This is a genomic window from Paenibacillus sp. P46E, from assembly GCF_001909095.1.
In the GTDB taxonomy this organism is placed as follows: Bacteria; Bacillota; Bacilli; order Paenibacillales; family Paenibacillaceae; genus Paenibacillus_AQ; species Paenibacillus_AQ helianthi.
Genome location: NZ_LVYZ01000040.1, coordinates 1 through 54691, shown reverse-complemented (window position 1 = coordinate 54691; position 54691 = coordinate 1). Strand labels below are relative to the sequence as shown.

Below are 54691 nucleotides of genomic sequence, written 5' to 3'. Positions count from 1 at the left end.
AGCTGGCAACACCGCAGAATACGCCAGTTGAAGATGATGAAGACGGCGAGTAAGGGGGTGAGTAAAAAGAATGGCAAAAAAAATCAAATTATCCGGAACAGTTGTTGGCGATAGAGACGCAGGGATATACGAGTGGCTTGAAATTCCGCACATCAGTCCTGCGGGTGTGGAGAGGCAGCTTACAGAAGCCAATGGGGAAGATATTGAAGTTTATATCAATTCCGGGGGTGGAAATGCCTGGGCCGGTGGCGAAATCTACACGTTACTGAGGGAGTATCAAGGCTTTGTTACCACTAAAATTCCTTCGATAGCTGGTAGCGCCGCGTCTGTCTTTGCATTAGGAGGAGATGAAGTTCTGATTTCTCCAATGGGGCAGCTGTTCATCCATAATTCATCTACTTTGACGGATGGAAACAAAGAAGCCCATCAGCAAAGCCAGCAGATGCTTGAAAGTCTTGACGAGGCCATGATCAATGTCTATGAGGCTAAAACCGGAAAAACGCGTGAGGAAATACGCGGACTGATGGAAAAAGAATCTTTTTTCCATGCGCAGCGCGCCGTTGAATTGGGGTTTGCAGATAGAGTTATGTTCTCCTCTGAAGAAATTAACCCTTCGGCAAGCATAAATCCCAGTGCGGAACTGCCTCCGGATGTGTTGGATAAGGTCCGCACCAAGATGATGGCACTCTTGCCAGGACAACCAGGAATTGAAGGACAAGAAAAAACACCTGCTGCAAAGGCTAAGGAGCCAGAAGCAGCAGCCCAAATAAAGGAGGAACCCAAGAAAATGGATATCAACGAACTGAAGGAGAAGCACCCGGAGCTCTTCGCACAAGTGACAGGCGTCGCAGAAGCAGCTGAGAGAACTCGGGTTGCTGCAATTACTACTCTTGCAGAAAAGACACCGGGATCTGCGGAGCTTGTTAAAGCGGCAATCGCTAACGGTGAAACTGCTGGCGAATTGGCAATTAAAATTGTTGAAGCGGGTCAATTGCGTATCATTTCCGCAGCCCAGGACCGTGCAGCGGATGCTGCTGAAAGTGGTGTTGATGCGGTAGCTTCACTTGAAGCAAAGACGCCAGAAACAAACAAGGATGAAGATGCAGAAGCGGCAGTCGCTAGCATGGTGGCGATGGCTCAAAATATGAAACCTAAGAACGGAGGTCGAAGATAATGTCTGATTACACAAGTCCATCGTTTGACGAATTGTTTGCAGGCGGAGTAGTTGCTGAAAGAATGACGGCAATCATTATCAAAGCGGGTTCCGGAGTAGTTACACGCGGTACCGTTTTGGGGCGTATCAGTCAGTTACCGGAAACTGACCTGTACGCAGGCACGCCGATCACAGCGCCTGTAAATTCCACGAAAACAGACGGATCACAAGATCCCTATTGCATTCTGGCTGATACAACGATTGATGCAACTACGGTCGATGTACGAGCTGCGGCCTATCTTGACGGCGAATTCAATCGAGGCGTGCTCAAGTTTGGCGGTACAGATAAGGTGGCCCAGCATGAGGTTGCTATGCGTAAGATTGGCTTAATCACAAAACGAGTAGTTAAATAAGGGAGGACAAGAGAACATGGCATCTTACCACGATATTTTAGAAATTCCAAAGTTGGTCCGGGTTGTTGAAGCATTCCCGGTTGATTCGTACTATCTGACGAACACATATGCTAGTGAAGGTGAATCCTTTACGACTGATGAAATTGAAATTCAGACAAAAAAGGGACACCGCCCACTTGCTCCATACGTGAATGAATTACTGCCGGGCAAGGTTGTATTGCGGACCGGATACACCTCCAAAACATACCGCCCGGCACTGCTGAAACCGATGCGTGTCATTACTCGCCATGATCTCAAGGTGAAGCAGGTCGGTGAAACCTTGTTGAATCCAAAAACTCCAGAGCAACGTTACCAGGAACTGATCGTAAAGGATTTGTCCGAACTTACAGACACAATTGATAGACGTAAAGTTCAGCAACTCTCTGAAATAATGTTCACTGGTAAAACTGAGCAGATCGGTGAGGGCGTCAGTCAAATCCTTGATTGGGGCTTTACAAACAAGGAAGTACTGTCTGGCACTGATCTGTTTTCGAACCCAGACACTAATGTCATTGAGTTTCTTACTGACTGGGTACAGGAGGTTATGGATAAGAGCGGCCGCACAATGCGACGTGTACTTACTACCGCGAAAGTAGCTCGAACTATCGTGAATCACCCATCTTTGTTGAAGCTGATTGATGCTAAGAAAGAAACGCTGGATGTTGGTGATCTGAACCAACAGATTTTGCCGGAGGGGGTTATCTATCACGGTTATCTGCGCCAAGCGAATCTTCAAATCTGGTCCTACACCAACTCATATACAGATGAAGAAGGCAAAGAGGTTTCCTATATCCCAGAAGGAACGCTTGCTTTACTGCCAGACGGTCAACCGTTTGAGTTCTTGTATGGCGCGAATCTAGTTGCCAACGAAGACGGCGACTTTGTGTTCGCCCAAGCTAAAATTTACCCGCAAGTACTAAGCGAAGTGGAGCCGCCTAGCCGTAAACTGCAATTGCTGTCCCGTCCAATCTGCGTTCCTGCTAACGTTGATGGATGGTATGTTGCTAAGGTACTTTAATCCAAAGGAGGAAAGATACAAATGGTATATATCGCAGAATGGAACATCCGTCACAATGGCAAAAAAATTGCTATCGGGGAACAACTCCCCAAAGAGATGAAGAAAGAGGAAATTGACCGCCTACTTTCTATTAAGGCAATTAAAGATCCGGAAGCTGAAGCGAAAGCAATCAAAGAGGCTGCTGCCAAGAAAGCAGAAGCAACTGCCGAATAAGGGGTGTTTGTTGTGAACCTCCGAGATCAGATTTTGATTGATAACCAGCGAACATTTCTTAACATCAAAGAATTCGCGGATATCTATATCATCGATGGCGAAAAAGTCAAAGCAGTTCTTAATTCAGCGACCGACAACAAGCACCCCCTGGCTTATGCTGAGGGGGTTTCGCTTGTTACGGATACTTTGCATGTGGATGTTCTGGAACTGGGTTTTACACCAGAGCAAGGTTCCTGGATGAAAATTGACGGGAAAGACTTCAAGGTTATTCGTGTTGGTTCTGACAAAGGCATGCTTGCATTATACCTGGAGGCGAATGTGGGATGAAGGTTGAGGGGTTAAGTGAAGCCATCAAGGGAACCAAAGCCCTGAAGGAACGAATGCAGCCCGCGGCTTCCCTTGCCCTTAATAGAGTCGGTCAGGGGCTAGTTACAGAGGCGGCCCGAAAAGTCAAAGAGACATACAACATCAAAGCGGCAGATGTTAAGAGCGCAATTCGGCTGGTGCTGTCTTCTCCTGACGAGGGGCAGGCGTTTATTAAGGCTAAAGGTAGAAATTTACCCGTAACACGGTTTAAAGTCACGCCTAAAGCCCCCACTGCTAAGAGACAGAAGATGGTTAAAGTTGCAATCAAACGCGGCGAATCCAAGAAGGTAGGCAATGCCTTTGTTGCTACTCGGCGGGGGGCTGTCGGCGTGATGAAGCGGCAGAAGCCAACTGGACAAAGCGGGCGTGCCCGTATCTTGAACGCCAAGGGATTCCGGCCTGAGCTGCCAATTGAGGAGCTTCATGGACCCGCCATCCCGCGTATGCTCAACGAGCCGCAGGTACTGGAACACATTCAAGGAGAGGCGCTTGACCGAATGGAAAAGCGTTTAGTCCATGAAATCAATCGCATTTTGAAATGAGGTGATTGTGATTTCAACACCTATATTGTTGATCAAAGAAATACAGAAATTTATTCAGGATGTTGTGAAAGAAAGCGTTATTCAATCACCTGCCGTTCATTTGGGTTTTTTGCCCCGAAGGAGCAAGGACAATGCCGATACGGCAGAGTTTCCTTACATTTTGGTACGTCCGGCAATTGGAATAGATAACGACGATTGCAAGATCACTGTGCATTTGTTGTTTGGGAGTATGGCCGACGATGATCAGGGGTTCCTTGATCTGTTCAACCAGATGGAGCGGGTAAGAATTGCACTGCTGAAGCAGCAGATTATAGACCACCGATTCCGCATTGAACTGCCATACAAGTGGGAGTTTCCACCGGAGCAGCCGGAGCCCTACACCATTGGACTTATAACAACGATTTGGACACTGCCTACAGTACAACCAGAGGAGGGATTGTTTTGAGTATTAAAAATGTAAAAAAGGATGAAGCGGAGAGCATCAATGCAAGCACGCTTGATGCTTCTACCGATGGAAAAATGATTTTGGAAGAAGCAACGACTGAAGATGTAAAGCGTATCGCCCCATTGATTTACGTTGGTCCTAATCTGCCGGGTGGACGTCTGCTGCAGTCTACCGTATTCCGGGGAGGAATCCCCGTATACTTGCAGCCATTGCTTAAGGAACAGCCTTACGTTTCCGCGCTAATCGTCCCAGTGGACGAAATGTCTGGGGTACAGGAAAAAATCGTCCAGACAGGGACAGCAGAATTTGTAGCCTATCAAGCAATTCTGAAAGGAGGCACACCTGATGGCGTTTAAACATGGAGTTACGATAATTGAGCAGGCTACATCCGTACTCGCCCCAACAGAGGCGACAAGCGGAATACCATTTGCTGTGGGTACTGCCCCGGTGAATTTGGCATCAGCGCCTGTGCCGGTGAACACTCCGGTCCTTGTGTACTCCTACGCTGAAGCAGTTGCTGCTCTTGGTTACTCGAATAATTGGAAGGATTACACGCTCTGCGAGCTGATATACTCCCACTTTGCACTCTATGCTAAGGCTCCTATGATCCTGGTCAATGTTTTGGACCCGGCTGTTAACAAAACGACGGTTCCACCTGCGGTGCAGCCTGTTAGTAACCGGGTGGCTACATTGGCAGTAGATGGCGTATTGCTGCCGTCTGTTGTTGTTAAGTCCTCAGATGGGGCGACCACATACAGCAAGGTTACGGACTATACTGCAGCATTTGACGATGCCGGTCATGTGATGATCACTACTAAGTCTACGGGGGTAATCGGAGCAAGCGTTGCCCAGCTGCAGATAGGGTACGATAAGATCAATCTTGCGGCGGTTGATGCTGATGATATTATCGGTGGGGTTACCTCGGAAGGAGTATATACCGGATTTGAACTGGTCAACCAGGTGTATCCTCGCTTTGGCATCCTTCCGGATCTGCTGTTAGCTCCGGGCTGGTCTCACTTGCCTACGGTTGCCGCCGTCATGAAGGCCAAGGCTGGGAATATCAACGGCAACTTTAAGGCGATGGCCTTGACTGACATAGATCCTGCGCAGCTCTATACGGCGGCTGGCTCATGGAAGTCGGACAACAGCTATACCGGTCCTCTCCAGATTGCAACATACCCTATGCTGATGCTGGGAGATAAGCTATTCCACTACTCCACTCAGCTCGCTGGGCTCATTGCGGCGACTGATGCGGCGAACGGCGGTATTCCTTTTGCGTCCCCGTCCAATAAGTCACTGCAAGCAGACGGAACGGCGCTGGCGGACGGTACTGCTCTGTTCTTGGGGATGGATCAGGCGAGCTATCTCAACAGCCAGGGGATTGTCACAGCGCTCAATCTTGGAACGAGCGGCTGGAAGTCTTGGGGCAACAATACCGGGGCCTTCCCGGGTGTGACGGACCCGAAAGATGCCTTTATTCCGGTTCGGCGTATGTTTAACTGGATCGGGAACAGCATCATCCTAACCTATATGCAAAAGGTGGATGATCCAATGAACACGCGGCTGATCACAACAATAACAGACAGTATGAATATCTGGCTGAACGGTTTGACAAGTTCAGGCGCTTTGCTGGGTGGACGTGTGGAATTTAATGAGTCTGAAAATCCGGTAACGGCATTGATGGCTGGTAAAATCACGTTCCATCTGCACATCACTCCGCCAGGACCGGCACAGGAAATCTCATTCCTGCTTGAATACGACACAACATACCTGTCCGCGCTGTTCGCGGCTTAGAAGGGAGACAAATTAATGATTATTCCTGAGCGGTTAACAGGGTACAGCGTGTTTCGCAATGGTACTGAACGACTTGGAACATCGAATGTGGAACTGCCAAACCTTGAAGCACTAACGGATACAGTGAGCGGCGCGGGCATTGCAGGTGAAGTGGATTCGCCTACTATCGGCCATTATGGCAGCATGCGGACAACACTTAATTTCCGAACGATTGATGTCCCAATGCTCAAACTTTCTGCGCCAAAAAGCCAGGCGCTTGATTTTCGTGGAGCTCAACAGGTATACGACTCTGCGGCCAGTGAATACAGGATTGTACCTGTGCGGGTCAGCATAAGAGGCATCCCAGTAACAACGACAATGGGGTCTTTTGAAACCAATTCCGATACCGGTAGCTCGATTGAAATTGAATGCACATATCTGATGGTTATGGTTGACGGTGTAAAACAAATTGAGATTGACAAATACAACTACATTGCTTTTATTGACGGCGTGGATCATCTTGCCGCCTATCGTAAAAGCTTGGCACTGTGAGGGACTAAATAATGACAAACGAAAAAAAGAATATTGCAGTTGAGGCTGACGAGCGGGTTTACACGCTTAGTCGGCCTTTCGTTTTTGAAGAGCAGGAATACACCAGTCTTACATTGGATTTTGACGCACTTACGGGCGCAGACCTGTTGCGGATTAACACGCAATTCGATGCTGATCAAAAAATCCCTGTGTTTGTTAAAGCATTATCCCTGTCTTATCAGATCAATATTGCTGCTGCGGCAGCCAAAGTACCATTTGAATTCTTTAACAAACTTCCTGCCAAGGATGTATCCAAAGTGGGGCTGCTGGCGCAGAATTTTTTGCTCATCTAGGGTTAGCAGATAAAGAGGGGCCGCACAAGCTGAAAAAGCTGGCTGCGGCCCTTTCTTCTGCTTATTTCACGCCAATTCCTCACTGGCTTAGCATGCCTGTTGAAGAGATGTATGACTGGATTGAGACGGCGAATGAAATGTCCAAAGAACGCGAACAGCAACAGCAGCAACGGCAGAAAAAGAGGTGATATAACCCATGGCCGGCAAAGAGTACAAAATAGCATTTGACCTACAGGCCAAGCTGGATTCCAGTTATAACACTGGCATGCGTAAGGTGCTGGAAAATCTTCAGGAACTGCAGACCACAGCCCGAGCAATCGAAGCAATTCGGATATCTGGCGATATGGTCCGACCACTCCGCGAAGGATTGCAAGCAGCGGAGCGGGAGTTTGATCAATTGCGCCGGATGCCGCATATTGACGGTATATTTACGGAGACGGTCAAGGAGCTCAAAGATGCCGTCAAAGAGTCAGCGCAACTTTCCCGTAATCTGCAAGAGATCGCCCGTATACGCATGCCTTCCAACATGTTCGGCAACGACCTTCAAAGGTACACGCGCGATATGCAGGAACTTGAGCGCCGTATGCGGGAGATCAACGACATTCAAGGGCCGCAGCCAGGAGATTCTGGCGGTGGCGGTGGAGGCGAAGGTGAAGGCGGCGACAGCTCAGGTATGTGGGCTCTTAGCGGGGCGGTTATCGCAGGCGGTGCCATAGCTGGTGTTGCGGCTGGGGCCGGATTAGCTGCACATGCAGTATTTTCGTTCTCAGAAGAGTACCAGGAAGCGATGAACCAAATTCAATCATCTACCGGGGCTACTGACAAACAAATGCTGGGGTTCAGCAAGATTGCTGAGGACCTTTACAACAACAATATGGGTGAGAATTTTTATGATATTGCTGAAAGCATGAGCACTGTTCTACAGGTGACAAAACAAACTGGAAAGGCACTTGAAGATGCAACCAATAGTGCGATTGTGTTCAGAGATGCCGCAGGAGAAGATGTTGCCGAATCAGTGAAAGCGACTGATACAATGGTTAAAAATTTTGGTGGTGATTCGGTCAAAGCTTACAACCTTCTTGCTCAAGGATGGCAAAAAGGATTAAATAAATCCGGGGAATTATTAGACAGTGCCAATGAGTATAGCGTCTATTTCGACAAAATCGGGTTCAATGCTAATCAGATGTTTGATACATTTGCTGCGGGGCTTGAAGCAGGGGCTTTTAACTTGGATAAAGTTGGTGATGCAGTTAAGGAGTTCGGCATCCGGTCAAAGGATGGTTCAAAGACGAGTATCGCCGCGTATCAGTCACTCGGATTAAATGCAGAGAAAATGACAGCGACATTTGCTGCTGGCGGTCCTGCAGCTAAAAAGGCATTTGATCAAGTTGTTGCGGCTATTGCAGCTGTAAAAGATCCGGCAAAACAATCAGCAGCAGCTGTAGGGCTATTCGGAACGCAAGCAGAGGATATGGAAATAGGAGTCATTACGTCTCTCGGAAATGCAAAGAGTCAATTTGACTCTACCAAAGCAACTATTGATGAGATTGCAGCAACAAAGTACAACACGATAGGCCAGGCCTTCGGCGGAATAGGACGGACGCTTCAGACCAGCCTGATCCTCCCTATCTCAAAAAAACTACTACCTATATTTTCAGAACTTGCTGGCAAAATGACAGTTTGGGTGCCTGCTGTAATGGGGGCATTTGGCAAAGTTGGGGATGTTGTCTCTGATACCGTTGGAGTTATAAGTAAAGTTTTATCTAGTGGATTTAGTGATCAGAGCGCGGCGGCTTCAGTCAATTTTTTAGACAGGATGGGCCTTGACTTCTCCACGGCTACTCAAGTTGTGGATACCGTGAAAAACATTTTCGGCAGTATCAGTGGAGTTATTGAGAATGGTAAAAAGTTATTCACCGGGGGGTTCGACATCGCCGGTTTATTTGGATTTAAAAAAAAGGACATGAAGGGCATCACTTCCGGGTTTGAGGAAATTGTCGGCGGTCTTATGGATTATTGGGCCGACTTCGGCAAGAATCTGCTTGGATTATTGCCGAGTATCAAAGGTGTCTTCGCTTCACTCGGCAATATCATCAAGACAGTAGCCCCGATTTTCGGTGTTCTGGTTACGACAGCAGTTTCAGGATTCAAAGCTGTTTACAATGCAATTTCTCCTATAGCGACTTACCTTGCAGGCAAACTCTGGCCGATTATTCAAGACATTTTTGCTTACTTAGGCACTCAGGTATTTCCACAGATTTCGCGGCTTATTGCAGCACTTATGCCTCAAATCATGAGTATAGCTACCAAGACTCAAGAGGCTTTTGGAGCAATCGGAGGGTGGATAAGCGGTATGTTCGAGGCTGTGAAGCCAACACTGGACTTGCTGTTCCTCGCTTTTCAAATAGTTTGGGGAAATATTAAAATTGTTGTCTCCAATGCAATTGATACCATTGGCGGTGTGATCAGTGGGCTGCTTACCTCTTTAGGCGGAATTATCGACTTTGTAACCGGAGTGTTTTCGGGTAATTGGGGTAAAGCATGGCAAGGTATCCGAGAAGTATTTGAAGGTATATTTGACGGTCTTGGAGCAATCCTTGCATTCCCGATCAATGTCGCTGTAGATGCCATAAATGCAGCCATTCGGGGAATCAACAAAGTGAACTTTGATATTCCCGATTGGGTGCCCGGCATGGGCGGGGAAACATTCGGCTTTAGTATCCCTGAGATTCCCAAGATTGGCGGGTATGCAAAGGGCGGCTACGTTGACAGTCCAGAACTGGCGTGGGTGGGCGAAGGTCGATCACCGGAATGGATTATTCCAGAGAATAACTCGGCACGATCACAGGGGCTGCTGCAGGCTGCTAACCGGAGCATGGGCGGCGGAAATGCAAACACCGACAACAGTAAAATGGTGATCAACTATAATCCAACCATCATTATCCAAGGAAATGCTGATAAATCTACGGTTGACATGGCTGTTAAGGCAGGACATGACGACTTTGACAAGCGCATGAAGGGCTGGAACCAGCAGAGAGCTAGGGTGAGCTTATCAATATGACATATACAACAATACAAGGCGACACCTGGGATGGTATCGCTTTTAATCTATACGGTGATGCTCAGCTTATGACGCTGTTGATCAATGCAAACCCGCAGCACGTCGCGACGGTAGTATTCTCCGGCAATGTTACACTCAATGTTCCGGAGAAGCCCGCTGAAGCCTCTGACACGCTACCACCGTGGAGAAGGGAGGAATAACCTTGGAAAAGATACAGGACGCTCGCAGGGCGGTGCTGGTGATCAATTACAACGGCAAGGACGTTTCCACTGACCTTGCAAAGTTTCTGACTGATTTTACTTATAACGATGCCGCCCCGGGTGATGCAGACGATATATCTATCAATCTGGAGGACAGGGCACAGAATTGGCTTGGTCCGTGGTCTCCGGTTGAGGGCGACAAGATAAAAGTCGAAATCAGAACTGTCAATTGGGAGAAACGAGGGGAGATCAAGAAATTGCCCCTCGGCTCTTTCGAGGTGGATACATTTGAGTTCAAGGGGCCACCGGATGCGGTATCTATCAAAGCCCTGTCTATTCCCCTCGGCTCGGACATAAGGCAAGAGAAACGTTCGCGGAGCTGGGAGAAAGTCGCATTAAAGACAGTAGCCGCGCAAGTCGCAAAGAACTCAGGACTGAAGCTCCTCTATGAAACCAAGGACAATCCGTCTTATGACCGGCTGGACCAGAGCGGTATGTCTGACCTGGCTTTTTTAGTAGATACAGCAAAAAAAGAGGCTATTGCAATCAAAGTTGCGGGGGGCCAGCTCATTTTATTTGACGAGTCGGATTATGAGAAAAAAAAGACCATAGCTACCATTACTCGTGGCAAAGATAACGTGCTGTCTTATGGGTTTGGCTGGAGCACAACCCTTGTGGCCTACCGCGCCTGTGAGGTCAGTTACACCGATGCCAAGGCCAAAAAGACCTACAAGGCCACATATTCGCCGCCCTTTGCGCCAAAAAAGGGACCTGTACTTAAGCTTAACGAACAGGTGGATTCACAGGCAGCAGCTCTCCGGTTGGCACAGAAAAGTCTTCGGGAAAAGAATAAGGAGGCAGGTAAGGGGAGCTTAACACTGATGGGTGATATCCGTATGGCAACCGGCCTGACAATCAACATTAAGGGCTGGAAACGATTTGATGGTAAGTACATCATTGAATCTTGTTCCCATTCACTTGGTAGTGGCGGGTATGTAACATCGCTGGGAATTCGTAAAGTATTGGGGTGGTGACATGATAAAAATAGGCACCGTATCCACGGCGGACCCTAAAACCAGCAGCGTACGGGTGGCGTTCGCAGATAGGGATGACATGGTATCTGCGCCGTTGCCGGTTATTACTGCAGGTGGCTGGGGGAAATGCATCGCCGTACCAGAGCCAGGCGAAACCGTGCTGTGTGTCTTTTTAGATAATGGACAGTCAGCAGGCTTTTGCCTCGGCACATATTACGGCGGGGAAGAACACCCGCCAGGCAATGGCAACCAGTTTGGAATCTGGTTTGAAGACGGCAGCTATGTCTATTATGACCGTGTTGCCAAGATGCTTCAGGTCAAAGCTGCCAGCGGTGTGAGAATCGACGGAAATTTAACCGTGACAGGCTCCATAACGCGGGGAGGTGTCAGCTTATGACAATGAGCAAGATCGGTAGTTTGGGAACAGTGGTATTCGTCGTATCCCCAGAGGCAATACGGACCTTTCAGGATTTCACCAGAAACAGCGCCGGGAGATTTGCGAAGCATGATATCATCGGACAGCAGCCCAAGACACAGTTTCTCGGGCCGGGACTTGATACGATATCATTCACGATGTGGTTCGACGCCCGCTTTAAGCTCAACCCGCGCAAAGAACTGGATAAGTTGAAAGTGATTGAGCGAGCGGGTAAGGCACTGCCCCTGATTATTGGCGGAAAGAGTATCGGAACCGGTCTATGGGTTATAACAGGGCTCAACCAGGCGTGGACAAAGATAGACAATGTTGGTAACGTGCTGCATGCCACGGCCGCCGTCAGTCTGGAGGAATACGTAGAATGAGCATACACACAGTAGATATGACTCAGCCATCCACGATTAATTTCGCACCAGATACTACGGCTGAAGAGGTAGCCCAAAATATACGGATGATCCTAACAACACCATTGGGTAGCGCTCCGCTCGCTCGTGATGTCGGCTTGGATCTCTCCATTGTAGATGAGCCATATCCGATAGCAAGAGCTAGGTTGATTGGCGAGATCATGACATCTGTCGCTACGCAGGAGCCCCGCGCGGTAATCACTGAGGTATCTTTTAATGGTGATCTGGTGGACGCGCTGACAGGTCGCCTAAGAGCCGTAGTGCGGTATAGTTTGGCAGAGGGGGTGCAGTAACTTGGAATATGTTGATTTACCGGAAATCCTCTTTACACCGGAGGATGCCGCAGAGATTCAGCAAAATGTGATAACCATATATGAGGGCCTTACTGGCCGCACACTTCAGCCTGCCGATCCGGTAAGGCTGTTTTTGTCTTCGCTGGCAACCATCATCGTGCAGCAGCGGGTGCTTATTAACCAAACGGCAAAGGGCAACCTGCTGCGTTTTGCCTCCGGTGTGGCCCTGGACCATATGGGGGCTTTCCAGGGATCAGAGCGCTTGAATGCTTCTGCGGCGATTACCACGTTGCAGTTTACATTATCCATTCCACTGTCTTCAGCTACGGGTATACCACCAGGAACGCGGGTCGGTGCTCAGGGCGGCGACGGCTCCATATACTTTGCAACTACGGAGTACATGGAGATTCCTGCCGGGGCAACAACCGGCACAGTGATAGCGGCGTGCTCAACATCCGGCCCGGCTGGAAACGGCTTTTCGCCCGGTCAGATTAATGTACTCATGGACCAACTACCATTTGTGCAAACGGCAACCAACCTGACGGCCAGCAGCGGGGGAGCGGCTGCGGAGATGGATGCCTCATTTAAAGACCGTATCCGCACCGCGCCGGAGTCATACAGCACAGCGGGCCCACGTGGAGCCTATGAATTTTGGGCAAAGTCCACATCAGCTGCAATATTGGACGTACACGCCTACTCGCCGGATGAAGGCAAGGTTACGATTGTGCCTCTGATGGTCGGCGGGCAGATCCCTGGGCAGGATGTGCTGGCCGCAGTAGCGGAGAAGCTGGAAGACCGAGGCATACGGCCTTTGACAGACAAGGTAACGGTGACGGCTCCGACTCCGGCATCCTATGACACGACGCTGACCTATTATATCGGTCGCAGCCGGGCGGCAGAGGTTCCAGCTATCCAGTCAGCGGTAACGACGGCAGTCGCTGGATATCAGCTCTGGCAGAGGTCCAAACTGGGGCGGGATATCAACCCCTCGGAGCTGATATCCCGCGTCATGGCAGCTGGGGCGCTGCGAGTAGTGCCGATAGCTCCAGTGTACACAGCGCTGGATGCGACACAAGTCGCCCAAGACAAACCATCCACAATCACCTATGGAGGGCTGGTCGATGATTAATATCCAAACGGTAAGCCTGCTTGATTTGCTGCCGCCGTCGATCCGGTCTGATCCGGCGATGGCTGCCGCTGCTGCAGCGCTGGATACGCAGCTCCAGGAGACTACTGGCATGATTGCGGCCCTGGATATCTTCGGGCGGGCGGCGGAGTGGACGGACGCGGAAACTGACGAACTAGCCTGGCAATACAATCCGCCCTATTATGATTCAGAGCTGCCATTGGATCAAAAGCGGATACTTGTTAAAAATGCGGTTCCGTTTCATCGGCACAAGGGTACGCCGAAAGCCGTCGAGGATCTGATTGCGATTCTGTTCGGTGAGGGAGTAGTTGAAGAATGGTGGCAGTATGGCGGCGATCCGTATCACTTCCGGGTATTGACGAATAATGCGGACGTAACGACAACGCGAGCGCAGGAATTTATTGAAGCGGTGGAGGCAGTCAAACGCCTCTCTGCTGTACTGGACAGTGTAACAATTACGCAAGCGGAGGATTTGCCGCTATATTTCGGTGTGGTCTTGCACATCGGGGATCATATAACGATTTAAGGAGGGGTAAGCCGTGGCAGTATTTGGCGGCATGTCATTAACAAATAAGGGCCTTGTGCTGCAAGGTAAGGCGCAGGCAGGGACGCAGCTCAATTATACAAGGATTGCTGTCGGTGACGGTTCTCTCAGTGGGCAATCGGTGCCCGCACTTAATGGCCTGATATCACTCAAAAAAAATCTACCTATTTCCCGTCTGCGCCCGCAACCGCCCAATAAAGCGGTAATAGGCGCGACTCTCTCAAACGCCGATATCACAACGGGATTTTTTTTCCGGGAGATCGGCGTTTTTGCTCAGGACCCAGATGTCGGAGAAATCCTGTACGCCTACGCTAACGCCGGGGTGACAGCGGATTATATAGCTGCCGGCGGCGGCTCGGATATCATCGAAAAAGCTATCGACTGCGTGGTGATCGTCGGCACGGCTGCAAATATCACCGCTATGATTGATAATTCACTGGTCTTTGCTCTGAAATCTGAGCTGGACGCTGTAGCAGCTGTGAAAGTGGACAAAATTTCCGGTAAAGGGCTGTCTACGAATGATTTTACGAATGCTGAAAAGAACAAGTTAGCGGACATAACTGCCGGAGCAGGCGGCCCTGGATCGGCTAACGATACGGTAATCGGTAACCGCACAGCCGACCCAGCGACTACTACCGCCTATGGTCTGGTAGGTACGCTTACACAGTGGCTCTCTTGGATTGCCAAGTACTTCCAAACAATCACAGGCACTACAAACCCTTTTGACGCGCCGGCCATTACTTTAGCCGCTACTAGAATACACGTTAACGACAACACTAGACATATCTCATCTGCAGAACGTACTACTTGGAACGCTAAAGAAACGCCTGCAGGGGCTCAGACTAAAGCTGATGCAGCTAGAGATGCAGCAATTGCCGCCTCAATATCTACAGGACAAAGAGGTATAGCAGGTGGTGTAGCTGCGCTCGATGCAAAGCGGAACGTGCTAGCAGATGGTATTCTACTGCCGGGGTACTCCCTTAGTAGGTACGCATTTAGTACAGCGCCTAGTGTAGCTAACCAAAAGATGGATTTTTATTTTCCTTTTGAGGGCGTCTCAGGCTACATCGAAGTTGAAGTAAGTGGAACATGGTCCTTTGGTCAGTCTCAAGGGAAACTAGTGAAGCGCATAAATATAATTGCTAATGCAACTGGTGGGATTGACTCTCAAACCAGCGAATACACCGATGTAACAGGACCTGTCCAAGACAGTGTTGCAATTTCAGACCTTAAGTCAGATACGACCAACTCTAGGTTCGTTATAACGCTAGAGATGCTGAACTCTCAGGGCAATACATTTACCGTTCTGATTAGACGTCATTCCCCATTCGCTGTAACACCTCTTACTATGGGTACAGTGTATACAGGCACAGCTACAACTTTGCCTAGGGCTGTACAGACCGTACCGAACGATACAACTACGCAGTCTGGACAAAAGCTCTTAAACGAAGCTTCTGTATCTGGTATAGGGAAGCTAGGGAACTACATTACTAATGCAGACATCTTGTACGACAATGGATTTTATAACGTTCCTGCTACCTGGACAGGTAGTCCATTCCCAGGTTCCGATGGAGCCAACCAAGGTTACCTAAATCACTTTACGTGGGACGTAGGTGGACTCTATGCTCACCAAGTATTTATGCCAATCAATACAGGAGACATAAACAAGAAGAGTTTTAGATACAGACGGAGAATTAATGGCGTGTGGGACTCCACTTGGACTACTCTTTTCGGTACGGAGAATAGCTACGAACTATTTATAATTAGACACTTATTTGTTACCGGGAATGTTGACAACTACACAGACCCAGGCACATATGTGTTTTTTGAAGGCTCGTATACAAATGGACCAGCTGCAGGTATGTCGTATGGGCTACTAAAAGTCTTCGTGGGCTTTAACGGATTTTTGGAGCAAGAAGCAATATCTGTTACTTCCCCTTATACGAAGTCTTACAGATCGCGTACAGAAACTGTATGGGGACCTTGGCGGAGAATACTTACTGATGTTGACTCCACTTCCTTCGCAGGTACTTTTGCTCCGATAGCACATGAACATAGCAGGCTAGTTGCCACTACTACTACCCGTGATATCAGACCTAGCCTAACAGGTAAAGGGCAGTTTGCTCCTTACTTTGTTTCACGATCTGGTTTAAACGGTGCCGTTTCTACTGACTACTCAGATATGATCGTGCTTAACACTTATGACGATGCCAGTGGTGGGAAAGTAAATGCGCTGGTCTTTGATAAATCTACGTTTCAGATTTTTCACTATCAAGCCGCCCAAACAGATGCTGCATGGGGAAATCCTATGACTCTGGCATATGCAAACACTGTATCAAAAACCCGTTCAAATGATAAAGAGTTTTTAGTGTCTACTACAGCCGCTAATACTTTGGTGTCCGCAGCATCTTTTACCTCATCTGCAAATGTGACAGTTAAGGCTTACCTGCGCCTGACAGCGGCCGCCACAGTAGAAATAGCTGTTTGGTATCAAGATGCCGGAGGAGCAAACACGGCATACATCGTGCCGTCAAAAGCCTTCACAGCAGCGGGCGGGTACTGTTTCGTACCTCTGTTTCTTAACGTTGCAAGTGGAAGTGGTATGAATGTAGTAACCACATGCAGTGTAGCGAACGCAGCTCGGATTTCAGTAGTTATAGAGGAGGCTTAACCTATGGGAACAACAACTCTTATATTACCCGGAACAGCCGCAGCAACTGATGTTAAGACAGGGAAGAAATTTAGCTCGGGTACTCTATACAATGCTGACGGCACTATGATTGATAATGGTGCTATGAACTTCACACCTAGTAGGACCAACCAGCGTATTCCTGAAGGGTACCATAATGGATCTGGAAACGTTGCGGGAGTGTACATTAATCCTGCAGACCTTAAAGCTTCAGTAACCTATTATGGATGGACTGGAACTTATCAACCCACACCCGTAGGGGACTTGCAGACAATTGGACTTACTGCCCCAGCATCTGTATCAACCACAAGCATAAGCTTCCTGATTAATTACACTATTCCCAGTGGGAAGACATTACTTAGCTACACCATAGAACCCTCAGAGAGTGCAACGTACTTTCTAAAATCCAGCCTAACGGGGACAAACCAGCTCTGCCTGGCAGCATCCTATACCGCTGGATCGGGAAGTATGGGAACTAAAATAGGACCTTCAGCCAACAATGTAGTAAGCGGAGCTGATCTCAGTAGTTTTAATTCAGCTACGGGTGTCATATCATTTTATTACTATCTTAGTACATCAGGTTCTGTCACAGTTTCGCTTAATAATGCGTCTGGAGTAAGCTTTCAAATCAGATACAGCTATTTTTAGCAACTACTGCACAAACTTAAGCATGAAGTAATCAAATGTGGTGAATATTTCCACCCTTTTCGGCGCCCATAGAGGCGTTTTTATTTTGCCCTCGGGGTTGTTCCCGGTGGCTATCATTTTACCAATAGAGATAGAGGGGAGCCGTTCATAATGTCAGACGGGGGAGCGCAAAACAGAGGAGGGAGCGGGGATGTAATGCCGATACAAAGGCTGGAAGAGGTGGAGCAGCAGCTGCAGGGGATGGCTGTGGAGTTTACGCGGCTATCAGCTGAGAATGTCACTGCAAACACAAAACTCAGGCTACTGGAAGAGAATGACCATCGCCATGAAGAGAATATCAAACAGATCAAGGAATCCACCATTGAAATGAAAGTGCAGTTCAATGCGATTATGGGAAAGTTTGATCAGTTAGAAAACCGGATTTTCATGCTATTGCAACAATCTGGAAAAGACAATCAAACCGAACGTAAATTCTGGATGGACCTGCTTAAATATGTGCTTGGCGGGACGATCTTCGTCATTATCGGATATATCTTTTTAGGGGGAAAGTGAAATGCAAATTATCCAAAAAGGCAATCAGTACACTAACAGCAGCAGCCGGGACGGTCACGCTCCGATTGCAATCGTGGACCACATCAGTGGCGGCACTATGAACAGCATGGATTCCTGGTTCACATCGTCCGGAAATGAGCAGAGCAGCGCCCACTTTGGCGTTTCTAAGGCCGGAGAGATTCATCAGTATGTACCGATTGATCGTATGGCCTGGGCTAATGGATTGTCAGTCATAGCAATTGCAAAAGCGACAGCGCCACTTATTAAGGAGCTATCACCTGTAAATCCAAATAAGTACACTGTCAGTATCGAGCACGAAGGGACGGACGGATCACTGACAGAGGCACAGTTCGCCGCGACGGTATGGCTGCACAAATATATCAGCGCTGAAGTACAAAGGATCTATGGCAAGCCTATAGCGTTTGATGATAAGCATGTGATTGGACATTTTCAGGTGGACCCAGTTCGTAAGCCATACTGTCCCGGACCTAAATTCCCATGGAGCCGGTTATATGCTGCGTTAAAAACAAAGGAGGATGAAGACGTGAAAGTTGATAAGGCAGAAACGATAGTAAACGGCAATAGATTGGCGGACGACAGCATTTTGATTGAGGGTAAAGTATATGTTCCGTTGGCTGCAGTAGGTGAGGCGCTCGGCGCAAAGGTGAATTGGAACAACGTAACGAAGACAGCCACACTTACAATCAAGGGGGCTAAATAACCATGAATAGCAAATGGCGTAACTATGGCTTGTGGGTATCTTTGACGGCAGCAGTGCTCTTGGGTGTACAGACAATCGGGGCAATCTTCGGGGTACACCTGGCCCCGGAAAAGTATGACGAGGTAACGGCGGCGGTGAATGCAGTCTTAGGTATCTTGGTGGTACTGGGGATCGTGAGTAACCCGGAAGCTGGCAAAGGCTACACGGATCGGAAACACTGAGTGTGTAGTCGGAAAGTATCGGCAAAAGCCCGTCAACCTTAACTGGTCGGCGGGCTTTTTTTGTTTTTATTTTTCATGGCGGGGAGTTTGAACCAGTAAGGATCTCCGACATACGTAAACCCGTCAGGATCAGAAATAGTACCGGCTTGATAACGGGATTTTATTGTGGAGTGGGAAATGCCGGTTTCTCTGGCGATATCCGAAAGGCGCATAGCACCCTGTGGCATTGGTTCACCGCCACGACTTTTGTAGTAATTGTTTATCCACCATTTATTTCTATACTCCTGAGCGTGTTCTTCACAGCACGTGAGACGATTGGTTCCCTCCGCGTCAAACTCCTCCCCGCAAATAATACAGGAGACAAGTCCGATCCGGCGGCGCTCATTGCGCACTGGATTGATTTCCACTTTATTTTGGTGGTAGAACACGATTGAAGTTTGAGCATCATACTCTAATCTGTGAATGGGTTGGCACTCCTCACAGAAACGTTGATTCCCACCTTGGACAGTATATAACTTTCCACATCGTTCGCATGTATCACTGCTCCCAAGCTCCCGAGTTAATCCTAAACGCTTTCGGCGTTTGTGTTCATTATTGTAAATTCGCTGACGTTCCTTGCGACATGCCGGACAATATAAGGCGCTTGGTCCTCCTGGAAACACACGCTTGCATGTACTACAGGTCCGGTCTTGCATCATTTCTCCCAGCGCTCCTTCAACCATAATGGCCGCCCCTCGACAAAGGCATCTGGATGGGGGAAATCTCCGCGATATCCACCCTTCATCGCTCTTTTTGCCTGTTGGCCGATATTCTGCTTGGATGTCCCTAAATGACGGGAGAGCCAAGCAGAATCGACGTATTGGAGGGGCGTTACTACTTTCCCTCAGTGACCCCGAATTCTTCATCCAAAGCTTTATTTACTGAAGCAGCAAGGTTTTCAAGATCTACATCAGCTGCAGCATTTACAACGGCGTCAACATCCTCGGAATCGTGAGATTCTTTTAACTCCGCAATACGTTCGTCTAAGGCTTTTTGATCTTCAATAACTTGCGACCACCAGGAGAAGGTATCCTGCTCAGCCAGGAAAGCACCGGCTCCTTCGTTCCAAGTGAACTGACCATCTGCGAGCGCATCATAGTTTCCGATAAAATCTTGAACATAATCAACACCCGTTTTTGGGTCAATCAGTGTCAGTTCTTTGATTTCATTTGTTTCGGTGATCTGTACTCTCATCATGGTTATCTATCCTTTCAACCGCATCCGGTGTCTCCGGTTTGTTGGTTATCCGTATCCCCTTGCTGTGATTTAAATGTACCACAAAAGATTTACTAAGTAAACCGAACATAACGGGAACGAAGTATTAATTTTCCGTTGTTTTCTCCTTAAGAAGGGCCATACCTCCGTGTTATTTGATGTACCAGTATCCAAGCACACAATGTACCTCAGTGTACTCATTTCCACCGATGTTCTCCGGGCGATAACAATAACTTCCTTTTACAAAGAATCGTCCTTCATGTGAGTAGACCAGTTTGTTTCCGATCCGCTTTATTTTTTCAACTCTGGTTTTCTCCATCCCTTTTCCCTCCCGCGTATGCCCGCTAGTAGAGTTGCGCTCCGTTGTTTATGGACAAGCTCAACCATTCCCTTATCGCTGGCATCTATCAAGGTACCAAATAAAGCTTCATCGGCCAGCAGTAGCGGGAAAATCACATTGTCCATAACAGCGTAATCCAGATATCCAGTTCGACGGCGAGGTTTCATAACCAATTTCCTCCTCCGGTTTTATTTAGGGGAGGAGCCTTGCGGCTCCTCCTGACTTGCTAATTACGACGTTGTTTGGTAATCTGACTGTAGATATTGTAGGCTGTTTCTTCGGATTCCGTTAGAGCGTATTGACGAAGAATTTCAGCCTGTCTTTCTTTGAACTCCTCCCGGGAGCTGCGACCGAGTGCAAATCGTTCGCGGGCTACTCTCAGGAGGTGTTCTCGTTTTTGGAGCTTTTCAAAAGCTGCCATTGTGATTTTGTCCATCATGTTCACCTCCTTTCTATATTCTTATTATACAACGAATTATGTTGAATGTCAACAAAATAAGTTTAATATGAACGAAAATAGTTGAATTATAGTAAGGAGTGCTGTATATTATTGGTGAGGTGATATTATGCTGAAGTTAAGGCTTGGAGAATTAAGAGGGAGCAAACCGAGTGTCAGGGAGCTGAGCGAAAAACTTGATATTCGTTGGAATACATTGAAGGATTACGAGAATAATACAGCTAAAACTTGGTCTCCCGAGCATCTGGAAAAGCTCATGAAATATTTCGGCCTGAAAGACGTTTCGGAGCTTATCGAGTACCAGGAAGATGAGCAGGTCAATCCTGGAGGCTTCTCACAGGTGGAGTTGGATATTTGGCGTAAAGTCAATGAGTATTACGAAAACAATGAAGTGAGTAAAGACTAGGGACATTCTCCCCAGTCTTTTTTTATTGGACAAAAAATATATCCATTGATTAAAAATAAGTATCCCGGTTATAATACAAACAAACGTTCTTATTTGGGGGCGCACGGATGAGTAACATGACAATAGAGGAGCGGACCATGCTCCGCGATTACATACTACTGAAGTACATGGAACAGATGGTGCAAAACAGTTTAGGGGATATAGAGCACTCCGCGAATATCCTCAAGCGCCTTTACTTGATGGCCGGGAATGCCGTTTTGGGGCGGATCAAACAGGACCAATACCGGATGCGGCGAGAGCTTAAACAATCCAATATCAAAATCCTTGGCGACGAGCAGACTGATTTTGTTATCTATCATCAGATAAATTGTAGGGGGTATACTGAGCGTTTCGGACTCACTCGGGACGTTATGAAGGCGGAAATCGGCCTTCAGCTGACAAAGTATACTTCAGAGCTGGGGGATACCTTAAAAGAAGCATCGACCAAAGCGAAATCCTGAGCGACATAGCAAAACCCCGGGGAGATCCCGGGGTTTTTTTATTTTACTGTAACAAATTTCTCAACGAATTTTTGTCTATCACCTTTGTTGAAATGGGGACCACTTATCTTCTCACGCCATATTTCATTTGAAGTAAGCGTGCTGAAGTCTACATTATAAAAGCTTTCTACGGCTCCTTTAGTCAAATCCACAGAGTACGTTTTCCCATCATAGGGTATGGTCATATCAACCGTTGCGGTTCCTGGGAATTGCTTAAATAGTCGGCTCGTTTCTTGCATAAGTAACTTATTAATCTGATCTCCAGTAGCGAAATAATTTACATAATCTTCATTTTTTATACCAGAATTCGGGTTGGCATCTTTGTATTCTTTAAAATTTTTGAAGAAAATCACACTTATACTATCCGTACCAACTTTAACCTCTTTGATGAAGGTTTTTCCTGTAAGGTTTGCTGTGTATGCAAGCACCTCATCCTTTGACAAAGGCACTTGATCAGCGGATATTGCTTGAGTTGGTGCTGTGGTTGGTTGGATAGTGGGTTTAACCGTTGGTGCTTCAGTAGGAATAGTTGTTGGTTCTGGAGTGGTCTCGACTACAGTCGGTTGTGCCTTCTCAGTGGCTGCAGGCTCAGCTTGATCAACAGTATCTTTATCGTTGGTTGTTAATCCGATGATACCACCAACAATAATTATAATCGCCCAAAATAGCCAATTCTTATAGAATGGTTTCTTCATGTTATCCCCCTAAAAATGATAATTTATAACAAAAACAGTCTATCAGATACAGGAATATATTTCTATACTAGAATAGGACCACAGATATATAATTATGTCGAAAGATTACTTTGTAGGCGGTGTATGTATGTCCTGGGAGCCATTAGGGTATATGTCTTTTTCAACAATTGAAGCAATTTCCGTTTATTGTCTGATCATGTCGTTATTTCGATTTAAATTTCAAAACTATCTTTGGCAAGCCTTGTTTATGGTGTTATTAATCAATCTTCAAAGTTACATAATGAGAAATGAATTTTCACTTTCTTACCTCGTTCCATTGATCACTATTTTGCTATATGCATTCTTTTTCAAGGTTGTGGTCAAAATACCATTGATTTGGTCTGTGGTTGTTACAGTACTGGGTTACGTGGCCTACGCATTTCTGCAAACGGGCCTGGCAAAGCTACTTTTCGGATCTATCTCAGCAGCCCAAGGGGATATTTCAAACGGATATTTGCTGCAGTTTGCGAGCGGATTTATAACCATACTGCTTTCAATATGGCTTTATAAAATTGGATGGGGATTTAAGTTCGATTTTGAACGGCTTCGCTTTAAATTCGAAGATGTACTAATGATCTTGTTAATCGCTATCTTTTTAGTCTTTGTTTCTGTTGTATTTTACTATAATGATTTGTTTGTTAACATACTGTTCTTTGCTGCAGTGATGATATTTTTACTATACTATGCGGTTCGCAAGGAGGCAGAGGAAGACATTGATTGACATGATTTCTTCAAGATTGGCAACAGGGATAAAAAATACAGTTCCAGATCACCCGGCATCGCATGCTGTGCTTAAGTTCGTCATCGCCGTCATTCTCAATGTATCGTTTATCGTTACATTGACATTTGGCGTGTCTCTATTAACTGGGCGCATAGCAGCAGCGGCTTTGATTTTGATATCGTTCGCTTTGCTGCGACAAGTGTCTGGGGGCGTCCATCTCAAATCAGGAACGTTTTGCGTGCTGTTTACCACCGTACTCTTTACGCTTTTATCTTATGTGGATATGGGCGCTGTATATGTCCAGACGATGAATCTAGTGAGCCTGACCCTTGTACTATGGCTGGCTCCCATTGGCATTGAACGTCAGACGCGGATTCCCAAGCGTCACTGGCCGAAACTTAAGATAATCGCAGCGGTGTTGGTTTTCGCTAATGTCTTGATCGGATCGCCAGCTATCGCGGTCAGCTTTTTGGCACAAGCAATAAGTCTATTCTTATCCTGGAAGGGGGTGAAATCTTTATGATTAAAAAATTACAACGTAAAACTATGTACAAGTTGGCTACTACTCTTTTGGCAGTAGCTACAATACTTGTAACTACGACAGCTAGTATTGTATACATCAATCAGCCGGAAGTGCCTGAAGAACTGCTGAAATAGATGGAGGTTGAGTATGTGCATTATAAGCGCGACTAAAGATGTAGAGGGGCGGTCAGGGCTCGTGCCTGTAAGAGGGGATGATATCATATTCCTTGGTACTGATAGTTCGTCAAGCACCATACTATTACACACTTTAGACTCCGTGTTTTATACAACCGGCACACTAAAGTATTGGACAAGGGTATTAAATGCTTCTGGGTATACATTCTACTTGGCTGATCGCAATAATAGTATAAATATCCAGAACATCGTGGAAATCAATAACTTGCTGAAGGTCGCTTACTTCGAGCGAGAACGGACAAATGATTCAAAATATTGCACGATGTCAAAAAGCGGAATTAAAAAAGTTTGTCAACTTGTGAGAGAATCAAAATCATCAGTAGTGTTTAATTAATAGCTATCCTTCGGGGTAGCTATTTTTTTGCGCATTATAACATACTTACCTTATCATATCCTGTCGAAACAAGGGGGATACGGTTGTACAATTCACCGCGATGAATTGAAATTTACAATTAGTCAATTATGGGATTTAATAGGAGTACAGGGATTCGCGTTTTGAATCCCCATTGACAAATAAACAAGTAAATGCTTTTGATGTGGGGTAAAGCGAAAGGTAAGAAGAACATTGATAAAGGATGCTTAACAAACTGTTCGGAGGAGAGTAGGAAATCTACTCTTACCTATCACCAGACCAATTAAGTACATAATAAGTCAGTTACCCTACAGTTAAGGTAATGGGCTGCATTGATTGCAAATTCCAAGGACATGTATGCATCACCGGATATTTCATGTGTCGAGCAAAAGCTGCAGCTTTAATTCCCTTTTCCTTCAAGCGGTCTGGTAGCAGGCACTGAATTATATCATCATGGGGGTGCAATATGAACAAATTTTACTACCGTGTTACGGATGATAGCATGTCTGGAGACCGGATTTATACTGGTGATCATGTTCTTGTGAGGCAATCGGATTATTTCCAGGCAACTGATATTTGTGCTATCGTCGATGAAAAGGATATCTCTAAACTCCAATTTAGAAGAATTGAAGAGCAGGAAGATAACTATCTCTTGATCCCATCTAATCTGCAATATGATCATGAACTGAGAGACTCGGTCATTGTTATAGGGACGATAATTATGAACTGCATACCTACATAGAAGCAGCCCGCCAACATTAGGCGGGCTGCTTTATTGTATGAGTTTAGAAGTTGATAACAACCTTCTTGAGTTTACCAATAATGCGAATGTTAGTTTCTTCACCGGTGAATATAATTGGGGCGTAATTGGGATTGGTGGATTGCAGAATTAGGGTGTTGCTCTGTTTGTACACTTTCTTGAGCACAGCCTCCTCGTCTATAAGTACTGCAGCTATTTCTCCGTCTTCGACCTCTTCTTGTTGCCTAATCAGTAATAGGTCCCCTTCAAAAATACGAGCACCATTCATGCTGTCTCCTTTGGCTCGCAGATAAAAGTACGCACCACCGTTTATCCATGACCGGGGAGTAGTTTCATAACCTTCAATTGATTCGTATGCTACCGCGCCGTTTCCACAAGATATCTTCCCTACGATTGGTAAGCTTATGTTTTCTGATTCCGTGGGCTCTTCCCCTAAGTATGTATATGCACCTTCAGTTAGTTGACTAACAGAAACATCCAGAGCAGTTGCTAATTCTTTTAAGCGATCCATGTCTATTTTGTGTTCACCATGTTCATATCGTTGAACTGTCTTTTTTGTTATTCCTATCTTTTCGGCCAACACCTGAAGGCTGTAATTTCTAAGATCGCGGTACTTTTTAATATTCTGTCCCACCACAATATAAAAAGTTTTTGTTTCGTTCAAACCGGTCATTGTAAATTCCCCTTCATCTAATGTTTGAATATAGTATAACCACAAAAAGACACTATATACAAGATAAATATTATTTCGTGTCTTTTAAGGGTTGACGATGCAAAAAAGTGGTGCTAATCTATGGGTGTCTTAAAAAGACACGACGAGACACAACAGAGGGGGTGAGGGAATGAAGGTCACCATTAAAGCAGCAAGAGTGAATTCAGGAATGAAATCTAAGGATGTTGCGAAAGCATTAGGATTATCTGCGAACGGGTACTGCCGAAAGGAAAACGGGCATAACAAGTTCTATATTGACGAAATAGCACAACTCAGTCGGATGTTTAAAGTTCCATTCGAAAATTTTTTTGAAGCGGAGTGTCTTTATAAGACACAATGAAAAGCCTGACATTCCGCTTCATCACCATGGAAACGCTCTTTGAAAACTAAATCATCTTATCTCAGAAAGGATGGTGAAGACTCTTGCTCATACCAATAATCACAATCAACATCGGCAGCGGCATCCGTGATTTCGAAGATTTAGAGAAAGGAGAATCTCAATGATTACCATCCACAATACACACCGCCGTTTAGCCGAGCTTTACCTGCAGTACATGGCTGGGACGCTCCAGGACATCCAGGCAGCCGAACTGCTGCACTTTCTGAAGCTCAACGCTCAACTGGTCCAGGATATCGACGGACTCAAGGAGGCGGCGTATGCAGCGCAGTGCGCCGGGCATATGGACCTGGTAATGCACTTTTGTGAATTGATTGACGAGATGGAGGCGGCGCTTTATGAAACGAGTTGTACGACGGATATCGGAGGAGCAATTGAAGGGTTACATGTTGCTCTACAGGAGATTAGCGAACAGTGCCAGCAAGTCTGGTCATATGCTGCAGGCTGCCAAGTGGCAGCGCCAATATAACAACCTCCGGGAGCAGCTTACCAGAGATTGGGACTGCGCCCTTAAGAGACTGGCGGTGTCAGCATGACATTCAGAATCAGTGGGACGGTCAGATGCCCATATCCGAATTGCGGCCATACAGGGGACGTTATTACAGTCAACCATTGCCGGAAGGCTCATGGTATTGAACGTGCGGAACTATTCGGGAAATACGGAAAGCCGGTAGCCATTAGGATTGATACAGCGGCAGCCAAAAAGAACCTTGAGGGGCATGTTCCGGTGAACAGTAACGATAGACGGGCATCCCGGAAAGCTTGAGAGGAGGTGAATAGAGCAATGGGGCAGGCAGCAGATGATATTTTGAGTGGTCTTGCGCTGTGGAGGCTTTATTGATGGCGAAGAGCCGGGCCATCCACGGCAGTGTGAAGACTGCGAAAACGAAGAAAACGAGTAGGCCTATTATTTTTTTGCCAAAATCGGGGTTTTGAGCCCAAAAACGGGCAGAAAGAGAGGTTAAAACGTGAAGCGAAAGACGATAAAAACGGTCTTTGCTAACCTGCACAGCAAGCTTATCGAGTCTATTGATGATGAGGCCGCGAAGGAGCTTGTAAAGAAAAATTCTATCATCACTGGCGGCGCAATTGTATCCATGCTCCGGGGTGAGGCAGTCAACGATTACGATTACTACTTTACCAATCGGGAGACCGTTGAGGCGGTGGCTAACTATTACGTCAACAAATTCAATACGGCTCATCCGGACAGAGCAATCAAACCACGAGTGATCATCGAAGAACAGCGGGTACGCATTCGAGTGCAGTCTGCTGGGGTCGCTTCGGAGGGGAGTTCAGAGAATTATCAATACTTCGAGACGGTTGACCCAACAGAGGCAGCGTCCTATGTGAATGACGCGGTGGATGTCCTGGAGACAGTGCAAGAAGACGATAAGCCGAAATTCAGACCGATCTTCCTGACGGACAACGCAATTACGCTCTCCAACAAAATTCAGATGGTGATTCGCTTCTACGGGTCCCCGGAAGAGATTCATGACAATTATGATTTCGTTCATGCCATGAGCTGGTGGAGATCTTCGGATGGACACCTAGAACTTCCGGCTAAAGCGCTGGAGGCCATCCTCACAAAAGAGCTTCTATATCATGGGTCAAAATATCCGTTGGCTTCAATCATTCGTACTCGGAAGTTCATACAGCGGGGCTGGACAATCAATGCGGGGCAGTACCTCAAAATGGCAATGCAGCTGCATGACCTGGATTTATCGGACCTGAAAGTGCTAGAGGATCAGCTTATTGGAATGGACGCGGCGTATTTCCGCCAGATCATCACTATCCTGCAGGAGAAGCAGGACGCGGACCAGCACTTCAAAATCAGCAGCGCTTATCTAATTGAAATCATAGACCGGTTGTTCTAAAGGAGGAACACACGAACATGCAGCAGATCAAAATCAAATCAGCCACTGCGCACAATTTCAAGGTTCACCGGGATCTCATAGTTACCTTTGGCGAGAGAACAGAGATCACCGGCGACAATGGGAAGGGAAAGTCAAGCATTATTGAAATCCCCTCATGGGTATTGTACGGCACAGATACGCTTGGCAGCAAGCTTGATCCGACTCCGACCAATTATAAATTCGATATCGTTAAGGCCGAAACGCTTCTGGAAGTAGATGGAACGCCGTTTCTCCTGGGTCGCAGCATCGAGAAGGGCAAGGCAACCTATTACTTCAATGAGGCGCCACTCAAGGCCGGAGACTTCGAGGATATTGTCAAATCCCTGTTTGACCGGGACCTGTTCCTCTCACTATTCAACCCGTGGTATTTCTTCACCTTGCACTGGAGCAAGCAGCGCGAACTCATGACGCGGTACGCTACTCCGCCGGCTCCTAAAGAGGTGTACGCCGAAATGAGCCGCCTGACGGCAGTCCAGAAGCAGAAGGATATTGTGCTCAACCTGCAGGCAGAGAAGCTCACGGAGCTCACGAAGAAGCACAAGCTGCAACAGCTTAAGGATATCCATACCAAGAACAAGAACGACAAGGACGCTGCTCATAAGCGGGCAGAGGGTAAGGTTGAGGCGCTTGACCATCAGCTTTCCAAGCTGCCGGAGCCGCCAGCGGATATCGAGGAAGTCAGAGCTCAGGACGCGGCGCTGCTTGAACAGATCACGGCCATTCAGCAAAAAATCGAATTGGCCGAGGAGCCGAAACGGAAGCGGATTGTCCTGGAAAGCAGCCTACGGGCAGCACAGCAGAATGTTGAAGCAGCCAAGGCTCGTTATATGAAGGTTCACGGTGAGGAGATTGCCGAGGATTGCCCAACCTGCAAGCGGGCGCTTGATCCGGCAGCGGTTGAAGCCGTTAAGCAAAACAAAGAGGACCGCAAGAAGCCCCTGCATGACGAGCACAGCAAGGCTGTAACAGAACGCAAGGCAATTGAGGCAGAGCTTGCTGCCGTTGAATTGATCGACGTTTCGGAGCTGATCATGCACCGGAATGAGCTGGAGCAGAAGCGGGATGTGACGGCGGACACTATTACAGCACAAAGTATTCGCGGACCGTTGCAGGCCGACCTGGACAAAGCCCGCGCCGAGGAGACAGACACCCTTACTAGCCGGAACGACAGTATCTTTGTTCTTGACTCTATCAAGGCTTACGAGGCCAAGGAGGCAGAACTGCAAGCAGCCAAGATACAAGGCATGTTCTCCACACTTACCATAAATCTCTTCAAGGAGATAAAGAGCACTGGAGATAAGGACCCTTGGTTTGAGATTGAGCGTGACGGTAAACCGTACAGCAAACTCTCACGGTCAGAGCGGGCACATGCCGGTATCGAACTGACCGCCGTACTCAGTGAGCTGTCTCAGATCGTGGCTCCTCTAGCGGTGGACGACTCGGAAAGCGTGTTTAAGATCAAGCAGCCCGCCGGGCAGCTGATTCTGCTGCGGGCCGTGGAAGACCAAAAACTTGATATCAAACAGGAGGAATTATCCCATGCCAACTAAATTCCAATTCTCCAATAAGAAATTTGCACTTATCGCTGCTCTGCAATCTGGTGCTGCATATGACCTGGCAAATGTCAAATCCCGCCGCCAATTCAAACATGAGGCATCAGAGAAGAAAGCTTACGTCCCTGGTTCTCTCGGCCTCTCCAGCGTCTCCGCAACTATCAAGAAGGAGTACGGTGGTATCCTTAACCGCACTGGACGTAAGCTGCTTGCGAAGACTCGGAGGGAAGCGCGTCCGAGATTCTACAGTAGGGGGTAACAGCGATGCTTAAAACCGTTCAAATAACAAGCTATACAGGTCGCCAGGATGATTGTATTGTCCTCCGCCGCTATAGCGGTTCATACGGCATAACACTAGCCTTTCCTTTCCACGAGGACATGAGCAACCTGCACCTGCCTATGCCAGAGGCTCTGGCGTTGGCGAATGGAATCAGCGAATTGGCAGACGTCAAGCTTTTGGCACAGCCCACTGAACCCCAAGTAATAGAGCCGGTCCTTTTCCCAGAAACCTTTATTTCAAACGCTGACCAGAGCCGACTTAGCGGCCTGCTGGACCAGTATTCCACTGATTCGTACAAAGACTTATCTGCTCGCACTGCAATCCATCAAGTAATCAGCCTGCTCGGGCTTAATTAGGAGGAATATAATTCATGGCTCAAAACCAACTTGCTTCATATAATTCATATCTTTTCGGGGGACTCACAGCCGAAGACATCAAGACCGTTCATGAAACCATCGCAAAGGACTGCACCGAAGCACAATTCAAGCTTTTTATGGGTGTTGCTAAAGCAGCCGATGCAAATCCACTGATCGGTGAAATTCACCCTACCGTTTACCAGGGAAAGCTTACTTGGCAGTTTGCGGTTGACTATCATGTGCGTAAAGCAAAGGAAATGGAAGGATACCAGGGGTACGATGTTCAGATTGTCCATGCAAATGACGAGTTCAAGTATCACCAGGAGCGGGATACAGACGGGCGATACTACATTGCGATTGACGAGCACTCTGGGGGATTCCCAACAGGCGAGCCTATCGGCGGATATGCCATTGCGTACAAAGAAGGGTTTAAGCCCTTCACCGTTCTGATGGACGTCGCGGAAGTGGATCACTTCAAAAAATCGGCCATCGGTATGCAAAAGACGATGTGGACCAACAACTTCAAAGACATGTTCAAGAAGCACATGGTCAAGCGAGCGATGAAGGCAGCATTTGGGTTGAGATTCGACGACAACGATGGAGCGGAGCCGACTCCGGCGTATGACCCCTACCAGCGTACGGATATAACACCGCAGGCACCTTCTGAACCAGAAATAATTAACCCAGGCGGGAAGAATGCCGGCTCGCAGGCGGGTGGAGCGCCAAACGAGGAGGAGCGGCTGAGCCAAGCCCGTGCTGAAATGAAGGCAAAATTCAAGCAGTTAGGCATTACCGATAAGGCGGGCATGGAGGCCCATATGACGCAGTTCTGCAAAATGAAGAAGGATGTACCGTCGCTCCAAGAACTGACCGGGTACCTGAAATTGATGGATATTCACATTGCTGATAAGTTGGCCGCACAAAAGGCAGATGATGAGCTCCCAGACTGATGCGGGTCCAGTTGTTGAGATATATGTGCTCTGCCCGGACTGTATGATCTGCGGTAATGAGATCAATCCCGGCCGTGAGGAGTATATCCGCCGCTTGCGGGTATGCCCTCGCTGTTACCGGGAACTGGCAGGGGGTGCTGGTGATCGCCAAGCGAGACAGCGTCGAGCAGTTGGACTTATTTGGCGGGGCCGACCTTAGCCCTCCGGCAGCTCGACAGCAGGCGGTTAAGAGGCCAGTAGAACCAGTATTGAACGGTTTCTATTATGAAAGGTCCACTGATATGTTCGTGTCGTTTGTCCAGGGGCGCAGGCATTACGAGATGCCGGCCCGGGGCTGCGAGCACCTGAAGGAATGGCAAAATCGGATTAAGAAGGAGCGGCCAATATGAAGCAAACGAACGAGATGCGCCACATTAGATATTTTTTCTACAAACACGGGGCTAATGCTCAGCAGGTATCTAGAAAAACAAAAAAATATATTCTCGGTCCGAAAATGACCAAACGAGCTCTGAAAGAACGTCTTTCTGCTGTGATCGTTACCAAGAGCAAATACCCTGAACCTGCAGATATATCGGATGAATTTTGCCCTAATTGCGGGTGTGAATCTTCAAAAACAACGGGAAATATGGCCGAGTATCCCGAGGTGTGGGTTAAAGAAACATGCTTGCGTTGTGGCTTTTTGGTCGGGATGGCTGATAACAGTTCTTGGGACTATGCACTTGAGCACCCCGAGGAAAACTATAGGCTGGATTGAGGTGTCCAAAGCATGAAAGTTGATATCCTGGCTTCCGGCTCGGCAGGCAATTGCATCGCTCTGACAACGGCAGGTAAGACCATCCTTATTGACGCGGGTATAGCCAAAACCAAGATTGAGAAGCGGTTGCTTGAGGTCGCTATCAGGCCGGACAGCATCACGGCGATATTCATCACCCACGCCCACGGAGACCACACCAAAGGGCTGCCGCTGGCGAATAAGTACGGTATTCCCGTATACGCCACGGTGGGCGAGTGGAAGGGGATTAGCGGCGTTGATGAACGGCTCCGACGGACGCTTGAAACAAGATATGGCGATTATGAGCCGTCTTACCTCGGCGGAGTCACAGTCTACCCCTTCCATACCCACCATGATTCTTATGAGCCCGTAGGCTATGCCATCGAACCGGACATCGGCCCCCGCGCCTGCGTGGTCTTTGATACAGGCAAGCTGGACAATGACATGCTGGCGATGATGGAGGGCAGCATCTATATTATTGAAGCAAATCATGACCGGGATATGGTGGCCGAGTCAAATTATCCGGATAGCGTCAAAGCCCGGGTGCTCTCTGATCTGGGGCATCTAAGCAACGAGCAGACAGCTGCAGCTCTCACGGAGCTAATCAGAGGCAGCGGCGAACAGATTTATCTTACGCACTTATCCAGCAGTAATAACATGCCTACGCTGGCTGAGGCAACCGTTAAGGCAGCGCTCCGGCGGAAGGGCTTTTTAGAAGGAACTCATTATCATTTGGAGGTCGTATAAATGCCAATCGAAATTAAAGTTTTAAAGCAAAGCGGTAAGGTGCCAGCGGGCACATATGCAGCAAGGTATCTTAATTCAAAGGAATACGGGTTTCTGCAGCCACTGAGCCCTTGTAAAGAAGCTCAGATTATTTACGGCGCACATTCGGGCGAGATTCTTCCATATAGTGCTTATGTCGAGACAGGCCAGTTGCCAGCACAAGCTGAGCTGCTCCGGGTTAAGGAAAAGCTCATCAATGACCTGACGGCAGCAGGCCAGAAGATAACGGAGAATGCCCGTAAGATCGGGCTACTGCAGGAGAATAACGCTGTCCTAGAAGACAATATAACAGCCCTGGAGGTGCGCAAGACTCGTCTTGCGAAACGGGTTGATTCGCTGGAAAAGCGTAACGTAGAACTGCACGAAGAGCTTTCTTTGCTCCTGCAGCAGATCGAACGGAGTGTTGACGAGCATAAGGTAAAACTACCGGGGGATGTAGTGAGAGCAATTGAAAACCTACGCGGCGTAGCGAACTTCTCGAATTTCGGCATTATCCATTTCATTGATCGAACAGAGGAGCTGAAGAATCAGTTTTACATTGATAACTTCAATGTTTTAAGAAAATTCACAATGCTGGATACAAGAAAATATCTTGGTGGCTGCGAGGTGTTGCTAAGAGCCCTCGTAAATGGTTACACAGCGGATTCCTCCCAGCAGCAGAATTACGAATCGCCCTTTTGAAGCAGGTGGGATAAATGCCAGGACAGAAGCTTGACGAACCATATACGCGAATAGCGAATGAAATCTTAGAAGAGGTGGCGCGGCGAAAATTCAACGGGACGCAGTACAGCATTTTACTCATCGTCTGGCGTTACACTTACGGATTCAATCGCAAGTCGCATGAGTTGTCCGTCACGTTCCTGGCCGAAGCCATCCAAGGAGATCCAAAGGGAATCAAGCGGGAGCTTAACCGCCTGCTGGAGCGAAAGGTGCTTAAGATCACCAAGGTGGCCCACGGCAAGCGGTCTCGTATGATCGGCTTTAACAAGTACTTTTCGCAGTGGCTTGTGGGGGAGAGTCCTCCCCCTAAAAAATCGGAATCCTCAGGGGGTCAATCCTCCCCCGGTGAGGGGGCTAATCCTCCCCCAGTAGAGGGGGACGGTTCACCCCCCAAGAAAGAAAGAAAGAAAACTTTAAAGAAAGAAGAGATATATATGCAAATTCCAGCAGGAAAAACGGCATATGCGGACACTGTCTTTTTAACCACAGAGCAGTATGAAAAGCTCTGCGCCGATTTCTCAAAAAAGACAGTGGACGACATGATCGAGGCCCTGGATGAGTGGCAAACGAACAAGACGGCCAAACAGCAGAAGAAGGACCACAACAAGACAATCCGCGTTTGGATCAAACGGGACCAGGCAAAGGGTAAGCCTGTTTCAAAAACTCAGAAGAAGGAACAGGAAATGCAGATATTAAATCAGTTTTACGAGGAGGGGGCGGCTCGTGAAGCAAACGGAAATGGCGAACTTTTTAGCAATGGTCAAGACCGCTTACCCCTACTTTGAAATTACAGAGCCTGGGGTAAAGCTCTGGCACCTTATGCTCCAGGACCTGGATTATAAAGATGCACAGGGGAGACTTGTCCGCCATATACGCTCCAGTAAATTCGCCCCAACAATAGCAGAACTGCTGGCAGATGATCAGGCACCAGAGCCATCTTTCTATGAAGTCTTACGGCTTGAAGAACAAGAGGATCAGCTGCTATTTGAAGCGTATAGCCAGACGGCGGTGCCTATGCCGGATCACATCCTCCAGAAGCGGAGGAAACTGGACGAGAAGCGGAGGCTGAATGTAAATGAGCATTGAGGCGGAGCAGGCGGTCCTCGGGGCGCTTTTAGCTAAGCCGGATCTCATGGATGATTGTTACCTCCAGGGGGAGGACTTTTCCCCAGAAGATAACCACGGCCTAATAATGGACGCACTTCGATGGGCGTATGAATTTTTCACTAACAAGCCTAATCCGTTCGACCTGGTACTGCTTGCGGAACATTGGGGTAGCAAGCTTATGAAAATTGGCGGTATTAGCTACTTGGTGCAGTTGCAAATATCCACACCAACTACTGCCAATTTTGAGCAGTATCAGACCATTGTACGCAAAGCTCATATTGATAGGCAGGCGCGTAAAGCCCTCCAATATGCATTAACTCGGGATGATATCAATCTGGCTGACACTTTGGAAAGCTTGCAGAAGCTGGCAGATATACGAGTTGGCCCTGATAAATCCGGCCCGGTACTGATGGCGGATACGCTTGTTGATCATCATAAGGTTCTTCGTGAGCGGGCCAATCGGCAGGGTTTAACGGGGGCAAAGACGGCAAGCAGTGAGTTTGATCAAATGAGCGGGGGGCATCAAAACAGCGATTTTATTGTAGTTGCAGCCCGGCCATCTATTGGTAAGACTGCTTTCATCGTATGTGATTCGATTCAATCAGCCAGCAAAGGAACGACAACCGCAATATTCTCAGCGGAAATGCCGGGTGCTGATGTTACCGAGCGGCATATATGCGCTATCGGTGGGATAGACAACTCAAAGATGAGAACCGGGCGTTTATCAGAGACGGATTGGGTGAACTACGACAAGGCACTCGATATGTTGGATAATCTTCCACTCTACATTGACGACACTCCGGGTATGACCATTGAGTACATTCGCCGTCAGGTCAAAGTGTTGAAGAAGAAATTCCCAAGATTAATAGTTTACATCGACTATCTGCAGCTGATTGAGAGTGAAAAGAGTTTCACGAATAATACGGACCGCGTGAATTATGTATCGAAACAGCTGAAGCAGATGGCCCGTGTGTTTGATATTCCAGTTGTAGCAATCTCCTCTGTTGGCCGTAAATGCGAGGAGCGGCAGGATAAGCGCCCGCTGATGTCAGACCTGCGGGAATCGGGAAATATCGAATTTGATGCTGATGTCATTATCTTTTTATATCGGGATGATTACTACACCCCGGAAACGGTTTTAAAGGGCGTTATTGAACTGATAGTAGCCAAGGGCCGGAAAATAGGGACCCGGACCATTCAAATGCTTTTTAACCGGAAAAATGGGCGCTTTACGGATCTCGACAAGGACGCACTATATGAGCTGATGAAGAAGGTCAAAGAGCAAGAGCAAGAGCAAAAACGTAGAAGGTGACCGGATGAAATTAATTCAAGATGATGAGCAATATGAACGAGCGCGTGAGGGGTTGTTCTCCATAGCTGCTGAACTGGATGATCCGTTAAGCGGCATGCCGGACGATGAACGCAAGCGACAAAATCTAATCTATGACCGGACCGTTGAATCTGTGCGTGAGTATCGACGGAGTGAATTGGTAGTGACCTTTCCAGGATTGAAGCAGGTGTATGAACGCCTTGGATTTCCTTACCGAGACTTTTCACAAGCCCCTCTGGTAGAGCAGGTGAAAGATCCAGAAGCGCCGGCAAGTAGTGAATCAGTCCCTGCTCCGGTGGAAGAAGCACCTGTACAAGCGACAGTGTCACGCCTGTCCGGCTGGCTGGATGATTGAAAGGAGATTTCGATAGATGGGAGATTGCAGATATCCCGATTGCAAAGCAGCAGCTTTGCAGACATGGGCGCTTGTGCCGCTGTGCGCAGAGCACAGGGAATTGATACGGGAAGAAACGGAGAGATATTACAACCAACAGAAGATGCCGTATCATGATCGGAAACATTTCATGCAGATCATGCCTCTGATCCCTTGGAGCCGGAAGGAGTGAGGGTATGAGATTTGTAGGCATTGACCCAGCAACGCATACAGGATTTGTTGCTATCAGCCCCAATGGGAAACTGGCTGGCTGGACCGAATTTGTTGGCAAAGGGGCGACAGCCCCGGCTCGTATAAACATGATCTTTAACGAAGTATATCGCTATTTAAAGCCCGAAGATGATGTCTGTATTGAAGGGTTTGCAATGGAAGCAAAGCACGATATTAACAAAGTAACTACCGGATTCAATTGGGGTGCGCGATTGGCAACTGACCGAAAAGTCGGCGGCTTCATTATTGCAACGCCGAACCAATTAAAAAAATTCGTGAACGTCTCCGAGTGGGAAGGCGTACCCGGGAGCAAGGTCAGGCTGGACGGGAAAGCAGTTAAACGCCTGGTAATGGCTGAGGTTGAATCCCGCTGGGGAGATAAGCCTAGAACGGAAAATATAGCTGACGCATATGTGTTGGCGAGGATTGCCGAGGCAGTCTATAACGTCAAGAATGGGCAAGATCGGGAGATCTACCCCATATATCAGCAGGAAGTGATATGGGCAATTACAGATCCAGAAGGGTACAAAGCGGCTCAAAAGAAGAAGCCAACAACGAACAAACGCCCAGGGAAGCCTGCGGCGGCGGGCAGTCACACCCAAAATGCGGGTCAGGGGAGCTTATTTTAAGGAGGTGGGCAGCATTGAACTGGAGAAAAGCAACGATTCAGCAGCTGCAAGAAATCGGGTATGTCGATCTTGAAGCGCACCCGGTATACCGACAAGAAGCGCAAACGGAGCTGAAGCGCAGGCTGCGGCAGCGCTGGAGCCGGGTCAATTACAAGATGAAGAAGGTGTATCCAAGATGAAAACAGTCATACGCCTACGGGACGACAACGGCTGGATCATCGGCACTGTACAGGCAGAGGAACTGCCGAGCCCTACAAAGGTGCTTGTAAGGTTTAGCTTGATGTTGGCAGTGCTGGGGCTGCTGATGATGTGGCTGTAATAGCCTGGACTCCAGAGGTGCCCACCATCAAGCAGGCATGCGGCCGGGATAACAAACTCCGCACCTACATCGTTGCAGGCAGCGAGTTTGAGATTGAGGTTATGCTGCAGGCTGCCGGGGTGTTCACGGGAGTGATCCACCAGCAAAACAATGAGGCGCTAACCGGATATTACCGAATACTGCGGCCTCAAGAATACAAACAGGTAAGGGAGAGGTTCCCATGATCCTACAAGGCGACTGCTTGGAGATTATGCCCACCATAGAAAGCGGATCAATCGACATGATTCTCTGTGATCTACCCTATGGGAAAACGCAAAACAAATGGGATGTGTTGATTCCATTGCCCTCATTGTGGCAGGAGTACGAAAGAGTCATAAAAGACGATGGGGTTATTGTTCTAACGGCTCAGCAACCATTCACATCAATGCTTGTCATGTCAAAGCCTGAACTATTCAAATACAGCATGGTATGGGATAAACGCTTGGGTACCGGGTTCCTTAATGCTAATAAGATGCCGCTCAATGTACACGAAGACATTCTCATATTTTCCAAAGCATCGAACGGCAATTACACGTACAACCCTCAGATGCGCAAAGGAAAATTGAGAAGAAAGGCAACTGGACATATGAGTTCAAATTATGGGAAATTCGAACGCTTAGACAAGGTAAACGATATTTATCACCCGACAACGATAATTGATGTTTACGCCAAGCAGGAAGGAAAAGAGCATCCTACTCAAAAGCCTGTTGAATTATTCCTATATCTCATTGAAACATTCAGCAATGTCGGAGATACGCTCCTGGATAACTGCCTTGGAAGCGGAACGACTTTAATTGCTGCCTTGAGCTGCGGGCGGGAATGTATCGGTATTGAAAAAGAACCAGAGTACGTCGAGCTTTCCAGGCGGCGGACAGCAATCATACAACAGCAATTATTCTAAGGGGCTATTATAGCCCCTGGGAGGGATCATGTTGAAGCAATTGGACTTGTTCGCAGACTTTTTGGAAACTGCATGGGCAGGTGCAAAGATCGACGTTCAGCCAATTGAGCAGCACCCAAACATGCAGGCACTGCACCTGATCGCTTATCAAGAATGGCTGGACTGGTCCGGATCAGGAGAACCACAAGGGCTTTTTCTGATCATAGAAGGACCCGGAAAAACACCATATCATTTCGGAGGTGCCGGGGAACCTCCGGGACTACCAGCAAGAAACGTCGTCAATCCAAACTGCATAGAGCAGCAATACATGCTGTCTCACCCCGGCAGATGGAGACTCAAGCTGTGGGGAGAAAAAGACGTTCAGTGGACACCGTGGGTCTGGAAAAACAGAGACGCTGAGCAGCAATTTATGAACTGGCATTCGAAACAGTTCGCCAGTTGGACAAAAGAGGCGTGGGAAGCGGCAAAGAAAAGGGGCACCTCGTGGCGGCCAAACAAGGAGGGATAGTCGTGAAAGGACAATGGGACGTTTACAAGTGCGAATGCGGACGTAAATACGCTATTGAGCAAATACCGGAGGACGAGCTGGAAGAACCGGCTTGCCCGGAATGCGGCGGTACGAACGGCGAACTGATCGGTGAGGCAATAGTCAAAATAAAACAGGCATAGCCCCTATAAGGAGAGAACGAGCGATGGAAACAGTTCATATCAACAATTTACAGCAAGGACAATACATCAACCACAACGGCGAGGTAATCACGCTGGAGCAGGCCAAGAAGCTGCTTGAGGGAGGCGAAAAACCCGCGCTGTACACCTTATCGGACGAATACATCGGCAGGGTCCTTGATTCACTGCATGACGCACGTAAGGCAGGCCAAGAGCCGGGGGATTTCTGCGAACCAGATCCGCAAGCCAAACTGATCGAGTACAGAGAGCTTCGCGCCGTCGCCATCGGACCAGACCGGGCTGATATCGTCGCTGGTTATGGCACTAATGAGGAGTTATCAGCTTGGTATCGGTCAGAAGTCACAATACCAGAAGAGGAATGGCAGGATTACAAAGTTGTCGATTTACCGATGGACAAAAAAATGGATTGGGAAGAAGACGGGGAAATGGCGCTGAAAGAACTTCTGGAGTGGGAAACGGAGTTTCCGCAAATCGTGGGTTCTAGCGAATAACGGATAGGGTTAACCACCCTCTCCCCCTATAAAGGAGCTGATAGCGTGGCAAGCGGCTGCATCTTAGGAGATTGCTATATTTGCAGGTGGTTGGTCTTTGAGGACGAAATAGCTTGGACCGGCGACCATATGCGGCACTCTACCTGCAAGGGCAGCCGCACGTTGCGCCAGGAGAATGAGGCTCTACTGCGGGAATTGGAAGAATATCGGCGCTGGAAGAACAATGAAATCAATTTAGGGGAGGCATAACCAGTATGAGCGACAAGACAGGCATTGAATGGGCAGACGCGACCTGGAACCCGGTCACTGGCTGCAGCAAAGTCAGCGAAGGCTGCCGCAATTGCTATGCCAAGACGTTCACGGAGCGCTTCGAGGGTGTAGAGGGGCATTACTTTGAACCCGGCTTTAAGGTGACACTACGGCCAGATAAGCTGGAGCAACCGCTGCGGTGGACGCGGCCCCGGAAGATATTCGTTAACAGCATGTCGGATCTATTTCACCCGGACGTTCCGGACGATTATATTGACCGGGTATTCGCGGTGATGGCGCTATGCCCACATCATACTTTCCAAGTTCTCACCAAACGGCCGGAAAGAATGCGGACATATCTCACGGTCAAGGATCAGGACGAGACAATAGGCCATTTGGCTATGCAGATGTATGAGGAGTTTGGCGGTCATGGGGATTGCAGCCTACCTGCTGGTTTGATCCATGGACCGGGTGTTATCTCGAATCACTCTGTCGCGGCGCACCCGGTAGCCTGGCCGCTCCCGAATGTTTGGTTTGGTGTGAGCGTCGAGAACCAGCAGGCAGCAGATGAGCGCATTCCCCTGCTGCTACAGACTCCGGCGGCCGTCCGGTTCTTGAGCTGCGAGCCTTTGTTGGGGGCGGTTGATCTTAATCACATCACCCTGCAGCTCTCAGATGCACCGGAACGCGGCAAGCCTGCTATAAGTATCAGCGCACTGCGGGGCTGGTATGGAGGGGATGGCGACCCCTCAAGAATAGATTGGGTCATTGTCGGCGGAGAGAGTGGCAGCAAGGCCCGGCCAATGCATCCATGGTGGGTGCAGGAGCTGCGGGACCAGTGCCAGGCTGCAGGTGTCCCGTTCTTCTTCAAACAGTGGGGTGAATGGAAAGAGACTCACGCGCTACGCTGCAATGAGCCCGGAATTAAAGGCAAGCCCTGGTACAACTTCGACCCTGACACATCCGTCTGCCGAATCGGTAAGCAGGCTGCGGGCCGGGAACTGGACGGCAAAACATGGGATCAGTTCCCGGAAGGAGCGCCTACAGATGTGGGTTAAGATCATATTCGCAATCATCGTTATTATCTCATTAATCGGCTCCATTGCTGAAATGGACAGAAATAAAGAAGGCAGCATGCATATGTCTGCTATTTGTATCGCCGGTATTCTCGCGCTGGCCGCAGTTGTCATTTTTTCATAAAACCCAAATTTGAGAGGAGCAATTATAAATGAAAACCAACGTAACCACTAAGATCAAGGATATCAAATTCGGTGCCAAAGAAGACGTTATTACCCTGACCATTGACGGCAATATCACAGATGAGCAGGTGTCCATTCTTCGCAACATCAAAAATACAGGTGTGGCGTTCGTGAGCTTCAGTAGCTCGCAGGCGGATCTGGATGATTACAAGCCGGAGCAGACACACCAGGGCGTTTCTGGCACGATTGATAAGGATGGGACTGCTCATGTGAACTCTGGACAAATGACGCTGGAGGAGGCTGCAGCAGCTGCTGAGAATGGCGGGGACGATCAGGAAGAGCATGACAATCAAGATCCTGAGGACGGCGAGGATTCTGACGAAGAAAAGGACGGCGACGGTTATCCAGGCGACTTAGACGAGGAGAACGGACCGCCAATGGGTGAGGATGCAGACGACCTGCCGTTGTAAGATAGCACACTCCCCGGCTTCTGCCGGGGGAATTCTTTTCACAGATTGAGGTGATACGGTGACACAGATGTCGTTTGAGCTGCCTGAGTTTGACAGGAAAGCAACGCGGTCAGCAGTAGATGCCGCGCTTGAAAAGTACCGAGTATATAAGTCAACGGTGTTTGAGGAAAAGGAAGTTAAAACAACAGCTGAATTGTCTGCTACTCCTAGGAGTAATACGGGCATAACAAGTGACCAGACAGGAAATATAGCTACTTACAATGTTGATGAACCTGCAGCCCGCCGCGCGTATTGCAGAAGGATCGAAGAGGCTGTGAGGTTACTCCCGAAACGCGAACGTATATTGATTACTGAGCGCTACCTTAATACGGATTGTGATTTCGATTATATCGTGTACAATAACGCATTTGAAAGACCAATAAGCGAGGCGACTTACTACCAGCTAAAATGGAAGGCTTTTTATAAATTAGCGCTGAACCTTAATATACAGGTTGTAAATGAAGAAACGGGACTCAGGGGCAACAAAAGGAAAAGGAAGGAATAAGACAACCATTTTCGACAGTATGATTAATTGAGGTGATGGGGATGAATTCGCTTAGCACAGACGACCTCCCTCCAGTTTTAAAGGTGGAGGATATACAGAAATTCTTAGATATTGGCAGAAACCAGGCTTATGATTTATGTAATTCAGGACAGTTTCATGTGGTCAAAATAGGAAGATCGATAAAGATTCCACGGGAGCCATTTGTAAACTGGTTCTTAGGGAGAAATGAAGAGAAGCAGGGCTCATAGCTGCTTCTCTTTTTTATTTAATCTCTATTGGCAATTCTTCATTCACTTCTAAAAGTTTACGGGCTTCCTTATAAAATGCTTTGAAACCAGCTGAGGACACTCGAAATAAACTTGAAGTATGAATATCTACTTCATAAGGTTCATTTAAACCACGGTATCTAACTATTCCCACCTTGTTTATTCCTCCTGATAGTTGAAGGCCGAAACTGTTTGGATGGCACAACTCTGAAAGAGAATCATAATAAGTCCTAAACAGCGGTTCACTAAGTTTTGATAATTCGGAAAATAATTTATCTGCAGCAGTAATCATCGTTAATACATTGACAGGATCAGGTGCATCATCTAATCCTCCTTTAGTCTTGGTTCCTAAAAGCAATCTTGAAAGTGTCAACTCCAAATTCTCAAATGAAATATCTTTATTGTAGTATCCACGAAGATTCTTCAGAAGATAACCTACACCCGCGCTTGTTTCGAAATGAGCCCTTGTACACAGAACTCCTACCAAAACATTGTTATTGTTAATGGAGTCAATTAGTCCATCCAATAGTAATCTTGATCTGTACAAAGACATTTGTAGATAATGAATACCGTTTTGGCCTAATAGTAATTCTGGTCTCTCTGGCAGAGGCTTATGCTTCGAGATGTGATAAGTTTTATGAAAATCCTCAAAATCTAAAATATCCTCAATAATATCCTGTTTATTCAAACTCTCAAACATCTCTATTGCTTTGTCTGACAAGTTCATATTTTTCCTCCCTAGTACACATGTTTAACGTACTTCAATTGTACATCCATGTTCTGAAATATGCATAGAAATATGTTAATTATAAGAAATGGTTGCTTTGAGAAAAATGGTGTTAATATTGGTGCTAAATGTGCAAATATTCAGAGGGACGTACAGGAATTAGACGGGAATATAAGGAGGGAAAACCCAGTACTGACGCCTATTTGAGCCGATTACAGGGGATATAAAAGGAACCGAAAGCATTGGGGAAGATACGGTGTTAATACCATTGAAAGGGAACGAACATCACAGCAAATTTCTCTTGACGCATCGTGAGCGCGAAGTATTCGAGCTTCTTGTGCAGGACAAAACCACACGGGATATTGCCGGATTGTTATTCATCAGTGAAAAAACCGTCCGCAACCACATCTCCAACGTCATGCAAAAACTAAACGTCAAAGGCCGTTCGCAAGCGGTTGTCGAGCTGATCAAGCTTGGGGAGCTGAAGATATAGCTGCCGTGCTACAGAAGCGACGCGTTTACGCCTTCTTTTACCTTTAGGGGTGAGAGGAGGTTTTTTGTTGTGTGGAGTAAGGGGGAATGCGTGATGTCGCTGTCCTATTCTTTTTTTTATGAGTCTAGGAACGCCCCCTATCCCGAATAGAGCAGTGGCCTTCATTGTTTACTTCAATATATCGAAATAATATAATTAATTGTAAATGGAGGGATGTATTAGTGGGGAACAAGTGCGTGAAAATAATTTTTGTATTTGTCATGATATCGAGCATTTTTATGCTATCAGGATTTTCAGCTGAAGTCACAAATGGTTTTACAAAAGGAATGCTAGAAGAAAGGAATAATGTTTATAAAATTAGTGATACAAAAGTACTCATCAAATCCAATAACCAACTTAAGTTAGTGGATCTTGTACAAGGTGAAATCATAAAAGACCTGAAAATAAAACAGATTATTCTAGATGTTCATTCAGTTTTTAAGCCAAACAAAATTATTGTTCTCACTCAAACGGGATTAAACAAAATACAAAAACATGTGTTTAATGAAAATGGTGTTGAGATCAGTTCTTTTGAATATGCTCTGACTGTTCCTAAAGATGTTAAAGTTAAATGGGTAGCCCCAAATAACGCAGTTAACGAGAGATTGATAGTCCAACAAGGAAATCTATTTACCCTCTATCAGGAGTCGAGTAAAATACCTTTGGTAAAGTTTGATGCCAAATTGATGGATCCTAACTATGAATACGTAAATGTAGATGATTGGGAGTATGAGAATTATCCATACCTCGTAATTAAATATAGTGGTCAGAGGATCATGGCTGAAGATTATTTTGTACGTATCATAAACTTGTATACCAAAAAAATAAGCACCATTAATAATTTTGATACCGATTATGACTTCATGATTAAAGATCAGAATAAATTGTTAATATCAACCTACTGGGATTACTCTCAAGTATATCCTGCAAATGCTCCTCACCCTATTTCAACAGATAAGCAAACTTTTTTTTCGCTTTACAAGCTTAATTCTGGGGAAAAAGTAGTGGATTACAGTTCGCTATTTAACGAAGTACTTAATCAAACCTCTGGCTGGGATACACAAGTTGTTGAAGATTATGTTTTTGTTCAGGACTTAGGAAATAACTTATGGAGTCTGTATCAGTCTAATGGAACAGAAATCGCCTTGAAACAAACAGGGTTGAATTCAGGTTCCAAATTTCTCGGCTATAATGCAGCTAATCATATGGGCTACTTCTTAGGCATTGAAGAAGGATTCGTGTTACCCAAAATAATATCATTACAAATAAAATGAATTTTTAGAGATAGACCTTAAAAGTAAATGTCAACGAACACTTGAATAGGGGCAAACGCGGAGGCATTCGTTAAGAAATAACAATCCGTTATAGTGCATTTCAAAATACATCACGAACGTCATGCAAAAACTAAACGTCAAAGGCCGTTCGCAAGCGGTTGTCGAGCTGATCAAGCTTGGGGAGCTGAAAATATAGCTGCCGTGCTACAGAAGCGACGCGTTTACGCCTTCTTTTACCCTTTGGGGTGAGGGGAGGTTTTTTGTTGTGTGGATGTTTTGCAAGGATATGGCTGAGCCTTTCTAAGCAGGGTTCTGAATATATTGACCGCTTAAGTATAAGAAATTAAGCTGCTCAAAAGGCCGGGTATGTATAATATAAAGACTGGGGGTGGACACATTGAATGCGAAAACTAAATATTCGATCCTCTTGCAAGGAACCACTAGCAAAAATGTGAGTAAAACCTGCAAAGAGTTCGGCATTTCCCGGACCATTTATTATCAGTGGCAAAATGCATATAAAAAACAGGGTATGGATGGACTTACAGAGAAAGAAAAAAAACCGGTAATGCCCAATAAAGTGGACAAGCGCACAGAAAGACTGATTTTACAGTATGTTGCCAAGTTTCCTGCAGATGGTCCGAAGCGTATCTATTATGAATTGCAGGACGAGGGGGAGAAGGTAGGCGAATCGGGGATATACAATGTTTTGCGCCGGCACGGACTTAGCAAGAGGGCGCAGCGGGAGGCCTATGCCCAAGAAATCAAGGGGAAGAAATGGCAGAGTGACACAGCTGCTAAAGTTCCAAAGAGCAAGGTAAGAGAAGACCTTTTGGACTATAAAATGAAGGATCCGAACCATGTCCACCCCGGCTATATCTGCCAGCAAAGTATTTATTATATGGGGGAGTTCCCGCAAATCGGAAAAGTATATCAATATGTGATATATGATGTCTACTCAACGATAGGATTAGTCAAGCTCTATAACCGTAAAGCTACTATGCACTTCATTGATTTCATGCATCTGAAGGTTATCCCCTTAATGAAGTCGCTGCATTTTGAGATCGACAATCTGGTGACGCACAAAAGCCGCGAATTCACAACGAACTGGGATAGAGGCAAACATAAATATAGTGACTTTTTACATAAAAACAATATTAATCAAGTAGCTGTTACTGCGAAAAATGCAGAGATATTTCAGCCTTTGCAGCAATTTGTTGCAGTGTTGACGGAGGAATTTTACCAGCAGGCCTGGGGAGATCCTACGATCAATTCCTTTGAAATGCTGGAAAACCGCTTACAAGTGTACTTGAATTATTATAACTTCAACAGAAAGATCACAGACGGTCCTAATAAAGGCAAAATACCATCGGATGCAGCACTTGAATGTACAGGACAGCAGGAGACCTTGCCACTATGGTTATTTACAAGGAGATAACGGAAGATGGACAACATGAAGCGCGAAGACAAAATTTGTATTATCGGTGCAGGGATTTCCGGGGTTTCTGCTGCCTATTATTTGGCTAAAAAGGGCTACACCCATATTACCATCCTTGAAAAATCAGACCGTGTAGGAGGAAAGTGCTTTTCCATTGAGTATAAAGGGAAAACGTATGAAATGGGCGCGCTGTTCGGACTTCCCTCCTATGCCCATACGAAGAACCTGATGATGGAATTTGACCTCATGGACAAAGGGCCTTTACTGGAGCGGGGGTTTTTCAATACGAACGGAAGGCAGACCTCGCAGATTCCTCTGGATCAGGTGCAGGCTTTTGCACAGGAGTTCAAACGGTTGCCGGAGATTTCCAAACGCTACGAGCGTTTAAATGAACCGGGCCTTCTCCATTTGCCGGAGGACCTGTGCCAGCCCTTTTCCTTGTGGTGCGATGAGAACGAGTTATTTGTCATTAAGCAGGTCTATATGCATTACTTCAGTACCTTTGGCTTTGGCAGTATTTATGATGTACCTGCGGCCTATGTTCTGAAATTTCTAAGCTTCGATAACCTGCTCTCCTTTATTGAAGTTACGCATATGATCACCTGGCCCAAAGGGGTTACTGAACTCATTAGACGTATGGCAGACCAGGTAGAGGACCTGCGTCTGACCTGCGAAGTACTCCATATGGACTGCGAACCAAACGGCAAGGTGCGGGTGGAAACCAGTCAGTCTGCGCTTTATTTTGATAAAGTTATTTATACAGCTTCATTGCAGCATATTAGTGAGATCGTTGATTTACCTGCGGCAGATAAGAGGATATTGGAGCTTATTACCTATGAGCGGTTTCGTGTATACGCTTATAGGGTTGAAGGAATCCCTGAGCTTTCAGGTTATATTCCAGGTAATATGCGCCCGGAGTCTAAGGGGCAGATGATGGCCTGGTATTACCGGTGGGCAGATATGGGAACTACGGATTTGATCACTGTTTATGTAGCCGAGAATGAAGAGATGACCGATCAGGAGATGCGTGAGGCTGTGGAAACGAAGCTTAGGGATCTCGGAGGAACCAATATCCGTTTCTATATGATGAAAAGGTGGGAGCATTTTCCCCATGTGGAATCTGCTGCGCTCCGTGCAGGCTTTTATGAACAGCTTGACCTGATGCAGGGGAGAAACCAGATGTATTATGCCGGAGAAATCATGAACTTCCCCACACTTGAGAACTGTATCGTATATACGAAATACCTGGTCGACCGATTTTTTTAACCATAATATTTAATACTGGCCTTGCTCACAAAGCACTTTGTGGGCAAGGTTTTTTTACTTTGGGGATAGGTTTACAACATGTAGTTCTAAAGCTATAGAATCTATTAAAATCATCAGCCCGCGGTAGAACCTTGGGGAATTCCGGGCAAAACCGCAGTGTAAACCTAACATGAAAGGAGACTTGTAAAACGTTGATTTATCAATGTTTTGTAAAGTTTGATGGAACCTGACACTTTGATTATTCTTGAGCTAAGTCACACATTGAATACATAATATAAGGAGGAGTAAATCATGTTTTTATTCGAATCTATTCCCTGGTACTCTGCTCTAATGTGGTTTGTGGTACTTGGAGGATTAATGCTCGTCAATGAAATTGCCCGCAAGAGCAAATGGGTTTCGCTATTATTGTTTTTAGCTGTTCCGATTGTTCTGACCCTCGCGGTCTGGCCGGATACGGCAGGTAAAGGTTCAAGTGTGGGAACGTGGTTTCATTGGGTCAAAGTATACTCTGCGCTGGCCGGTTGTTTAGGCTTCATGGCGATCCGGTTTGTGAAGGGCTGGAGCAGTAATAAATACATATTGATGTTTCCGGCCATCATTCTGGCCGTGAATATTCTGGAAGCAGTTATCCGTGATTTCCAGGTATACAGTTTGGACGGTATGGTTGACGGAGTGATGATGGTGGGTGGTCCCTGGAACATTATGAACGGGATCGCAGGTATTTTGAACATTATTACAATCTCCGGCTGGATGGGCATTGTAATCAGTAAAGACAAGAGCAAGGATATGGTGTGGCCGGATCAGCTCTGGTTCTGGATTATTGCGTATGATCTCTGGAATTTTGCTTATGTATATAATGCGGTCTCTGACCATTCCTTCTATGCAGGTGCCGCACTGCTGATCTCATGCACCATCCCGGCGTTCTTCTTCAAAAAAGGTGCCTGGTTACAGCATCGAGCGCAGACCCTGGCGATTTGGATGATGTTTACGATGTCGTTCCCGACCTTTGTCGGGGAGTCGAAGTTTTCCGTAGAGTCCTCACACAGTGAAACAGCGTTATGGGTTGTGAGTGCGTTGTCCTTGGCTGCTAACATAGCCGTGATTGGTTATCACTTCTATAAAATATTCAAACATAAACGTAATCCGCTTAAAGTGGAGGTATACACAGATTTGGCGGCTTACAAAGCCATCGCAGACATGAATTAAAAGAAATACCTCCCTGCATTATAAGATGTTCCGGGCCAGCCTTGGCCGGAACATCTTTTTTGTTGTGGTTGAGAATGATTATCGATAGAATGGGTATTAGTAAAAATGTAAGCAAGTTTTGCTGGTTTTAGCATGCATAAAGTTTTATGGAAGGTGAAGCGATGGACTTAGAAGAACATATTAGGCTTTGGAATCTGGCCTCGATCAAAATATGGGATGTACGGCATAGGGTGTTGCGCGCCGGCGAACAAGTTAATGCCTATCGATTGCCAGTCAGCGGGTTTTTATATACGATACGGGGAAGTGCGGCAGTTACGCTGGACGGCACCACATACGCAGTTGATAAGATGCAAGTCTTGCATGGAGGTAAGGGAGTATGTTTGGATATTACCCTCACGGATAATCACTTTGAATATTACATAATATTGTATCGGGCTAATCTGTCTTTGTCGGGCAGCCGTGAGATTCAAGCGCTATTAAAGCAGCATGCTCCATTTCATGTCCAATATGCTTTTGTTCCAAGCTATCCCACCGACTTATACGACAAAGTCCAAAAAATAGACCAATATTGGAGGCTGACAGATGAGTTTGCGAAATTCCAGGTAAAAACGCTATTTTACCAATTTATTAACGAATTGATGAGACAGCTAAATATGCAGGATATTCATACAGCCAAGCCCAATCTGGTCGCCCAGGCTGTTCGTTACCTTCATGAAAACTATGCACTACCGATTATGGTCGATCCATTGGCGGAACTTCTGGACTGCAGCGCAGGGCATCTGTCGAGAATCTTTAAGAAAGAGACAGGAAGCAGTCTAATCGCATATTTAACTCAGATTCGAATGAACAAAGCCAAGGAGCTGTTGTTGCGTACGGACGCATCCCTCCAGGAAATTGCCGAAGGTATAGGTATCCCGGATGTTATTTATTTCAACCGTTTATTCAAAAAGCAGGTAGGGGTATCGCCAGGCCGTTTCAAACAGGTGTGCATCAGTCTGCCTGTGAGTCAGGATATTACTATAGGAAGATCAGAATTGTCCATTGTCAGACATAAACTTCGCGCTTATAATCCTACTGATGATGATAATCATTATCAATATAAGCGAGAAGGAGACTTACGTACGCTCATGAAATCGAGACAATCCGTTACGATGCTACTGATACTCAGCCTTACACTATTATTAGCTGCCTGCTCCTCCTCTCAGAATACTTCGCCAGCAAGCGGGAGTGGACAGAACGGCAGTGCGCAACCGACTGCTGTTGCACAATCTACGGATCAGCCTGCATTACAGGAGCGGGTGATTAAGCATGCATGGGGAGAAACTGTCATTAAGGGTGAGCCCAAGCACATTATTTCACTGTTCCCGGCCGCTACGGACTATTTACTTGCTCTCGGCATTGTACCCCAGGCTGCATCGAGTAATGAAGAAGGCAGCGATCAGTTTCCTACCTATCTGTCAGATCAATTGGAAGGGAAAATGAATTTGGGTTGGCAGGTGGATCCGAATTTTGAAAGTATATTAGCGACAGATCCGGATCTTATTATTGGCCAGGACTTCATGGGTGATGCTTACGGAAGTCTCAGTAAAATTGCTCCTACCTTGCTGGCAGAAAAGGTGAAGGACGAGCAAGGCGTTATTCGTATGAAAACGAGCTTGCTAAAAATGGGGGAAATGTTAGGCAGAACGGAACAAGCCAAGCAGGTTATTGAAGAATATGAGAAAAAAGCTGCAGACGCCCGTGAGAAGATCAAACAAGCTATCGGAGATGAGACAGTGATGTTTCTGCGGTTATCCGATAAAGAAGTGCGGTATTACAGTAAACGGAATTATGAGGTTCTTTATGATGATCTCGCCCTTAATCCACCTCCTTCTATACCTGATCCGGCTGAATCGATGCAGATTATCTCGATGGAGTCTTTGCCTTCTATTAATCCGGACCATATTTTCCTCCTGTCATCAGACCCGGAAGAAACAAGTGAGTTGGAGAAAACTGCAGTGTGGAAAGGCCTGAAGGCTGTTAAAAACAACCATGTCTATATGGTTGACTACGGCTTATGGTTCCAAGGCCCGGGCGGTCCGATCGGACAAAGTAAAATGATCGACGAAGCGGTGCATTGGCTCACTCAATAAGGGAATGTGACGGGAGGATCAACCGATATGGTAACATCCGCAATAGAGATGCTAATTCGTGAAAGAAGAACCATTCGTCAGTTCAATGAAAAACTGCTGGCAAAAGAAACGATCGTAAATTTGTTGGAAGCAGCCGTGTGGGCACCGGTACATTCACGTAAGGAGCCGTGGCGATTCATCTTATTTATGGAAGAGGGAAGGAAGAAATTTGCTGATGCGGTCCTGTATACGTTCTCCAAGGACGAGCGGGAGCGCTGGGAAGAGAAGCTGCGGAACGATTATTGCGAGCGTATTCAAGCCCATCTGCTTGTTGTAATTGAAGCCGATCCCAGACAACGGGAATGGGAAGACGCTGTGGGGGCAGGCTCAGCCCTTATTCAGAACGTACAACTGCTGGCATGGGAGCAGGGAATTGGCGTAGTGTGGAAGACGAATGAATATAATTTCGATCCCGATTTCAGCAGACTGACAGGCGTGAGGCCAGGCGAGAGAATCATCGGCACGCTTCATCTTGGTTATTTCGATCAGGATAAGATTCCTAAGCCCCGTCCTCGTACACCCGCACGGGAACTGCTGACCTGTATCTCGTCCCTAGACGGAGAAAAGCAGCAATAGTAATAGATGATTCCAAAAATATTGGAGCCTTTGAGGTTAAATAACCTTGAAGGCTCCATTTTTATTCCCAGTATTTAGAATGGTTGCTATACTAAACATTATACGCATATGAGCGTGAGAAGAAGGCCTTTATTAAATTATGTTCATTGAGTGAGGTGTTCTGTATGGTTACTGTAAAGACTGAAATTATAATAGATGCTCCCATATCTCTTTGTTTTGACTTAGCCAGAGATATCGAATTACATACCCAAACCGTATGGAAACATACCAAGGAAAAGGCAGTGGCAGGCACAATAACCGGGAAGATAAACGAAGGGGACATCGTAACCTTTCAGGCTTCTCACTTTTTAATTAGACAGAAATTAACATCGCGAATTACCGCGTTCAAGAAACCGTATTATTTTGTAGACGAAATGATGCAAGGAGCTTTTAAAAGTTTAAGGCATGAACATAAATTTGAAGAATATAACGGGAAGACCGTAATGACAGATACATTAACATTTACAGCCCCGTTAGGAATTGTGGGATGGATCATCGAAAGAATAATATTAAAAAACTATATGAAGAGATTTTTAGAACATAGAAATAATCAACTAAAGATAATTGCAGAAGAGAGATCCGGAAGAACTTGTTATAGGAGAAATTCAAGTAGGCGTTGACATCGTCTAATAGCATATTCACACTTCGAGTCCGTTGGAACCGTTGCTGAAGCATGGAATTAATAAGGGAGTGAAGATTAATGACCACAAGAAAGCTCATTAATGATTTTGATTTTATTTTGTTTTCTTTAGATCGTAGGTCTAGTTTGCAGTTCACTTTCATTGACATTGAAACTGAAAGATATCCATCAATTTCATTTTTAGTAGATGTCATTGATCATTCATTTACAGGTTCAATTGAAATTTGGATAGAAAAGAATATACTTGAGGAATTTTATGAAAGCCTCAAAGAAACGATGAATAGCAGAGAGGGTAATTTGAGCTTAAGTTCAATGAGTCCTGAAGAATTTAAATTATCAATGATTAGTATTAAAAAAGATTTATTTATAATTAATTACACAATTAAGAGAACGAAGTACTTGAATAATAAATTAAGTGAAACAATATTGAGCGGATCATTTGAATACGACCGGGAATATTTAAATAAATTTGAACAAGATTTGAGAAATATAAAGAAATTATTTAAGTGACCATGATTTGAGGGTATCTCAAGACTCCCTTTGTATAACAGTATATTCACACTGCGGGCCATTCGGCCCTGAGACTGCCAGTAGATAATTCGAGGAAGTGGTATCAGGCAGAGAGCTCCCCGGGTTCGTGAATGCAGGAACGTTATAGGAAACACCCGAATCCAATAAATATGAGGGATGACTATGAGGAAATATGCCATTGTTCAATCTAAAGATAAAGTGAAGAAAATTATGATCTATGAAGCCGATCAAGAAGTTTACCTATTTACATATGAAACCATAGAGGATCTGCCATGTTGCCAAGATTATTGGTTTGAAACCCTAGTAGAAGCTGAAGATTACTGTAAAGAAGTATTTGGAGAAGTTGAGTGGATACGGATTGAAGATCCTAGAGAGGGCGACCAACAAGATTTAATAGGGGTCATCCTATAACATTATATTCACGCGTCGGGCATACGCCCTCTTGATACAGAAGCGATGCGTTATGCCTTCTTTTACCCTTAGAGGTGAGGGAGGTTTTTTGTAGTTTACTCGTCAAAACAATTGAATAGTGCGTTCGATCACCATCTAATTTTTATGACATGATAAATTATAGCTATAAAAGTAATTTAGGAGGATCTGTTATGACTAGGTATGAACAACAAAGGCACTTTCTGAAATCTAATTTTCATGAATTCAAACATATAAAAACAGATAAGATCAAAGGGCTTGCACAACCACCAATTGTTAAAGCCTATGATCCGAAATCGCTAATTATTGCTTTGCCAAAGATCAGCAAAGACGTTGTGTGTAAAGAAAACGTTTTTGATATTATAGATCAGAGAAGAAGTACAAGGTTTTATTCTGAGGAGACTTTAAGTCTGGAGGAGTTATCCTATTTATTATGGGCTACCCAAGGGATTACGGGCATGAATAAGAACGGGCTTACGCTGCGTACGGTACCCTGCAGTGGGGCGACACATACATTTGAAACCTATTTAGTGATTATGCGGGTAGAAGGCATTGAGCAAGGGATCTACAGATACCTTCCTGTAGAGCATAAGCTATTATTTATGTTTGAGTTAGATGAACTTGAACAGAAGGTGGATGCGATTACTTTGGATCAGCCATTTGTCCCTAACTTTGCAAAAAAGGCCTCTGTACTGTTTGCATGGAGCACAACACCTTATCGCTCCGAATGGAAGTATGATATTTCAGCTCATAAAAAAATCCTCATCGATGCTGGACATGTATGTCAAAACCTTTATTTAGCCAGTGAATCTATCGGTGCAGGTGCTTGCGCCATTGGAATCTATGATCAAAAGTTGATTGATGAGATTTTAGAATTAGACGGTGATGATGAATTTGTAATCTATCTCAGTGCGGTTGGGAAGAAACGGGATTAGTTGAGCTGGTCAAGCTTGTTTGATATATATTTCTCAATACAATGACAGCATTATAGATGCCTCCAAAAGCATTGGAGCCCTTGAGGTTAACAACCCTGAGGGCTCCTTTTTAAATTCCATTATTTTGAATGGATGATATACTGGAGGGGGAAATGAGATGTAGTTCCAAGTGAGTATCCATGATGAGAGCCCTTTATTATACAGCTTGAAAAATACACTTCAGAGCATATGGCTAGGGAGCAGAGTATTCCACAAAACAAGTTACTATATGAAGATAAGGATAAGGAGAACTTAACGAGAAAAATTTATATATTTATTCTTGTTAGTATCATTCTACAGGTATCACTAAGTATTATGAATGAGGAACCATTTATGCTTCCGAGTTCGTGAATACAACAGTGTTGAGTTAAAACCGGTAAAAGAAGAATAAAGAAAATTCGAGTAGGGCACTTAAAGATGAGAGGTGAATTCATAATGATCGCAGTCTGGATAACAATAATCGGTGTATTACTTACTTCAATATGGAGTGTAATTGAAGGAATAAAGAATAGATCTAGATTTATGCTTACTGAAAGAATAAAGT

81 protein-coding genes (1 of these 81 cut by a window edge) are annotated in these 54691 nt (G+C 46.3%); 74 read left to right on the top strand and 7 right to left on the bottom strand.

Annotated features, from left to right (window positions below; genetic code table 11):
* From A3849_RS14245 to A3849_RS14125, 25 genes are all read left to right on the top strand, one after another.
* Positions 1 to 53 carry the end of a phage portal protein gene (locus A3849_RS14245; protein ID WP_074112018.1) on the top strand. It extends 1618 nt beyond the left edge of the window, so the window shows 53 of its 1671 coding nt (coding positions 1619–1671); the start codon falls outside the window, past its left edge; its stop codon occupies positions 51 to 53.
* A 17-nt stretch (positions 54 to 70) separates the two neighbouring features.
* Positions 71 to 1174 (top strand): head maturation protease, ClpP-related, encoded by a 1104-nt coding sequence (locus A3849_RS14240; RefSeq protein ID WP_074112017.1) that lies wholly within the window; start codon positions 71 to 73, stop codon positions 1172 to 1174.
* A complete protein-coding gene (locus A3849_RS14235) occupies positions 1174 to 1566 on the top strand; it encodes a head decoration protein (protein ID WP_074112016.1) in 393 nt (130 codons plus the stop codon). Before A3849_RS14240 ends, A3849_RS14235 begins: the two co-directional genes overlap by 1 nt.
* Before the next feature lie 16 nt (positions 1567 to 1582).
* Complete coding sequence (locus A3849_RS14230; RefSeq protein WP_074112015.1) at positions 1583 to 2623, top strand: major capsid protein; 1041 nt, start codon at positions 1583 to 1585, stop codon at positions 2621 to 2623.
* Between the two features lie 21 nt (positions 2624 to 2644).
* The gene (locus A3849_RS14225; RefSeq protein ID WP_074112014.1) at positions 2645 to 2836 is read left to right on the top strand and encodes a hypothetical protein; all 192 of its coding nucleotides are present in this window, start codon (positions 2645 to 2647) and stop codon (positions 2834 to 2836) included.
* A gap of 12 nt (positions 2837 to 2848) precedes the next feature.
* Positions 2849 to 3163 carry a hypothetical protein gene (locus A3849_RS14220; RefSeq protein ID WP_074112013.1) on the top strand — a complete coding sequence of 105 codons (315 nt, stop codon included), beginning with the start codon at positions 2849 to 2851 and terminating at the stop codon, positions 3161 to 3163.
* Positions 3160 to 3744 (top strand): phage tail protein, encoded by a 585-nt coding sequence (locus tag A3849_RS14215; RefSeq protein WP_074112012.1) that lies wholly within the window; start codon positions 3160 to 3162, stop codon positions 3742 to 3744. The genes A3849_RS14220 and A3849_RS14215 overlap by 4 nt, the downstream gene beginning before the upstream one ends.
* Before the next feature lie 64 nt (positions 3745 to 3808).
* Positions 3809 to 4189 (top strand): hypothetical protein, encoded by a 381-nt coding sequence (locus A3849_RS14210; RefSeq protein ID WP_143191819.1) that lies wholly within the window; start codon positions 3809 to 3811, stop codon positions 4187 to 4189.
* Complete coding sequence (locus tag A3849_RS14205; RefSeq protein ID WP_074112010.1) at positions 4186 to 4545, top strand: hypothetical protein; 360 nt, start codon at positions 4186 to 4188, stop codon at positions 4543 to 4545. The genes A3849_RS14210 and A3849_RS14205 overlap by 4 nt, the downstream gene beginning before the upstream one ends.
* Positions 4535 to 5983, top strand: coding sequence for a phage tail sheath family protein (locus tag A3849_RS14200; RefSeq protein WP_074112009.1), 1449 nt, complete (start codon positions 4535 to 4537; stop codon positions 5981 to 5983). Before A3849_RS14205 ends, A3849_RS14200 begins: the two co-directional genes overlap by 11 nt.
* 15 nt (positions 5984 to 5998) lie before the next feature.
* Positions 5999 to 6514, top strand: coding sequence for a phage major tail tube protein (locus A3849_RS14195; RefSeq protein WP_074112008.1), 516 nt, complete (start codon positions 5999 to 6001; stop codon positions 6512 to 6514).
* An 11-nt stretch (positions 6515 to 6525) separates the two neighbouring features.
* A complete protein-coding gene (locus A3849_RS14190; protein ID WP_074112007.1) occupies positions 6526 to 6846 on the top strand; it encodes a phage tail assembly protein in 321 nt (106 codons plus the stop codon).
* A gap of 196 nt (positions 6847 to 7042) precedes the next feature.
* On the top strand, positions 7043 to 9907 hold the full coding sequence (locus A3849_RS14185) for a phage tail tape measure protein (RefSeq protein ID WP_074112006.1): 2865 nt from the start codon (positions 7043 to 7045) through the stop codon (positions 9905 to 9907).
* On the top strand, positions 9904 to 10107 hold the full coding sequence (locus A3849_RS14180) for a tail protein X (RefSeq protein WP_074112005.1): 204 nt from the start codon (positions 9904 to 9906) through the stop codon (positions 10105 to 10107). Before A3849_RS14185 ends, A3849_RS14180 begins: the two co-directional genes overlap by 4 nt.
* 2 nt (positions 10108 to 10109) lie before the next feature.
* Positions 10110 to 11141 (top strand): phage late control D family protein, encoded by a 1032-nt coding sequence (locus A3849_RS14175; protein ID WP_074112004.1) that lies wholly within the window; start codon positions 10110 to 10112, stop codon positions 11139 to 11141.
* A 1-nt stretch (position 11142) separates the two neighbouring features.
* Positions 11143 to 11538, top strand: a complete 396-nt coding sequence (locus tag A3849_RS14170) for a phage baseplate assembly protein V (protein ID WP_074112003.1) — start codon at positions 11143 to 11145, stop codon at positions 11536 to 11538.
* Positions 11535 to 11939 (top strand): phage tail protein, encoded by a 405-nt coding sequence (locus A3849_RS14165; protein WP_256700773.1) that lies wholly within the window; start codon positions 11535 to 11537, stop codon positions 11937 to 11939. The genes A3849_RS14170 and A3849_RS14165 overlap by 4 nt, the downstream gene beginning before the upstream one ends.
* On the top strand, positions 11936 to 12271 hold the full coding sequence (locus A3849_RS14160; protein ID WP_074112002.1) for a lysozyme: 336 nt from the start codon (positions 11936 to 11938) through the stop codon (positions 12269 to 12271). Before A3849_RS14165 ends, A3849_RS14160 begins: the two co-directional genes overlap by 4 nt.
* A 1-nt stretch (position 12272) precedes the next feature.
* A complete protein-coding gene (locus tag A3849_RS14155) occupies positions 12273 to 13400 on the top strand; it encodes a baseplate assembly protein (protein WP_074112001.1) in 1128 nt (375 codons plus the stop codon).
* Positions 13393 to 13944: a phage tail protein I gene (locus A3849_RS14150; RefSeq protein ID WP_074112000.1), complete on the top strand. Its 552-nt coding sequence runs from the start codon at positions 13393 to 13395 to the stop codon at positions 13942 to 13944. Before A3849_RS14155 ends, A3849_RS14150 begins: the two co-directional genes overlap by 8 nt.
* Before the next feature lie 13 nt (positions 13945 to 13957).
* Positions 13958 to 16633 carry a phage tail-collar fiber domain-containing protein gene (locus A3849_RS14145; protein ID WP_074111999.1) on the top strand — a complete coding sequence of 892 codons (2676 nt, stop codon included), beginning with the start codon at positions 13958 to 13960 and terminating at the stop codon, positions 16631 to 16633.
* A gap of 3 nt (positions 16634 to 16636) precedes the next feature.
* On the top strand, positions 16637 to 17299 hold the full coding sequence (locus A3849_RS14140; protein WP_074111998.1) for a hypothetical protein: 663 nt from the start codon (positions 16637 to 16639) through the stop codon (positions 17297 to 17299).
* 195 nt (positions 17300 to 17494) lie between these two features.
* Positions 17495 to 17851, top strand: a complete 357-nt coding sequence (locus A3849_RS14135; protein WP_074111997.1) for a hypothetical protein — start codon at positions 17495 to 17497, stop codon at positions 17849 to 17851.
* A 1-nt stretch (position 17852) separates the two neighbouring features.
* Positions 17853 to 18572, top strand: a complete 720-nt coding sequence (locus tag A3849_RS14130) for an N-acetylmuramoyl-L-alanine amidase (RefSeq protein WP_074111996.1) — start codon at positions 17853 to 17855, stop codon at positions 18570 to 18572.
* Between the two features lie 2 nt (positions 18573 to 18574).
* On the top strand, positions 18575 to 18793 hold the full coding sequence (locus A3849_RS14125; RefSeq protein ID WP_074111995.1) for a phage holin: 219 nt from the start codon (positions 18575 to 18577) through the stop codon (positions 18791 to 18793).
* A gap of 38 nt (positions 18794 to 18831) precedes the next feature.
* On the opposite strand, the gene A3849_RS33325 is transcribed toward A3849_RS14125, so the two are convergent.
* The 4 genes from A3849_RS33325 to A3849_RS14105 all read right to left on the bottom strand — a co-directional run bounded on the left by A3849_RS33325 (position 18832) and on the right by A3849_RS14105 (position 20826).
* A complete protein-coding gene (locus A3849_RS33325) occupies positions 18832 to 19515 on the bottom strand; it encodes a hypothetical protein (RefSeq protein ID WP_074111994.1) in 684 nt (227 codons plus the stop codon).
* Between the two features lie 151 nt (positions 19516 to 19666).
* Positions 19667 to 20029, bottom strand: coding sequence for a hypothetical protein (locus tag A3849_RS14115; protein ID WP_256700772.1), 363 nt, complete (start codon positions 20027 to 20029; stop codon positions 19667 to 19669).
* 309 nt (positions 20030 to 20338) lie between these two features.
* Entirely contained in the window at positions 20339 to 20554 is a 216-nt protein-coding gene (locus A3849_RS14110) for a hypothetical protein (protein ID WP_074111993.1), read from the bottom strand.
* Between the two features lie 59 nt (positions 20555 to 20613).
* Complete coding sequence (locus tag A3849_RS14105; protein WP_256700771.1) at positions 20614 to 20826, bottom strand: hypothetical protein; 213 nt, start codon at positions 20824 to 20826, stop codon at positions 20614 to 20616.
* 127 nt (positions 20827 to 20953) lie between these two features.
* Here A3849_RS14105 and A3849_RS14100 point away from each other — a divergent pair, with 127 nt between their 5' ends.
* Positions 20954 to 21250, top strand: a complete 297-nt coding sequence (locus A3849_RS14100) for a helix-turn-helix domain-containing protein (RefSeq protein WP_074111991.1) — start codon at positions 20954 to 20956, stop codon at positions 21248 to 21250.
* A gap of 107 nt (positions 21251 to 21357) precedes the next feature.
* Positions 21358 to 21750 (top strand): YhjD family protein, encoded by a 393-nt coding sequence (locus tag A3849_RS14095; protein WP_074111990.1) that lies wholly within the window; start codon positions 21358 to 21360, stop codon positions 21748 to 21750.
* A 38-nt stretch (positions 21751 to 21788) separates the two neighbouring features.
* Here A3849_RS14095 and A3849_RS14090 read toward each other — a convergent pair whose 3' ends face one another.
* Positions 21789 to 22484: a hypothetical protein gene (locus A3849_RS14090; protein WP_074111989.1), complete on the bottom strand. Its 696-nt coding sequence runs from the start codon at positions 22482 to 22484 to the stop codon at positions 21789 to 21791.
* Positions 22485 to 22611: 127 nt separating this feature from the next.
* Between A3849_RS14090 and A3849_RS14085 the strand changes: the two genes are divergently transcribed.
* The 5 genes from A3849_RS14085 to A3849_RS14065 all read left to right on the top strand — a co-directional run bounded on the left by A3849_RS14085 (position 22612) and on the right by A3849_RS14065 (position 25055).
* On the top strand, positions 22612 to 23244 hold the full coding sequence (locus tag A3849_RS14085; RefSeq protein ID WP_074111988.1) for a hypothetical protein: 633 nt from the start codon (positions 22612 to 22614) through the stop codon (positions 23242 to 23244).
* A 1-nt stretch (position 23245) separates the two neighbouring features.
* On the top strand, positions 23246 to 23767 hold the full coding sequence (locus A3849_RS14080) for an accessory gene regulator ArgB-like protein (RefSeq protein ID WP_256700777.1): 522 nt from the start codon (positions 23246 to 23248) through the stop codon (positions 23765 to 23767).
* Positions 23764 to 23901 carry a cyclic lactone autoinducer peptide gene (locus A3849_RS14075; protein WP_083613501.1) on the top strand — a complete coding sequence of 46 codons (138 nt, stop codon included), beginning with the start codon at positions 23764 to 23766 and terminating at the stop codon, positions 23899 to 23901. The genes A3849_RS14080 and A3849_RS14075 overlap by 4 nt, the downstream gene beginning before the upstream one ends.
* Before the next feature lie 13 nt (positions 23902 to 23914).
* Positions 23915 to 24295, top strand: a complete 381-nt coding sequence (locus A3849_RS33985; protein WP_074111986.1) for a LytTR family transcriptional regulator DNA-binding domain-containing protein — start codon at positions 23915 to 23917, stop codon at positions 24293 to 24295.
* Between the two features lie 484 nt (positions 24296 to 24779).
* Positions 24780 to 25055: a LexA family protein gene (locus A3849_RS14065; protein WP_074111985.1), complete on the top strand. Its 276-nt coding sequence runs from the start codon at positions 24780 to 24782 to the stop codon at positions 25053 to 25055.
* Positions 25056 to 25098: 43 nt separating this feature from the next.
* On the opposite strand, the gene A3849_RS14060 is transcribed toward A3849_RS14065, so the two are convergent.
* Positions 25099 to 25746: a LexA family protein gene (locus A3849_RS14060; protein ID WP_083613500.1), complete on the bottom strand. Its 648-nt coding sequence runs from the start codon at positions 25744 to 25746 to the stop codon at positions 25099 to 25101.
* A gap of 169 nt (positions 25747 to 25915) precedes the next feature.
* Here A3849_RS14060 and A3849_RS14055 point away from each other — a divergent pair, with 169 nt between their 5' ends.
* From A3849_RS14055 to A3849_RS13930, 30 genes are all read left to right on the top strand, one after another.
* Complete coding sequence (locus A3849_RS14055; protein WP_074111984.1) at positions 25916 to 26125, top strand: helix-turn-helix transcriptional regulator; 210 nt, start codon at positions 25916 to 25918, stop codon at positions 26123 to 26125.
* A gap of 160 nt (positions 26126 to 26285) precedes the next feature.
* Positions 26286 to 26651 (top strand): DUF7667 family protein, encoded by a 366-nt coding sequence (locus tag A3849_RS14050; protein ID WP_074111983.1) that lies wholly within the window; start codon positions 26286 to 26288, stop codon positions 26649 to 26651.
* A 63-nt stretch (positions 26652 to 26714) separates the two neighbouring features.
* Positions 26715 to 26948 (top strand): hypothetical protein, encoded by a 234-nt coding sequence (locus tag A3849_RS14045; RefSeq protein ID WP_074111982.1) that lies wholly within the window; start codon positions 26715 to 26717, stop codon positions 26946 to 26948.
* Between the two features lie 202 nt (positions 26949 to 27150).
* Positions 27151 to 28056, top strand: a complete 906-nt coding sequence (locus A3849_RS14040) for a Gabija anti-defense Gad2 family protein (protein WP_074111981.1) — start codon at positions 27151 to 27153, stop codon at positions 28054 to 28056.
* 17 nt (positions 28057 to 28073) lie between these two features.
* Complete coding sequence (locus A3849_RS14035; protein ID WP_074111980.1) at positions 28074 to 29645, top strand: ATP-binding protein; 1572 nt, start codon at positions 28074 to 28076, stop codon at positions 29643 to 29645.
* Positions 29635 to 29907 (top strand): hypothetical protein, encoded by a 273-nt coding sequence (locus A3849_RS14030; RefSeq protein ID WP_074111979.1) that lies wholly within the window; start codon positions 29635 to 29637, stop codon positions 29905 to 29907. Before A3849_RS14035 ends, A3849_RS14030 begins: the two co-directional genes overlap by 11 nt.
* Before the next feature lie 5 nt (positions 29908 to 29912).
* The gene (locus A3849_RS14025; protein ID WP_074111978.1) at positions 29913 to 30284 is read left to right on the top strand and encodes a hypothetical protein; all 372 of its coding nucleotides are present in this window, start codon (positions 29913 to 29915) and stop codon (positions 30282 to 30284) included.
* 14 nt (positions 30285 to 30298) lie between these two features.
* Positions 30299 to 31234, top strand: coding sequence for a RecT family recombinase (locus tag A3849_RS14020; RefSeq protein WP_074111977.1), 936 nt, complete (start codon positions 30299 to 30301; stop codon positions 31232 to 31234).
* 74 nt (positions 31235 to 31308) lie between these two features.
* Positions 31309 to 31623 (top strand): hypothetical protein, encoded by a 315-nt coding sequence (locus A3849_RS14015; RefSeq protein ID WP_143191818.1) that lies wholly within the window; start codon positions 31309 to 31311, stop codon positions 31621 to 31623.
* Entirely contained in the window at positions 31620 to 31988 is a 369-nt protein-coding gene (locus tag A3849_RS14010) for a hypothetical protein (RefSeq protein WP_074111975.1), read from the top strand. The genes A3849_RS14015 and A3849_RS14010 overlap by 4 nt, the downstream gene beginning before the upstream one ends.
* Positions 31989 to 32000: 12 nt before the next feature.
* Positions 32001 to 32753, top strand: coding sequence for an MBL fold metallo-hydrolase (locus A3849_RS14005; RefSeq protein ID WP_074111974.1), 753 nt, complete (start codon positions 32001 to 32003; stop codon positions 32751 to 32753).
* Complete coding sequence (locus A3849_RS14000) at positions 32754 to 33473, top strand: hypothetical protein (protein WP_074111973.1); 720 nt, start codon at positions 32754 to 32756, stop codon at positions 33471 to 33473.
* Positions 33474 to 33487: 14 nt separating this feature from the next.
* Positions 33488 to 34297, top strand: coding sequence for a replication protein (locus A3849_RS13995; protein WP_074111972.1), 810 nt, complete (start codon positions 33488 to 33490; stop codon positions 34295 to 34297).
* On the top strand, positions 34236 to 34598 hold the full coding sequence (locus A3849_RS13990; RefSeq protein WP_143191817.1) for a replicative helicase loader/inhibitor: 363 nt from the start codon (positions 34236 to 34238) through the stop codon (positions 34596 to 34598). The genes A3849_RS13995 and A3849_RS13990 overlap by 62 nt, the downstream gene beginning before the upstream one ends.
* Positions 34588 to 35931 (top strand): replicative DNA helicase, encoded by a 1344-nt coding sequence (locus A3849_RS13985; RefSeq protein ID WP_074111970.1) that lies wholly within the window; start codon positions 34588 to 34590, stop codon positions 35929 to 35931. Before A3849_RS13990 ends, A3849_RS13985 begins: the two co-directional genes overlap by 11 nt.
* A gap of 4 nt (positions 35932 to 35935) precedes the next feature.
* A complete protein-coding gene (locus A3849_RS13980) occupies positions 35936 to 36304 on the top strand; it encodes a hypothetical protein (RefSeq protein WP_074111969.1) in 369 nt (122 codons plus the stop codon).
* 16 nt (positions 36305 to 36320) lie between these two features.
* Entirely contained in the window at positions 36321 to 36515 is a 195-nt protein-coding gene (locus A3849_RS13975; protein WP_074111968.1) for a hypothetical protein, read from the top strand.
* 4 nt (positions 36516 to 36519) lie between these two features.
* On the top strand, positions 36520 to 37182 hold the full coding sequence (locus A3849_RS13970) for a hypothetical protein (protein ID WP_074111967.1): 663 nt from the start codon (positions 36520 to 36522) through the stop codon (positions 37180 to 37182).
* Between the two features lie 14 nt (positions 37183 to 37196).
* Positions 37197 to 37361, top strand: a complete 165-nt coding sequence (locus A3849_RS32900; protein ID WP_178382694.1) for a hypothetical protein — start codon at positions 37197 to 37199, stop codon at positions 37359 to 37361.
* Complete coding sequence (locus A3849_RS32895) at positions 37358 to 37501, top strand: hypothetical protein (protein WP_178382693.1); 144 nt, start codon at positions 37358 to 37360, stop codon at positions 37499 to 37501. Before A3849_RS32900 ends, A3849_RS32895 begins: the two co-directional genes overlap by 4 nt.
* Positions 37492 to 37725: a hypothetical protein gene (locus A3849_RS13965; protein ID WP_074111966.1), complete on the top strand. Its 234-nt coding sequence runs from the start codon at positions 37492 to 37494 to the stop codon at positions 37723 to 37725. Before A3849_RS32895 ends, A3849_RS13965 begins: the two co-directional genes overlap by 10 nt.
* Positions 37722 to 38441 carry a DNA-methyltransferase gene (locus A3849_RS13960; RefSeq protein ID WP_074111965.1) on the top strand — a complete coding sequence of 240 codons (720 nt, stop codon included), beginning with the start codon at positions 37722 to 37724 and terminating at the stop codon, positions 38439 to 38441. The genes A3849_RS13965 and A3849_RS13960 overlap by 4 nt, the downstream gene beginning before the upstream one ends.
* A 28-nt stretch (positions 38442 to 38469) precedes the next feature.
* Positions 38470 to 38949 (top strand): hypothetical protein, encoded by a 480-nt coding sequence (locus A3849_RS13955; RefSeq protein ID WP_074111964.1) that lies wholly within the window; start codon positions 38470 to 38472, stop codon positions 38947 to 38949.
* 2 nt (positions 38950 to 38951) lie between these two features.
* Complete coding sequence (locus tag A3849_RS32890) at positions 38952 to 39110, top strand: hypothetical protein (RefSeq protein WP_178382692.1); 159 nt, start codon at positions 38952 to 38954, stop codon at positions 39108 to 39110.
* 23 nt (positions 39111 to 39133) lie between these two features.
* Positions 39134 to 39619: a hypothetical protein gene (locus A3849_RS13950; RefSeq protein ID WP_074111963.1), complete on the top strand. Its 486-nt coding sequence runs from the start codon at positions 39134 to 39136 to the stop codon at positions 39617 to 39619.
* A 254-nt stretch (positions 39620 to 39873) separates the two neighbouring features.
* Positions 39874 to 40926 (top strand): DUF5131 family protein, encoded by a 1053-nt coding sequence (locus A3849_RS13945; RefSeq protein ID WP_074111962.1) that lies wholly within the window; start codon positions 39874 to 39876, stop codon positions 40924 to 40926.
* Positions 40916 to 41068, top strand: a complete 153-nt coding sequence (locus A3849_RS32885; protein ID WP_178382691.1) for a hypothetical protein — start codon at positions 40916 to 40918, stop codon at positions 41066 to 41068. Before A3849_RS13945 ends, A3849_RS32885 begins: the two co-directional genes overlap by 11 nt.
* A gap of 28 nt (positions 41069 to 41096) precedes the next feature.
* A complete protein-coding gene (locus tag A3849_RS13940) occupies positions 41097 to 41537 on the top strand; it encodes a hypothetical protein (protein ID WP_074111961.1) in 441 nt (146 codons plus the stop codon).
* Positions 41538 to 41604: 67 nt separating this feature from the next.
* Entirely contained in the window at positions 41605 to 42081 is a 477-nt protein-coding gene (locus A3849_RS13935) for an ArpU family phage packaging/lysis transcriptional regulator (protein ID WP_074111960.1), read from the top strand.
* A gap of 35 nt (positions 42082 to 42116) precedes the next feature.
* Positions 42117 to 42329: a helix-turn-helix domain-containing protein gene (locus A3849_RS13930; protein ID WP_306010707.1), complete on the top strand. Its 213-nt coding sequence runs from the start codon at positions 42117 to 42119 to the stop codon at positions 42327 to 42329.
* A gap of 13 nt (positions 42330 to 42342) precedes the next feature.
* Here the strand turns inward: A3849_RS13930 and A3849_RS13925 are convergent, their stop codons facing one another.
* Positions 42343 to 43074: a hypothetical protein gene (locus A3849_RS13925; RefSeq protein ID WP_074111958.1), complete on the bottom strand. Its 732-nt coding sequence runs from the start codon at positions 43072 to 43074 to the stop codon at positions 42343 to 42345.
* Between the two features lie 268 nt (positions 43075 to 43342).
* On the opposite strand from A3849_RS13925, the gene A3849_RS13920 reads away from it, so the two are divergent.
* From A3849_RS13920 to A3849_RS13865, 12 genes are all read left to right on the top strand, one after another.
* Complete coding sequence (locus A3849_RS13920) at positions 43343 to 43567, top strand: helix-turn-helix domain-containing protein (RefSeq protein WP_019908812.1); 225 nt, start codon at positions 43343 to 43345, stop codon at positions 43565 to 43567.
* A gap of 236 nt (positions 43568 to 43803) precedes the next feature.
* Entirely contained in the window at positions 43804 to 44880 is a 1077-nt protein-coding gene (locus A3849_RS13915) for a hypothetical protein (RefSeq protein WP_143191815.1), read from the top strand.
* 97 nt (positions 44881 to 44977) lie between these two features.
* Positions 44978 to 45076 carry a hypothetical protein gene (locus A3849_RS33565; protein WP_372237766.1) on the top strand — a complete coding sequence of 33 codons (99 nt, stop codon included), beginning with the start codon at positions 44978 to 44980 and terminating at the stop codon, positions 45074 to 45076.
* A gap of 201 nt (positions 45077 to 45277) precedes the next feature.
* Complete coding sequence (locus A3849_RS13905) at positions 45278 to 46315, top strand: helix-turn-helix domain-containing protein (protein ID WP_074111956.1); 1038 nt, start codon at positions 45278 to 45280, stop codon at positions 46313 to 46315.
* 6 nt (positions 46316 to 46321) lie between these two features.
* Positions 46322 to 47581, top strand: a complete 1260-nt coding sequence (locus A3849_RS13900) for an FAD-dependent oxidoreductase (RefSeq protein ID WP_074111955.1) — start codon at positions 46322 to 46324, stop codon at positions 47579 to 47581.
* A 291-nt stretch (positions 47582 to 47872) separates the two neighbouring features.
* Positions 47873 to 48787 (top strand): DUF5692 family protein, encoded by a 915-nt coding sequence (locus tag A3849_RS13895; protein WP_074111954.1) that lies wholly within the window; start codon positions 47873 to 47875, stop codon positions 48785 to 48787.
* A 161-nt stretch (positions 48788 to 48948) separates the two neighbouring features.
* Entirely contained in the window at positions 48949 to 50919 is a 1971-nt protein-coding gene (locus A3849_RS13890; RefSeq protein WP_074111953.1) for an AraC family transcriptional regulator, read from the top strand.
* Positions 50920 to 50946: 27 nt separating this feature from the next.
* On the top strand, positions 50947 to 51534 hold the full coding sequence (locus tag A3849_RS13885) for a nitroreductase family protein (protein ID WP_074111952.1): 588 nt from the start codon (positions 50947 to 50949) through the stop codon (positions 51532 to 51534).
* Positions 51535 to 51698: 164 nt separating this feature from the next.
* On the top strand, positions 51699 to 52193 hold the full coding sequence (locus A3849_RS13880) for an SRPBCC family protein (RefSeq protein WP_074111951.1): 495 nt from the start codon (positions 51699 to 51701) through the stop codon (positions 52191 to 52193).
* A gap of 80 nt (positions 52194 to 52273) precedes the next feature.
* On the top strand, positions 52274 to 52723 hold the full coding sequence (locus A3849_RS13875; protein WP_074111950.1) for a hypothetical protein: 450 nt from the start codon (positions 52274 to 52276) through the stop codon (positions 52721 to 52723).
* A gap of 183 nt (positions 52724 to 52906) precedes the next feature.
* On the top strand, positions 52907 to 53155 hold the full coding sequence (locus tag A3849_RS13870) for a hypothetical protein (RefSeq protein WP_074111949.1): 249 nt from the start codon (positions 52907 to 52909) through the stop codon (positions 53153 to 53155).
* A gap of 191 nt (positions 53156 to 53346) precedes the next feature.
* Positions 53347 to 54108 (top strand): SagB/ThcOx family dehydrogenase, encoded by a 762-nt coding sequence (locus A3849_RS13865; RefSeq protein ID WP_074111948.1) that lies wholly within the window; start codon positions 53347 to 53349, stop codon positions 54106 to 54108.
* Positions 54109 to 54691: the final 583 nt, after the last annotated feature.

Coding starts and splice junctions, on each gene's coding strand:
- A3849_RS13865 (WP_074111948.1), top strand. CDS start 53,347: ATGACTAGGTATGAACAACAAAGGCACTTTCTGAAATCTAATTTTCAT.
- A3849_RS13870 (WP_074111949.1), top strand. CDS start 52,907: ATGAGGAAATATGCCATTGTTCAATCTAAAGATAAAGTGAAGAAAATT.
- A3849_RS14195 (WP_074112008.1), top strand. CDS start 5,999: ATGATTATTCCTGAGCGGTTAACAGGGTACAGCGTGTTTCGCAATGGT.
- A3849_RS14100 (WP_074111991.1), top strand. CDS start 20,954: ATGCTGAAGTTAAGGCTTGGAGAATTAAGAGGGAGCAAACCGAGTGTC.
- A3849_RS14080 (WP_256700777.1), top strand. CDS start 23,246: ATGATTTCTTCAAGATTGGCAACAGGGATAAAAAATACAGTTCCAGAT.
- A3849_RS13945 (WP_074111962.1), top strand. CDS start 39,874: ATGAGCGACAAGACAGGCATTGAATGGGCAGACGCGACCTGGAACCCG.
- A3849_RS13890 (WP_074111953.1), top strand. CDS start 48,949: ATGGACTTAGAAGAACATATTAGGCTTTGGAATCTGGCCTCGATCAAA.
- A3849_RS14060 (WP_083613500.1), bottom strand. CDS start 25,746: ATGACCGGTTTGAACGAAACAAAAACTTTTTATATTGTGGTGGGACAG.
- A3849_RS13875 (WP_074111950.1), top strand. CDS start 52,274: ATGACCACAAGAAAGCTCATTAATGATTTTGATTTTATTTTGTTTTCT.
- A3849_RS13940 (WP_074111961.1), top strand. CDS start 41,097: ATGAAAACCAACGTAACCACTAAGATCAAGGATATCAAATTCGGTGCC.
- A3849_RS13880 (WP_074111951.1), top strand. CDS start 51,699: ATGGTTACTGTAAAGACTGAAATTATAATAGATGCTCCCATATCTCTT.
- A3849_RS13995 (WP_074111972.1), top strand. CDS start 33,488: ATGCCAGGACAGAAGCTTGACGAACCATATACGCGAATAGCGAATGAA.
- A3849_RS13980 (WP_074111969.1), top strand. CDS start 35,936: ATGAAATTAATTCAAGATGATGAGCAATATGAACGAGCGCGTGAGGGG.
- A3849_RS14200 (WP_074112009.1), top strand. CDS start 4,535: ATGGCGTTTAAACATGGAGTTACGATAATTGAGCAGGCTACATCCGTA.
- A3849_RS14030 (WP_074111979.1), top strand. CDS start 29,635: ATGCCAACTAAATTCCAATTCTCCAATAAGAAATTTGCACTTATCGCT.
- A3849_RS33985 (WP_074111986.1), top strand. CDS start 23,915: ATGTGCATTATAAGCGCGACTAAAGATGTAGAGGGGCGGTCAGGGCTC.
- A3849_RS14055 (WP_074111984.1), top strand. CDS start 25,916: ATGAAGGTCACCATTAAAGCAGCAAGAGTGAATTCAGGAATGAAATCT.
- A3849_RS14085 (WP_074111988.1), top strand. CDS start 22,612: ATGTCCTGGGAGCCATTAGGGTATATGTCTTTTTCAACAATTGAAGCA.
- A3849_RS14165 (WP_256700773.1), top strand. CDS start 11,535: ATGACAATGAGCAAGATCGGTAGTTTGGGAACAGTGGTATTCGTCGTA.
- A3849_RS14115 (WP_256700772.1), bottom strand. CDS start 20,029: ATGATGAGAGTACAGATCACCGAAACAAATGAAATCAAAGAACTGACA.
- A3849_RS14160 (WP_074112002.1), top strand. CDS start 11,936: ATGAGCATACACACAGTAGATATGACTCAGCCATCCACGATTAATTTC.
- A3849_RS14170 (WP_074112003.1), top strand. CDS start 11,143: ATGATAAAAATAGGCACCGTATCCACGGCGGACCCTAAAACCAGCAGC.
- A3849_RS14000 (WP_074111973.1), top strand. CDS start 32,754: ATGCCAATCGAAATTAAAGTTTTAAAGCAAAGCGGTAAGGTGCCAGCG.
- A3849_RS14025 (WP_074111978.1), top strand. CDS start 29,913: ATGCTTAAAACCGTTCAAATAACAAGCTATACAGGTCGCCAGGATGAT.
- A3849_RS14190 (WP_074112007.1), top strand. CDS start 6,526: ATGACAAACGAAAAAAAGAATATTGCAGTTGAGGCTGACGAGCGGGTT.
- A3849_RS14225 (WP_074112014.1), top strand. CDS start 2,645: ATGGTATATATCGCAGAATGGAACATCCGTCACAATGGCAAAAAAATT.
- A3849_RS13885 (WP_074111952.1), top strand. CDS start 50,947: ATGGTAACATCCGCAATAGAGATGCTAATTCGTGAAAGAAGAACCATT.
- A3849_RS14035 (WP_074111980.1), top strand. CDS start 28,074: ATGCAGCAGATCAAAATCAAATCAGCCACTGCGCACAATTTCAAGGTT.
- A3849_RS14125 (WP_074111995.1), top strand. CDS start 18,575: ATGAATAGCAAATGGCGTAACTATGGCTTGTGGGTATCTTTGACGGCA.
- A3849_RS14050 (WP_074111983.1), top strand. CDS start 26,286: ATGATTACCATCCACAATACACACCGCCGTTTAGCCGAGCTTTACCTG.
- A3849_RS14180 (WP_074112005.1), top strand. CDS start 9,904: ATGACATATACAACAATACAAGGCGACACCTGGGATGGTATCGCTTTT.
- A3849_RS14215 (WP_074112012.1), top strand. CDS start 3,160: ATGAAGGTTGAGGGGTTAAGTGAAGCCATCAAGGGAACCAAAGCCCTG.
- A3849_RS14075 (WP_083613501.1), top strand. CDS start 23,764: ATGATTAAAAAATTACAACGTAAAACTATGTACAAGTTGGCTACTACT.
- A3849_RS14130 (WP_074111996.1), top strand. CDS start 17,853: ATGCAAATTATCCAAAAAGGCAATCAGTACACTAACAGCAGCAGCCGG.
- A3849_RS14240 (WP_074112017.1), top strand. CDS start 71: ATGGCAAAAAAAATCAAATTATCCGGAACAGTTGTTGGCGATAGAGAC.
- A3849_RS33325 (WP_074111994.1), bottom strand. CDS start 19,515: ATGGTTGAAGGAGCGCTGGGAGAAATGATGCAAGACCGGACCTGTAGT.
- A3849_RS13895 (WP_074111954.1), top strand. CDS start 47,873: ATGTTTTTATTCGAATCTATTCCCTGGTACTCTGCTCTAATGTGGTTT.
- A3849_RS13925 (WP_074111958.1), bottom strand. CDS start 43,074: ATGAACTTGTCAGACAAAGCAATAGAGATGTTTGAGAGTTTGAATAAA.
- A3849_RS14005 (WP_074111974.1), top strand. CDS start 32,001: ATGAAAGTTGATATCCTGGCTTCCGGCTCGGCAGGCAATTGCATCGCT.
- A3849_RS32895 (WP_178382693.1), top strand. CDS start 37,358: ATGAAAACAGTCATACGCCTACGGGACGACAACGGCTGGATCATCGGC.
- A3849_RS13935 (WP_074111960.1), top strand. CDS start 41,605: ATGTCGTTTGAGCTGCCTGAGTTTGACAGGAAAGCAACGCGGTCAGCA.
- A3849_RS14140 (WP_074111998.1), top strand. CDS start 16,637: ATGGGAACAACAACTCTTATATTACCCGGAACAGCCGCAGCAACTGAT.
- A3849_RS32885 (WP_178382691.1), top strand. CDS start 40,916: ATGTGGGTTAAGATCATATTCGCAATCATCGTTATTATCTCATTAATC.
- A3849_RS14090 (WP_074111989.1), bottom strand. CDS start 22,484: ATGAAGAAACCATTCTATAAGAATTGGCTATTTTGGGCGATTATAATT.
- A3849_RS13955 (WP_074111964.1), top strand. CDS start 38,470: ATGTTGAAGCAATTGGACTTGTTCGCAGACTTTTTGGAAACTGCATGG.
- A3849_RS14235 (WP_074112016.1), top strand. CDS start 1,174: ATGTCTGATTACACAAGTCCATCGTTTGACGAATTGTTTGCAGGCGGA.
- A3849_RS13900 (WP_074111955.1), top strand. CDS start 46,322: ATGGACAACATGAAGCGCGAAGACAAAATTTGTATTATCGGTGCAGGG.
- A3849_RS14185 (WP_074112006.1), top strand. CDS start 7,043: ATGGCCGGCAAAGAGTACAAAATAGCATTTGACCTACAGGCCAAGCTG.
- A3849_RS14010 (WP_074111975.1), top strand. CDS start 31,620: ATGAAGCAAACGAACGAGATGCGCCACATTAGATATTTTTTCTACAAA.
- A3849_RS14135 (WP_074111997.1), top strand. CDS start 17,495: ATGCCGATACAAAGGCTGGAAGAGGTGGAGCAGCAGCTGCAGGGGATG.
- A3849_RS14105 (WP_256700771.1), bottom strand. CDS start 20,826: ATGATGGACAAAATCACAATGGCAGCTTTTGAAAAGCTCCAAAAACGA.
- A3849_RS13930 (WP_306010707.1), top strand. CDS start 42,117: ATGGGGATGAATTCGCTTAGCACAGACGACCTCCCTCCAGTTTTAAAG.
- A3849_RS13975 (WP_074111968.1), top strand. CDS start 36,321: ATGGGAGATTGCAGATATCCCGATTGCAAAGCAGCAGCTTTGCAGACA.
- A3849_RS14095 (WP_074111990.1), top strand. CDS start 21,358: ATGAGTAACATGACAATAGAGGAGCGGACCATGCTCCGCGATTACATA.
- A3849_RS14020 (WP_074111977.1), top strand. CDS start 30,299: ATGGCTCAAAACCAACTTGCTTCATATAATTCATATCTTTTCGGGGGA.
- A3849_RS13970 (WP_074111967.1), top strand. CDS start 36,520: ATGAGATTTGTAGGCATTGACCCAGCAACGCATACAGGATTTGTTGCT.
- A3849_RS14230 (WP_074112015.1), top strand. CDS start 1,583: ATGGCATCTTACCACGATATTTTAGAAATTCCAAAGTTGGTCCGGGTT.
- A3849_RS14110 (WP_074111993.1), bottom strand. CDS start 20,554: ATGAAACCTCGCCGTCGAACTGGATATCTGGATTACGCTGTTATGGAC.
- A3849_RS13985 (WP_074111970.1), top strand. CDS start 34,588: ATGAGCATTGAGGCGGAGCAGGCGGTCCTCGGGGCGCTTTTAGCTAAG.
- A3849_RS14065 (WP_074111985.1), top strand. CDS start 24,780: ATGAACAAATTTTACTACCGTGTTACGGATGATAGCATGTCTGGAGAC.
- A3849_RS13950 (WP_074111963.1), top strand. CDS start 39,134: ATGGAAACAGTTCATATCAACAATTTACAGCAAGGACAATACATCAAC.
- A3849_RS14045 (WP_074111982.1), top strand. CDS start 26,715: ATGACATTCAGAATCAGTGGGACGGTCAGATGCCCATATCCGAATTGC.
- A3849_RS13960 (WP_074111965.1), top strand. CDS start 37,722: ATGATCCTACAAGGCGACTGCTTGGAGATTATGCCCACCATAGAAAGC.
- A3849_RS14150 (WP_074112000.1), top strand. CDS start 13,393: ATGATTAATATCCAAACGGTAAGCCTGCTTGATTTGCTGCCGCCGTCG.